General features: G+C 53.1%; 43 protein-coding genes and 1 pseudogene (2 of these 44 only partly in view). 12 read left to right on the forward strand and 32 right to left on the reverse strand.

The features are described 5' to 3' along the window. From J4613_RS09655 to cmoM, 6 genes are all read right to left on the reverse strand, one after another. Nucleotides 1–2: a 2-nt sliver of a YcbK family protein gene (locus J4613_RS09655; RefSeq protein ID WP_000357052.1), read on the reverse strand. It extends 547 nt beyond the left edge of the window; a 2-nt sliver of its 549-nt coding sequence is all that appears in the window; only part of the start codon is in view: it crosses the left edge, with 2 bases visible at nt 1–2; the stop codon falls past the left edge of the window. Between the two features lie 259 nt (nt 3–261). Further along, nucleotides 262–2,109 (reverse strand): L,D-transpeptidase, encoded by a 1,848-nt coding sequence (gene ldtD / locus J4613_RS09660; RefSeq protein ID WP_079951480.1) that lies wholly within the window; start codon nt 2,107–2,109, stop codon nt 262–264. Between the two features lie 344 nt (nt 2,110–2,453). Continuing rightward, nucleotides 2,454–6,920, reverse strand: coding sequence for a chromosome partition protein MukB (gene mukB / locus J4613_RS09665; protein WP_000572753.1), 4,467 nt, complete (start codon nt 6,918–6,920; stop codon nt 2,454–2,456). Further along, the gene (mukE, locus tag J4613_RS09670) at nt 6,920–7,624 is read right to left on the reverse strand and encodes a chromosome partition protein MukE (protein WP_000060025.1); all 705 of its coding nucleotides are present in this window, start codon (nt 7,622–7,624) and stop codon (nt 6,920–6,922) included. Before mukE ends, mukB begins: the two co-directional genes overlap by 1 nt. Then, complete coding sequence (mukF, locus tag J4613_RS09675) at nt 7,605–8,927, reverse strand: chromosome partition protein MukF (protein WP_001288828.1); 1,323 nt, start codon at nt 8,925–8,927, stop codon at nt 7,605–7,607. The genes mukE and mukF overlap by 20 nt, the downstream gene beginning before the upstream one ends. Next, the gene (cmoM, locus tag J4613_RS09680; protein WP_001154025.1) at nt 8,920–9,723 is read right to left on the reverse strand and encodes a tRNA uridine 5-oxyacetic acid(34) methyltransferase CmoM; all 804 of its coding nucleotides are present in this window, start codon (nt 9,721–9,723) and stop codon (nt 8,920–8,922) included. Before cmoM ends, mukF begins: the two co-directional genes overlap by 8 nt. Before the next feature lie 135 nt (nt 9,724–9,858). Here cmoM and elyC point away from each other — a divergent pair, with 135 nt between their 5' ends. Beyond that, nucleotides 9,859–10,635 carry an envelope biogenesis factor ElyC gene (gene elyC / locus J4613_RS09685; RefSeq protein ID WP_000899563.1) on the forward strand — a complete coding sequence of 259 codons (777 nt, stop codon included), beginning with the start codon at nt 9,859–9,861 and terminating at the stop codon, nt 10,633–10,635. On the opposite strand, the gene J4613_RS09690 is transcribed toward elyC, so the two are convergent. The 14 genes from J4613_RS09690 to J4613_RS09755 form a co-directional block, all read right to left on the reverse strand. Then, nucleotides 10,615–11,508: a YcbJ family phosphotransferase gene (locus tag J4613_RS09690; protein ID WP_000436889.1), complete on the reverse strand. Its 894-nt coding sequence runs from the start codon at nt 11,506–11,508 to the stop codon at nt 10,615–10,617. The two genes, elyC and J4613_RS09690, sit on opposite strands and share 21 nt — an antisense overlap. A 210-nt stretch (nt 11,509–11,718) precedes the next feature. Then, entirely contained in the window at nt 11,719–12,465 is a 747-nt protein-coding gene (gene kdsB / locus J4613_RS09695) for a 3-deoxy-manno-octulosonate cytidylyltransferase (RefSeq protein WP_000011576.1), read from the reverse strand. Further along, nucleotides 12,462–12,644 (reverse strand): protein YcaR, encoded by a 183-nt coding sequence (gene ycaR / locus J4613_RS09700; RefSeq protein WP_000350061.1) that lies wholly within the window; start codon nt 12,642–12,644, stop codon nt 12,462–12,464. The genes kdsB and ycaR overlap by 4 nt, the downstream gene beginning before the upstream one ends. Nucleotides 12,645–12,695: 51 nt before the next feature. Beyond that, on the reverse strand, nt 12,696–13,928 hold the full coding sequence (locus J4613_RS09705) for a winged helix-turn-helix domain-containing protein (RefSeq protein WP_000056925.1): 1,233 nt from the start codon (nt 13,926–13,928) through the stop codon (nt 12,696–12,698). A 43-nt stretch (nt 13,929–13,971) separates the two neighbouring features. Continuing rightward, nucleotides 13,972–14,949: a tetraacyldisaccharide 4'-kinase gene (lpxK, locus tag J4613_RS09710; RefSeq protein ID WP_000561677.1), complete on the reverse strand. Its 978-nt coding sequence runs from the start codon at nt 14,947–14,949 to the stop codon at nt 13,972–13,974. After that, a complete protein-coding gene (gene msbA / locus J4613_RS09715) occupies nt 14,946–16,694 on the reverse strand; it encodes a lipid A ABC transporter ATP-binding protein/permease MsbA (protein WP_000551246.1) in 1,749 nt (582 codons plus the stop codon). Before msbA ends, lpxK begins: the two co-directional genes overlap by 4 nt. Nucleotides 16,695–16,730: 36 nt before the next feature. Then, nucleotides 16,731–18,995, reverse strand: coding sequence for a ComEC family protein (locus J4613_RS09720; RefSeq protein WP_000705780.1), 2,265 nt, complete (start codon nt 18,993–18,995; stop codon nt 16,731–16,733). Between the two features lie 229 nt (nt 18,996–19,224). Next, nucleotides 19,225–19,509 (reverse strand): integration host factor subunit beta, encoded by a 285-nt coding sequence (ihfB, locus tag J4613_RS09725; protein ID WP_000167332.1) that lies wholly within the window; start codon nt 19,507–19,509, stop codon nt 19,225–19,227. Between the two features lie 155 nt (nt 19,510–19,664). Continuing rightward, nucleotides 19,665–21,338 (reverse strand): 30S ribosomal protein S1, encoded by a 1,674-nt coding sequence (rpsA, locus tag J4613_RS09730; RefSeq protein ID WP_000140324.1) that lies wholly within the window; start codon nt 21,336–21,338, stop codon nt 19,665–19,667. A gap of 113 nt (nt 21,339–21,451) precedes the next feature. Next, nucleotides 21,452–22,135, reverse strand: coding sequence for a (d)CMP kinase (cmk, locus tag J4613_RS09735; protein ID WP_000125007.1), 684 nt, complete (start codon nt 22,133–22,135; stop codon nt 21,452–21,454). Nucleotides 22,136–22,307: 172 nt separating this feature from the next. Beyond that, on the reverse strand, nt 22,308–23,069 hold the full coding sequence (locus tag J4613_RS09740) for a M48 family metallopeptidase (RefSeq protein WP_000792301.1): 762 nt from the start codon (nt 23,067–23,069) through the stop codon (nt 22,308–22,310). A 143-nt stretch (nt 23,070–23,212) separates the two neighbouring features. Next, the gene (gene aroA / locus J4613_RS09745; RefSeq protein ID WP_000445191.1) at nt 23,213–24,496 is read right to left on the reverse strand and encodes a 3-phosphoshikimate 1-carboxyvinyltransferase; all 1,284 of its coding nucleotides are present in this window, start codon (nt 24,494–24,496) and stop codon (nt 23,213–23,215) included. Nucleotides 24,497–24,561: 65 nt separating this feature from the next. Continuing rightward, nucleotides 24,562–25,650 (reverse strand): 3-phosphoserine/phosphohydroxythreonine transaminase, encoded by a 1,089-nt coding sequence (gene serC / locus J4613_RS09750; protein WP_024797293.1) that lies wholly within the window; start codon nt 25,648–25,650, stop codon nt 24,562–24,564. A gap of 185 nt (nt 25,651–25,835) precedes the next feature. Next, the gene (locus tag J4613_RS09755; RefSeq protein WP_021000122.1) at nt 25,836–26,528 is read right to left on the reverse strand and encodes a DUF421 domain-containing protein; all 693 of its coding nucleotides are present in this window, start codon (nt 26,526–26,528) and stop codon (nt 25,836–25,838) included. Nucleotides 26,529–26,664: 136 nt separating this feature from the next. Here J4613_RS09755 and ycaO point away from each other — a divergent pair, with 136 nt between their 5' ends. The 3 genes from ycaO (at nt 26,665) to pflB (ending at nt 32,029) form a co-directional block, all read left to right on the forward strand. Beyond that, nucleotides 26,665–28,425: a 30S ribosomal protein S12 methylthiotransferase accessory factor YcaO gene (ycaO, locus tag J4613_RS09760; RefSeq protein ID WP_111742547.1), complete on the forward strand. Its 1,761-nt coding sequence runs from the start codon at nt 26,665–26,667 to the stop codon at nt 28,423–28,425. Nucleotides 28,426–28,829: 404 nt separating this feature from the next. Continuing rightward, nucleotides 28,830–29,687, forward strand: coding sequence for a formate transporter FocA (gene focA, locus J4613_RS09765; protein WP_000642539.1), 858 nt, complete (start codon nt 28,830–28,832; stop codon nt 29,685–29,687). Between the two features lie 59 nt (nt 29,688–29,746). After that, nucleotides 29,747–32,029 carry a formate C-acetyltransferase gene (pflB, locus tag J4613_RS09770; protein ID WP_001292799.1) on the forward strand — a complete coding sequence of 761 codons (2,283 nt, stop codon included), beginning with the start codon at nt 29,747–29,749 and terminating at the stop codon, nt 32,027–32,029. A gap of 75 nt (nt 32,030–32,104) precedes the next feature. Here pflB and sopD2 read toward each other — a convergent pair whose 3' ends face one another. Continuing rightward, nucleotides 32,105–33,064, reverse strand: a complete 960-nt coding sequence (gene sopD2 / locus J4613_RS09775) for an SPI-2 type III secretion system effector SopD2 (protein WP_080083246.1) — start codon at nt 33,062–33,064, stop codon at nt 32,105–32,107. A 130-nt stretch (nt 33,065–33,194) separates the two neighbouring features. On the opposite strand from sopD2, the pseudogene J4613_RS22675 reads away from it, so the two are divergent. Together J4613_RS22675 and pflA are read left to right on the forward strand one after the other, a co-directional pair. Next, nucleotides 33,195–33,532 (forward strand): annotated as a pseudogene (locus J4613_RS22675) (cytoplasmic protein). 118 nt (nt 33,533–33,650) lie between these two features. Next, nucleotides 33,651–34,448, forward strand: a complete 798-nt coding sequence (pflA, locus tag J4613_RS09780) for a pyruvate formate lyase 1-activating protein (RefSeq protein ID WP_000067973.1) — start codon at nt 33,651–33,653, stop codon at nt 34,446–34,448. Between the two features lie 292 nt (nt 34,449–34,740). Here pflA and J4613_RS09785 read toward each other — a convergent pair whose 3' ends face one another. The 10 genes from J4613_RS09785 to lrp all read right to left on the reverse strand — a co-directional run bounded on the left by J4613_RS09785 (nt 34,741) and on the right by lrp (nt 50,412). After that, nucleotides 34,741–36,162 (reverse strand): amino acid permease, encoded by a 1,422-nt coding sequence (locus J4613_RS09785; RefSeq protein WP_001134264.1) that lies wholly within the window; start codon nt 36,160–36,162, stop codon nt 34,741–34,743. Nucleotides 36,163–36,379: 217 nt separating this feature from the next. Then, nucleotides 36,380–37,528, reverse strand: coding sequence for an MFS transporter (locus J4613_RS09790; RefSeq protein WP_111742393.1), 1,149 nt, complete (start codon nt 37,526–37,528; stop codon nt 36,380–36,382). Between the two features lie 349 nt (nt 37,529–37,877). Then, a complete protein-coding gene (locus J4613_RS09795) occupies nt 37,878–38,741 on the reverse strand; it encodes a dimethyl sulfoxide reductase anchor subunit family protein (protein WP_000534681.1) in 864 nt (287 codons plus the stop codon). Between the two features lies 1 nt (nt 38,742). Continuing rightward, nucleotides 38,743–39,360, reverse strand: coding sequence for a dimethylsulfoxide reductase iron-sulfur subunit DmsB (dmsB, locus tag J4613_RS09800; RefSeq protein ID WP_000213069.1), 618 nt, complete (start codon nt 39,358–39,360; stop codon nt 38,743–38,745). A gap of 10 nt (nt 39,361–39,370) precedes the next feature. Beyond that, nucleotides 39,371–41,815, reverse strand: a complete 2,445-nt coding sequence (gene dmsA, locus J4613_RS09805; protein ID WP_111742394.1) for a dimethylsulfoxide reductase subunit A — start codon at nt 41,813–41,815, stop codon at nt 39,371–39,373. A gap of 236 nt (nt 41,816–42,051) precedes the next feature. Further along, nucleotides 42,052–43,344 carry a serine--tRNA ligase gene (gene serS, locus J4613_RS09810; protein ID WP_000886697.1) on the reverse strand — a complete coding sequence of 431 codons (1,293 nt, stop codon included), beginning with the start codon at nt 43,342–43,344 and terminating at the stop codon, nt 42,052–42,054. Between the two features lie 258 nt (nt 43,345–43,602). Next, the gene (rarA, locus tag J4613_RS09815) at nt 43,603–44,946 is read right to left on the reverse strand and encodes a replication-associated recombination protein RarA (RefSeq protein ID WP_000067785.1); all 1,344 of its coding nucleotides are present in this window, start codon (nt 44,944–44,946) and stop codon (nt 43,603–43,605) included. Nucleotides 44,947–44,955: 9 nt separating this feature from the next. Beyond that, the gene (gene lolA / locus J4613_RS09820; protein WP_001519746.1) at nt 44,956–45,567 is read right to left on the reverse strand and encodes an outer membrane lipoprotein chaperone LolA; all 612 of its coding nucleotides are present in this window, start codon (nt 45,565–45,567) and stop codon (nt 44,956–44,958) included. A 142-nt stretch (nt 45,568–45,709) separates the two neighbouring features. Then, nucleotides 45,710–49,783 (reverse strand): DNA translocase FtsK, encoded by a 4,074-nt coding sequence (ftsK, locus tag J4613_RS09825; RefSeq protein WP_023210293.1) that lies wholly within the window; start codon nt 49,781–49,783, stop codon nt 45,710–45,712. 134 nt (nt 49,784–49,917) lie between these two features. Then, nucleotides 49,918–50,412, reverse strand: coding sequence for a leucine-responsive transcriptional regulator Lrp (gene lrp, locus J4613_RS09830; RefSeq protein WP_000228469.1), 495 nt, complete (start codon nt 50,410–50,412; stop codon nt 49,918–49,920). 546 nt (nt 50,413–50,958) lie between these two features. On the opposite strand from lrp, the gene trxB reads away from it, so the two are divergent. From trxB to infA, 6 genes are all read left to right on the forward strand, one after another. Beyond that, the gene (gene trxB / locus J4613_RS09835) at nt 50,959–51,927 is read left to right on the forward strand and encodes a thioredoxin-disulfide reductase (RefSeq protein WP_000537406.1); all 969 of its coding nucleotides are present in this window, start codon (nt 50,959–50,961) and stop codon (nt 51,925–51,927) included. A 113-nt stretch (nt 51,928–52,040) separates the two neighbouring features. Then, the gene (gene cydD / locus J4613_RS09840) at nt 52,041–53,807 is read left to right on the forward strand and encodes a cysteine/glutathione ABC transporter permease/ATP-binding protein CydD (protein ID WP_001044541.1); all 1,767 of its coding nucleotides are present in this window, start codon (nt 52,041–52,043) and stop codon (nt 53,805–53,807) included. After that, a complete protein-coding gene (gene cydC / locus J4613_RS09845; protein ID WP_058107047.1) occupies nt 53,808–55,529 on the forward strand; it encodes a cysteine/glutathione ABC transporter ATP-binding protein/permease CydC in 1,722 nt (573 codons plus the stop codon). Between the two features lie 44 nt (nt 55,530–55,573). Further along, nucleotides 55,574–56,278, forward strand: a complete 705-nt coding sequence (gene aat / locus J4613_RS09850) for a leucyl/phenylalanyl-tRNA--protein transferase (RefSeq protein ID WP_001241650.1) — start codon at nt 55,574–55,576, stop codon at nt 56,276–56,278. Further along, complete coding sequence (locus tag J4613_RS09855; protein ID WP_001539595.1) at nt 56,279–56,662, forward strand: membrane protein; 384 nt, start codon at nt 56,279–56,281, stop codon at nt 56,660–56,662. It begins immediately after the preceding gene. Next, nucleotides 56,590–56,808 carry a translation initiation factor IF-1 gene (gene infA / locus J4613_RS09860; RefSeq protein WP_001040187.1) on the forward strand — a complete coding sequence of 73 codons (219 nt, stop codon included), beginning with the start codon at nt 56,590–56,592 and terminating at the stop codon, nt 56,806–56,808. The genes J4613_RS09855 and infA overlap by 73 nt, the downstream gene beginning before the upstream one ends. Nucleotides 56,809–56,898: 90 nt before the next feature. Here infA and J4613_RS09865 read toward each other — a convergent pair whose 3' ends face one another. Next, nucleotides 56,899–57,671, reverse strand: partial view of a LysR family transcriptional regulator gene (locus J4613_RS09865; protein WP_000597928.1) — the 3' portion only. Its footprint extends 139 nt past the window's final position; 773 of the gene's 912 nt are visible here — the last part of the coding sequence; the start codon falls outside the window, past its right edge; it ends in the stop codon at nt 56,899–56,901.

The raw sequence follows: 57,671 nt of genomic DNA on the forward strand, positions 1-57,671 counted from the left end.
ATGATAATCAGGTCTACAGGTCAATGTTATCGTTAATACACTTCTACCTTTAAGCAGACATGATACCGGCTGGCACAGACTTCTGAACGGCCCGGTCGACTTAAAGGTTGTTGTATATGCACTTCTGGCGCACGAAAGGCACCTTAACTGCCGATAAAGCCCGCGTCAAGATGGCCCTCCCCCAGCCACAACGGGGGTCTACAGCGAAACGCCCCGTTGAAGCCAAACATTAGGACAACATATTTACCAGAACTTCTTCATTTACCTGATTAATTGTTCAACCTTTGGCACAATTTGTGCGCTGGATCGCGCTGTGAGATCGTAATTGTAAATATCTGTACGATATTGCATACGTCCATCTGCGCCGACAAACGCGGTCAGATAGTAAAGATTTACTGGAATGTTCTGCCGGATATTGACATACCGCGTGTCGCCTTGCTTCAGGGCGCCAGAGATCCGCGCATCGTTCCAGCCAGCATCCTGCAAGAGCATATTCGCCAGTTCAGAGGCCTTATTGACCCGCACGCAGCCGGAACTTAACGCCCTGGCGTCACGCTGAAAGAGAGTATGGTTAGGCGTATCGTGCAGATAGATCGCATCTGAACTCGGCATATTAAATTTATAACGCCCCAGCGAATTGTGCGCGCCTGGCGCCTGCTGGAAACGGAACGGAAGATTCGATGGCGTAATGGTGGCCCAGTCAACCTGCCACGGATCGATCGCTTCTTTGCTGTTCCAGCCGCGCATCACGGTGTAGCCATGGCGCTCCAGATAGCCTGGGTCATTCCACACCTTCGGTAAAATGTCTTTACGCGCAAGCGTGGGCGGAACGTTCCACGGCGGGTTCACCACCACATTATTCAGCGCGCTGCTCATCATCGGCGTTTTACGATCGGGACGCCCGACGATCACCCTTGAAGCCAGCACCTGGTTGCCATTCTGATAGTAGACCAGCGAATAAGCGGGAATGTTTACCATAATACCGGTAGAGAGTTCCGCCGGCAGCAGGCGTAAACGTTGGATATTCAGTGCCAGTACGCCTGCGCGTTGCGCGGGGGTCATATTAAGCCAGTTACGCGTCGCCGGGCCAATAACGCCATCCGCCCCCAGCCCTTGCCATGCCTGAAAACGCTTTACCGCCTCGACCAGCTCACGATCGTAGGCGCGTGCCGCCGGAGCCGACTTACTACGGCGGGCCGTTGGTTCGTCGACCGGCTGCGCCACCGATGTTTCGTCGACCACGGCGGAGGGGCTGACGACGGCGCTATCAGCAGTGTTATCGCCGGGTAAGGCTATCTTTGGACCGCCATCCAGCATCCCCGTACGCTGTAATATTTCGCGCAGCGCAGGCACATCGTTACTCCATTGCCCCGGGCGCAGCGTCGCGGTATTGGTCAACTGCGGCCACGGGCGAGAGTCCGCCACCAGCTTCAGCAGTGCGTCATGCATGGGCGCATACTGTGGGTGCTGCGGCGCCAGGCTGGCGACAAACATCGGCAACTGGCCCTCTTCCAGCGCGATTTGCCACTGGTTAATCACCGAGACTGGCGGCGTCGCCAATGCGTAAGGTTTGTTGCTATATAACCAGCGCTGGCCTTTGACGGGGATATTCGCAATGAAATGGAGATAGCCCATCATGGCGTCTGACAACACAACATCGCGCGCCATACCGTTTACGGCGGGATCGGTCAACAATGCCACCCAGGCGGTAAACTGCGGCTGGAATCCGGCAATCGCCACCTCCGCCAACTGTTGCTGGAAGGCTTTCACCGCATCGCGATTATCCCACATGGGCTTCATGTCGCGCGCGGCATACAGCAATGTCAGCTGGCTCATATAGACCGGCGTATAGCCGGAAGGAAGCTGCGACTGTAAATCAGCCCGGACTTTCTCGGCTGAAACGCCCTCCGGCAGCGGCTGAATCCCGGCCATAATCGCCGTCGCGGCTGATTGTTTCTGCGGCCCAGCCTGATCCGTCGCGGCAACGGCGCTATCGCCAGGTATCATTTCAGGCTCATCGGCCTGCGCATTGAACAGTGGAGCGAATGTTACGGCCAGGCATAAACTGATTGCCGACAGACAACGACCACACATCTTATTAAGCAACATCCCTTGCCCCCTGTTTTCGTTATCATACTCCGCATGACTGCGCTGCCCGCAGCGCGGGTCAACCGCAACCAATGCTTTTGTTTAGTATGACGAGTCAGCCTGCTCACTCGTCAGGCTTAACTCCAGTATATAAAGTTCGTTACGTTTTTGCCTAACCTAATGTAAAGAAGTTTAAAGAAAATGCACTACCCGGAGAGATTTTTCAGATAAAGAAAAAGGCGGCTTTCGCCGCCCCAGGCTAATGATAAAACAGAACTTGTTGTACCGGATGGCGGCGTAACCGATTTATCCGGCCTTGCCTGATAAGCGAGGCGCCATCGGGCACTTCATCGTTTCTGCCGTGTTTAACTCGCTTCTGAAGGCGTATCTTCCGTTTGCGTACCGGGAAGCGTTTCCGGAAGCTGCGGCGCAAAGCCACGCAGCCCGACAACATGAACATGCTCAGTATTCTGAAACACTTTACGCACCAGTTTATACGTCGTGCCCTTCTCCGGACTGATGTTTTCCGGCGCAGCGATGATGAGCTGCATCTGCAAACGTTCGCATAGTTCAAACAGCGTGGCGATAGAGCGCGCATCCAGACGCGCCGCTTCATCGAGGAACAGCAGGCGACATGGCGAAATATCTTTCCCGCGCAGTCTGCGCGCTTCGTCTTCCCAGCTTTGCACCACCATCACCAGAATTGACATCCCGGTCCCGATAGCTTCCCCCGTTGATAGCGCGCCGGATTCCGCACGCAGCCAGCCGTCGGACCCACGGTTAACTTCAACTTCCATTTCCAGATAGTTACGGTAGTCCAGCAGCTCCTCGCCGATGGTCTGCGGCGTGCGTTGCCCCATATCGATCTGCGGATTCAGACGCTGGTACAGTTTCGCCAGCGCTTCGGAGAAGGTCAGACGATTGCTGTTAAACAGATCCTGGTGCTGCTCCTGCTGTTCTGAAAGCACATCCAGCAAGGTGGCATGCGTTTCACGCACGTTGACGTTTAACCGCACGCTATTCACCTGTCCAAACGAGACGCTTTGCAAACCCTGGTTCAGCATACGGATACGGTTCTGCTCACGCTGGATAGTCTTGCGGATAATGTTTGCCACGCTGCGGGAACTGATCGCTAGCTTTTGCTCACGCGATGTCAGCTCTTCCGTCAGACGGCTCAGCTCAATCTCCATTTGTTCAATGGCTTCAACCGGATCGTCGGTACGAATAATATCCTGACGAATACGCTCGCGCAGATGCTGGTAAACGGCCACAAAGAACTGGATTTTACGTTCCGGGCGTTTCGGATCTTCCGACAGACGCAATACGTCGCGCAGATGTTCGTTATCCGCGACGGCCAGGCGCAGCGCGCCCAACGCCTTATCCGACATGGAGCGCAGTTCATCCGCCGACAGATAAGCCAGCTCACGACGGTGCAGACGGCGTTCCACGCCATTGTCTTTCACCATCCGCATGACTGCGCACCAGCCGGCTTTCGCGGTCACAACCTGCTCGCGCATTTCATGATAATCGCGCTCCAGCTTGCGCAGCTTACGGGTCAGGTTCTCCATCTCCGCTTCGCAGAAGGTGAGCGCTTTCTCAAGCTGATTGCGACGCGAACGGTTATTGCTCAACTGAGCGTGCAGTTCATCGCGACGCTGGCGGGCGCGCTCTTCCGCCCCGCTGTCGGCGCGAACGCCAATATCCTGTAATTCGCGCTGCAAATCGTTAAGCAGCTCTTTTTTCGTGTCGTAAGAGCTTTTTAGCGAGGCCAGGACCTGGCTGTACTGACTTAACTGCGCGGCATGGCTGCGCAGCGCTTCGCGGGCGCGGGTACGCTCGGCTTCCGCCTGCTCCAGCCGCTGGCGCAGCTTTTCATTGAGATCGCTGTTGCCGCTCAGCATTTCCGCCGAGTCGGAATAGCTGAAATGCGCCCGACGTTCGACGACTTCAGCCAGCGCAAAAGCCTGCTGGCGCGCGTCACGCTGCATTTGCTGCGACCAGGCATAGTCTTCTTTTAACTGCTCAAACTGTTCCGGATCGCTTTGCAGAACGGAAACCACCGGCTCCAGTTTGGCTAACTGGTTGCCATATTGCTGCACAAATCGCGCCGCTTCCTGCGCCTCATCCAACCGTTCCTGAATTTCATCGACCCGATCGGCCAGCGTTTCATCGGCCAATAAATTCAGCCGCGGCAGCAAACGGTTAAGCGCGGAAACGCCCTCTTTCGCCTGCTCAAACTGAAGGCGCTGCTGCTGGTTGTCGCTTTCATGCGTCGCCAACGCGCGTTCCAGCTCGACGCGACGCCCGTTCAGTCGGCGAATTTCCGCTTCCGGATCGTCCTCAAAGGCAACGGAAAGGTGGCTACCGATAAAACGGCTGAACGCCTGGTGCAAACGCTGGGTTTTCTGCACGTCAAACGAGAGCGTGGCAAAGCGCTCGGAAAGCACTTCCCGTTCCGCATGGAGACTTTCAATACGGTTCTCGCGCGCCGCACGGCCAAAAATAGGCAGCGACGGGAAACGCGAATAACGCCACTGACGGTCGGCAATTTTCACGACCACCGCCTTTTCCAGCTCGTCAACGCTGAATACGCTGTCATCAAAAGACTGCGGATCGCCTTCGATCAGGTACAGATCTTCCGGGCAGTCGGTCAGACCTTCAAGCTGTTCGGCTATTTGCGATAAATCCGGTACGACGATCGCATGGCGCGACGGGCCATACAGTGCGGAAAAGTACGGCGCATCTTCAAGGCTGACATCATCGTAGATTTCCGACAGCAGTACCCCGCCAAAACGCTCCGCCAGCGCATTCAAACGCTGATCTTCCGCACCGCCCGGCTGGCTTAAACGTTCGATCTCTTCATCAACCGCATTTTTACGCGCGCCCACTTCGTCGCGTTCGACAATGGCTTCGCGCTCACGCTCCAGCAGCTGTTGCAGGTATTCGGTCACTTCCTGGCTGGACGTAAACTCCTCGCCGCACTGTTCGCTAAGCTGGTTCAGGCTATTCTGCGCCGCCAGCCAGACGGGCGCACGCCGCATCAGATGTTGAATACGCGACTGAAGCTGTTCCTGTTCCTGACGCAAGGCCATACGCTGTTCGCTGGCTGACGACACGCTATCAGACAAGGACGCGATGCGGGCTTCCAGCTCCTGATGCAGCGCTTCCAGTTCGTCAATATCAAAATTTTTGCCCTGTCGCTTACAGAACTCCGCCAGCAGACGTTCCGCCTCTTGCTGCTCGCGCAGCCGCTGTTCCAGTTCGCTCAGGCGCATCCGCAGCGGCTGTACCTGTTCCGCCAGATGACGCTGGTTCACGCCGTCCCGTAACAGCTCGCGCGCCACGTCCCAGGCTTCGCTACGCGCCAGCGGGCCGTTGATCGCCGCTACCAGCTGATAAGCCTGCTCAAACTGACTGTGCGCGGTTTGCGCCACGCTCATTTTTTGTTCCAACGACAGCAGTTTTTCCGTAGCTTCCTGTTCTTTTGCCTGGAAAGTATCCAGCCATTCGGCGGCGCTTTCCGGCGTTAGATCCGGTAGATGGCAAAGTTCTTTAGCGCGGGAAAGCGCTGATATCGCCTGGTTATACTGAATCGCGCGCGTTTGCTGTACATCCAGCGCCTGCTGGTAATCCGCAAGCTGGCTTTTGAGTTCATCGACTTCCAGCTCGGCGGCTTCGGCACGCGCTTCATTTTCGTCCTGCATTTCGGCGGCTTCCGCCACCACTTCGTTTTGCTCTTCGAGTCGAATCTGCAGCTCTTCAAGATCCGCTTCATAGCGTTCAATTTTTTCCTGCTGACGCAGCGCGGTTTGCACCAGATTCAGGTGATCGCTCGCCGCCTGGTAATCCGCCTCAAGAGAACCTTCGGCACCGTTATGTTCGCCCAACTCACGGGCCATATCGACGTGCTTGTACTGCTCCGCCGCCAGCTGCTTGCGCGATGTGTACAGTTCGCGTCGAAACGCCAACGCCTGATCAAGGTGAACCCGACGCTCATTGGCGTGGCGCATATAATCTGCCGCCACATAATCGGTGGCTTCGCTGATCAAATGCTTAAACAGATCGCGATCGGATTGGGTAACACGAATCGCTTCCAGCGTGAGTCGGTTCTCGCGCAGCGCCGCTTCCATATCCTGGAATGCCTTGCGCACGCCGCTGTTTTCCGGCAATAAATAATCGCGTAGCGATCGGGTAATGGCGCTGGAGATCCCGCCGTACAGCGAGGCCTCTATCAAACGATAGAATTTACTACGATCGGAAGCGGAGCGCAGACGACGGGCGATAATCCCTAAGTCAAACATCAGCGAATGATAATCGGTGATGGAGTTAAACTGCTTAAACTGCACGCCTTCCATCTCGTCAAGCTTGTCTTTCAGCTCAGCAAGCGACAGTACGCGCGCCTGACGTTCGTTTAATGTCTCCGTCACCAGTTGTGTCGGCTGTACCGACATCGGCAGCCCCTGAATAGCGAACGGTTTGATGTCCACTTTGCGATCGCGCCCAGCGACCTGCTGCAGACGCACGCCGACCACCACCCGCTGATGACGGGAATTAATGGTGTCGAGCATGGAGTAACAGACACCCGCCTTCAGCTTACCGTGCAGACCTTTATCGCGCGAACCGCTGGTGGCGCCGGCTTCCGTGGTGTTACGAAAGTGCAGTAATGTGAGATCCGGGATCAGCGCCGTGACGAACGCCGCCATCGTCGTGGATTTCCCGGCGCCGTTGCCCCCGGATAACGTCGTGACCAGTTCATCCAGGTCAAAAGTGCGGGCAAAAAAACCGTTCCAGTTAATCAGCGTTAGCGAGCGAAATTTACCGCGTTCAATCATTATTCTTCCTCTCCACTGTCCGGCTGACTCTCTTCGGTCTCATCATTAAGTTGCAGATGGTTTTCAATGGGCATCGCTTCCCCGTCGCGGATGAGACGACGCTGCGCCTCGCGAGGATCGTCGCCGGCACGGACATCCGCGCCAAAGCGGAAGACCGATTCGGTAATGCGGAATTTGCTGCTGTCGTGGCCCATAAACCATACCATGCCCAAACGACGCAGGCGGTTTAAAGAAGAACGCACCTTTTCCTGCAGTTTCTGACGATCAACGTCAGATCCCGTCGAGCGGTTATTCACCAGCTTTAGCAGTTTGGCTTCGTCCGCAAGGGTAAGCAGCTCGTCGTACAACTCCTGCTGAGTAAAGATCCCTTCGTTGGCCAGACGCTCCGGGCTAAGATAGAGGTAGCAGAGAATTTTACCGACCATCATATCCAGTTCGGATAACACCGAGCGCGGAATAAGCGTGGTAGAACGCGGACGCAGGTAGAAGAACCCCTCCGGCGCGCGAATCAACTCCACGTTATAACGCGCGTAAAACTCTTCCAGGTATTCCTGAAAATCCATCAGAAAGGCATGATTATCCAGTTCGTCCAGCCCGATGTGGCGGCCCGAACGTAATGCGCTATCCAGCGCCGGAAATAACGGATTCGCCAGCGCCTGCGCCAGCTTAACCGGCATCACTTGTTCAATATTTGTCAATGACATGCGCCTGTACCTTGGCTCCGTAATCATTAATCGGCTGCCATTTGGCTGGCAGTCCGGTGAAATCTGCTTGCGCTACGCCAAGACGTACCGCTTGATCGATAACAATACGCGCCACGTCGAAATGACGCGCGCGCGGGTATTGCGCCAGATACTCGCGCACCACCAGCCCAAGATCCAGTGGCGTTTGTCTGGTTTTGTAGATAGCCAGCTGTTCTTCAATGATGGCCGCTAACTGCTCGCGGATCTCGTTAAACTCTTCATATTCCAGATCCGGCGGCAACTCCCCGGTGACTTCATCGTCACGCAACGCCATCTCTTCATCGCGCATATCCAGCAGACGATCGGCATTCGCGTAGGTTAGCGCCCAGGGATCGTCAAAATAAGTCTGCACGGACTGGCGCAACCGCTGGGCGAAGACACGGTTTTTATCCATATCGATCGCGGTACGGATAAATTTATGCACGTGACGATCGTAGCCGATCCATAAATCAATAGACTGCTGACCCCAACTGATAATGCGGTCGAGTTTACTTTGTAAGTCAAACACCAGCCTGTCGACAAAATGCAGATCGTCGTGCGTCATCGTGGCATCCTGAATGCGCAGCAGGTTAGCCTGCAGCTTATCGCCCGCCGCCTCCAGCGTATCCTGCAACTCGCGCAGCGTACCGGACGTTTCGGAAAGCAGCAGTTCACAGCTGGAAATCGCCGCCCGCCAGTCTTTATTCAGCAGTTGTGCGATATCGTCTTTCACCTGCTGCTGCTGTTCATCCATGATGCGCTGGGTGAGATCGATACTGTCGAAAATCTCCGCTACCGAATATTTCAATGGCGCGTAAACATTGCGATGCCAGTGGAACTCATCGCCACCCTCCGCTGCCGCATCCGCCGCGCGCTTCAATTCGCCGGCCACAATCGACAACTGCATAGAAAGACGCAGCGTAGAGAATTCGCGTTGACGAATGTAGTAATCGGTGATGCCAATCCCGAGCGGGGTTAATCGGTAAATCGCATTGCCTTCCGCCTGCTCGCTGGTAAAGCGGTTCAGCAGACGTTGACGCACCATATCGTTAATCGCGTTGTTCGCGCGCACGCCGATGGTTTCGCTGGTTTGCTCAAACGCATCACTCACATGGCGGAATGCATCCACCAGCTCGCCTTCACTCATCTCGCCGTCAAGGCGTTCGCCGTTCAACGTGGCGACCGCCAGCAGAAAGGAAAGTCTGTCTACCGGCAGCGAGATGGAAAAGTCGTTTTTTCTGGCCCAGGCAACCAGTTCGGGGACTGTCTGGGAAAATTCACTCATAGGTTATCCTTGCATCTGCGGCTAGCGCCGGGCTTTTAATCGCGGTGACATGAATGTAGCGCCCAAGGCTAATATACGGCTCCTGGCGGCAATAACGCGTTTCCAGTTCGACCAGGGTCTCATAACAGTCACGCTGCTGGTGTTTTTCACGCAGATAATCATGAAACACACGCACGCCGGTTTTACCGGTAATCTGCCAGCCAATCGCCTCCAGCCACTGGTACACCTGCGCGGGGTCGCGCGGGTAGTCAGGCGACAGCGTGCGCTTCTTGCGTTTAGGCATCCCCGCCTGCACGTAGTCAAAATTACCCGCCACCATATTGTGCATCAGCAAACCGTTAGCGTTATAGAACATCAACGACAGCGCGCCGCCAGGGCGCAATACTGACCAGAGCGTTTCTAATACGCCGACAGGATCGGCTACCCACTCCAGCACAGCATGAAACAATATCAGATCAACCGGGCTTTCCAAATGCGAAGCGACGTCCTGAGCCGGGCATTGTATAAAATGCATGTCTTTGCTCACACCTTTTGCCTCGGCCGCCTGCCGCGCGCGGGCGATCATTTCGCCAGACAGATCGCATAATGTTACCTGATGGCCGCGTTCCGCCATCTTAATCGCCGTTTGCCCTTCGCCGCCGCCGGCATCCAGCACCCGCAGTTTCCGCCCGCCAATCTCCTCCAGCACGCGATCCAGGTCTTGCCACAGAATGGCTTGCCGCAGTTGTCCTTTGGTCGTGCCGTAAATGTTACGGGAAAACTTTTCAGCAATGTCATCAAAATTGCGATCCTGCATCGGACTCTCCACAGGCTGGCTCAGGCGTTATCTGATAAAACCGCTATTTTGTCACAGCCGCGGCCAGAATGAACCTGTCTGGTGTAATATCACCGTTAATCCTCCGCTATATGGTTAAAAAAGGAACCAAAAAGGATGCTTTTTACGCTAAAGAAAGTGATTGGCGGTATGTTATTGCCGCTTCCGCTGATGTTGCTGATGATTGGCGTCGGCCTGGCGCTGCTCTGGTTTAGCCGCTTTCAGAAGACCGGAAAAGTATTTATCAGCGTAGGTTGGCTGGCGCTATTGCTATTAAGCCTGCAACCCGTCTCTGACCATCTGCTGCGTCCGATAGAAAACCGCTACCCTACCTGGCAGGGTCCGCAAAAGGTGGAATATATTGTGGTTCTCGGCGGCGGCTATACCTGGAACCCGCAGTGGGCGCCGAGCTCTAATTTAATTAACAACAGCTTGCCGCGGCTGGCGGAAGGCATTCGGCTGTGGCGCGCGAATCCGGGAGCCAGGCTGATTTTTACCGGCGGCGTAGCAAAAACCAATACGGTAAGCACGGCGGAAGTCGGTGCGCGGGTGGCGCAGTCACTGGGCGTACCGCGTAGCGATATTATTACGCTGGATAAGCCAAAAGATACGGAAGAAGAAGCCGCCGCCGTTAAGCAGGCCATCGGCGACGCCCCTTTCCTGTTGGTAACCTCCGCCTCGCATTTGCCGCGTGCGATGATTTTCTTTCAGCATGCCGGGCTGAATCCGCTTCCCGCGCCGGCGAATCAGTTGGCGATCGATTCGCCGCTCAATCCCTGGGAGCGGGCAATTCCGTCCCCGGTCTGGCTGATGCACAGCGATCGCGCTGGGTATGAAACATTAGGGCGACTTTGGCAATGGCTGAAAGGCATATCAGGCAAGCCAGGGGAGTAATGATTTCGCCGCCAGATCAAAATTGGTACGGTTAAAACGTCCGGTATTGACCAATTGCGCAACCTCGTCCCACAGCACATAGAGCCAACGCCGCCAGATGAAGGACTCCGCCACTGGCGCGCGTTGCAGATAATGCCAAAGCAATCCCTCCGCCAATGGATTATCCATCAGGCGAAACAGTTCGAACTCTCTCGGCGCCCACAGCATCAGCCCGGGGCCGACCATCGCCAGAAGCTGATCGCTACGGGCGTCTTTAAGCATACTGCGCAGGCAGAAGTTGCCATGCACCAGTACGCAGTTGTCGTTAAACCCTTCAAATAACGAAGGAAGACATTCTCTGGTACGAAACAGAATGCGTCTGTCCTGCATCGTCAGACCGGTATTGCTGAACTGATTTAGCGTCGTCCACAGCACCTCCACCCGCTGACGATACCAGGAAGGCCAGATATTCTCCTGAGTATGGTCTACGGCGCCAACGCAACCGCGGCTATCCTGCCGATGCCAGGCTAACAGCCCTTCGACAATCTGATCTTTTAGCTGTTCCCAGCGTTCCGGAGTGCGCGCCGGCGCCTCGACCGGCACACCGCGCAGTCGTTCCAGTAGCAGCACATCCGGACCAGGATGCTCTTCATGCGTCAATACGCCATAGATTACCGGCATCCTCACCGTACCGCTACGCGCCAGCATTGAGGTTTTCCATGCCAGTTGCTGCGCAACGCCGGGAGTGGTAAAACTTCGCGCCATCAGCGGCATCGGAATGCCCTGGCTGTCATATAATGACCACAATGCGGAATCCGCTTTCTCATTCACGCACTCTATACGGCTAAGTTTTTCACCCAACAAATGACTGAGTTCGGCCCGCAACTGTTCCATTCCAGATTACCCCCATTAGTGCTACTGCTTTAATAATGAGCGTCGTATGGACAGATGTCACCCGTATCAGATCAAGGGAAGAAAAGAAAAATGAGGAAAATCGTAACGGTACGAGAAAGCCGCCACTGATGAGCAGACGTGAGTATTCATCTTTGCGCTATCATACCGCGCTGTTCATGACCGTCTAAGACGATCATGAACAGGATCATGTTAACGCATTTCAGCGCGTACGCGCTCCAGGTCGTCGGCGGTGTCTACGCCCGTGCCGGGCACCGCTTTGGCGACGGCGACATGAATTTTTTCGCCGTACCACAGCACACGGAGTTGCTCCAGCATTTCAATATGTTCAAGCGGGCTGGGTTGCCAGCTCACGTAACGGCGGATAAATCCCGCGCGATAGCCATAAATGCCCAGGTGACGAAGGCAAGTATCCCCTACCGTTTCCAGACTTTTTGCAAAGCGGTCGCGATCCCAGGGAATCGTCGCCCGGGAAAAGTAGAGCGCATAGCCTTCGGCATCCAACACGACTTTTACCGCATTCGGGTTAAACGCTTCTTCGGCGCTGTGAATCGGCACCGCCAGCGTCGCCATGCCAACCTGGCGCTGCGCCAGATTTTCCGCGACCTGGCGAATAATAACCGCCGGGATCATCGGCTCATCGCCCTGAACGTTCACAATAACGGTATCGTCGCTGAATCCGCACTTCTCTACCACTTCCGCCAACCGTTCGGTGCCGGACTGGTGATCGGCGCGCGTCATGCACACTTCGCCGCCAGCCGCTTCTACCGCACGAGCCACGTCTTCATGATCGGTGGCGACAATAATGCGTTCCGCGCCAGATTCGCGCGCCCGCTCCAGGACATGAACAATCATGGGCTTACCATTAATATCCACTAATGGTTTGCCTGGCAGTCGGGTAGATGAAAAACGGGCCGGAATGATGACGACGAAACTCATGATTTACTCTCATCAGATGTCAGGGCGCGAGCTTCATTTTCCAGCAATACAGGAATGCCGTCGCGTAACGGGAAAGCGAGATTATCCAGTTTGCAAATTAATTCTTGCTGTTCCTGGTTATACCAGAGTTTGCCGTTACATACCGGGCAGGCGATGATTTCAAGCAGACGATGATCCATAGTTCCTCCAGATGGACCGGATTGTGAATCCTTCAATATTAACATAATCAGTTATGGTGCAGGGTCTATTTCCCAGCCATGACGCATGGCGCTAAACAGGCCTGGCGGACATTGTCCCAGCGTCACGCGCGATGCCCGTTGCCAGGCAGCAAACGCGCTAATCGCCTGCCAGATTCCTTTTTGCAGACTAACGCCAGGGCGGATATCGTCCTCCAGATACAGCGAGATAACCTCAAGCACCCCCGTTTTACGGTGCATTTTGGCATCCATTCGCCCGACTAAACGGCCCTGGTATAATAGCGGCAGCACAAAATAACCGTACTGGCGCTTCGCCGCGGGCGTATAACATTCCAGCCGATAGTTAAATGCGAAGAGCTGCGCTGCCCGCTTGCGATCCCATACCACAGGATCGAAAGGCGACAGTACTGCGCTATGGGTCGCCTTTAAGGCGTTATTTAGCGCCGGTTCAAGCTGCGAAAGAAGATCGGCATGAAGCCACATCCGCCCCAACGTTTCCACCTCGACCGGAATAATCTGCTGCTGTTCCGCCCGGCTCTCCCGCCATCCCTTCAGGTCAGGACGTTTCAGGCGGTAGTAATCCGCCAGCCACTGTTCACGGAAAATCCCCAGACTGCGCGCGCTATTATCCAGCATCAGGCTTTCCGCCTGCGGCTGTGACAGTCCATCGCGTTCATCATCCCAGTGCGGCATCACACGGCGCGTTAAATCATATACACGTTGAAAATTACGCCGCTCAACAACCATGACTTTTCCGGCGGTAAATAAACCCTCAAGGTGGCGTTTATGTGGTTTCCATTCCCACCAGCCGCTGGCGCCTTTCTGCGCATGTTCAAAATCGGCAGATCGCACCGGGCCGTGCTCCTGAATATGCCGCATTAGCTGTTCTATTTCTTCCGCGTGCTCATGCATCCATGCCGCGCGATATTTCCAGCCCATCTTTTCCGGCGACAGCATACGATGGCGGATAAGTTTAAAGTCACGGCGTGGTAAGAAACAGGCCTCATGCGCCCAGTATTCCATTAACTCGCCGCGTCGCAGCGCCTCATCCAGCCAGGCCTGCGGGTACGAGCCGAGACGGCTAAACAGCACCAGATAGGGGCTACGTGCGACAACATTGATGGTATCAATTTGCAGCAACGCCATGCGTGAGATGGCGGCAAGAACATCGCCAGGCATCGCGTTACGGCGCGGCTTTTTCAATAGCCCCTGCGCAGCAAGGTGAAGACAACGGGCCTGGGAAAGAGAAAGGTACGGCAATGACATTCATGACTCCATAAATTCATCACTGCCGCTGCATTGGGGTACGCTAGCGAACCAGCGAGGTGATATGTTCAAGCAACTTATCAGGCTGCTCACCGGACAAACGCGCATCAACCGGTAAGAACCACCAGTTATCTTCGGCAAAAGCACAGCATTTCACCGCGTCTTTTTCCGTCATTACCAGGGTCTGCCCTTCACCGACCAACGCCTGAACGTCAGCAGGGGCGAGCGTTTGATGATCCGCCAGAGGGACACACTTTTGCGGATGCGCGCCACAGGCTTCCAGCGTGGCGAAAAAGCGCGGCGGATGACCGATGCCCGCCATCGCCACAATATTGCTCAGTTGCGCCACATCGCAACGCGCTCCCGTACGTAAGTTCACCGCCAGTCCAGGCGCTAGCTGCATGGGGATTTCGCCCGCCCGGGCGACGCCGCCATTCACGATAGCGGCGTCTACGGTTTTCAGGCGACTGGCGCGTTCGCGCATAGGACCGGCAGGAAGCCACCAGCCGTTGCCAAAACGGCGCACGCCGTCAATCACCACAATTTCAATATCTCGCGCGAGCCGGTAATGCTGCAACCCATCGTCGGTGATAATAATCTGCACATTATGCGCCGCCAGAATCGCTTTCACCGCCGCGGCGCGTTCAGGCGCCACCGCGACAGGCGCGCCGGTCCGTTGATAAATCAATACCGGTTCATCTCCCGCTTCTGCGGTTGTCGTCTCCGGCGTCAGGAGCAGCGGATAAGCGGCAGCTTTCCCGCCGTAGCCGCGGGAAACAACCCCCACGCGCACGCCACGCTGTTGCAGCTTTTCCACCAGCCAAATGACTACGGGGGTTTTACCGTTACCGCCAGCCGTAAGATTCCCTACCACAACCACCGGTACCGGCGCTCGCCAGGCGCGTTTAAAACCAAGCTTATAGCTCAGACGAATCGCCCCGCTCACCAGACCATACAGCCAGGAGAGCGGCAGCAGTAACCGCCATAGCGGGGATTCACCCGACCAGATACGCGCAATCATTGGCCAAATTGCATCTTATGTAGCTGGGCGTAAACGCCGTGTTGCGCCAGCAACTCGCTATGAGTGCCGCGCTCAACGATAATACCGTCTTCGACTACAACGATCTCATCTGCCTGTTCGATGGTGGAGAGACGGTGCGCAATCACCAGAGAGGTACGGTTTTTCTGCAGCTCATCCAACGCTGCCTGAATCGCACGTTCAGATTCGGTATCCAGCGCGGACGTAGCTTCATCAAGGATCAGAATCGGGCTGTCGCGCAGTAAGGCGCGGGCGATCGCGATACGCTGGCGCTGACCGCCGGAAAGCAGTACGCCGTTTTCGCCGATAATGGTATCCAGGCCATTATCCATCTTATTGATAAAGTCCATGGCATAGGCCATGCGCGCCGCCTCTTCAATCTGCTCGCGGCTGTATTCTTCCGTCCGGGCATAAGCAATGTTATTGGCGACCGTGTCGTTAAACAGATGCACGTTTTGCGAAACCAGCGCCACCTGATTACGTAGAGAGGCCAGAGTGTATTCGCGTAGATCGTGACCATCCATCAGGATGTGTCCTTCATCAATATCGTAGAAACGGGTGATCAGACTGGCGATAGTTGATTTACCCGATCCGGAACGCCCCACCAGCGCCACGGTTTTCCCGGCAGGAATTTTCAAATTGATGTTACGCAATGCCGGCACTTCACGGCCCGGGTAAGTAAACGTCACATTGCGGAATTCGAGATCGCCGGTCGCGCGGTCAATGACACGTTTACCTTCATCTTTCTCCTGTTCGCTATCCAGAATCGCAAACAACGTTTGACAAGCCGCCATCCCACGCTGGAACTGCGCGTTAACGTTTGTCAGCGATTTTAATGGACGCATCAGCGCGATCATGGAGGAGAACACCACGGTGATGGTCCCTGCCGTCAGGCTATCCATTACGCTTGGGAAGCTCGCAGCATAGAGAACAAACGCCAGCGCCAGCGAGGCAATGAGCTGAATGATAGGATCGGAAATTGACGAGGCAGAGACCATTTTCATGCCTTGCAGTCGCATCTTATTGCTGACTTTATCAAAGCGCTTAGTTTCGACTTCCTGACCGCCAAAAATCAGTACCTCTTTGTGTCCTTTCAGCATTTGTTCAGCGCTGGTAGTCACTTGTCCCATCGTGTTCTGCATATTTTTACTGATGCTGCGGAACCGCTTTGAGACAACGCGAATCGCAATCGACACAATCGGCGCTAAAACAACCAGGATGATCGACAACTGCCAGCTGTAATAGAACATCATGATAAACAATCCGATGATCGATGCCCCTTCACGCACCACGGTAATCAGCGCGCCAGATGAAGAAGAGGCAACCTGTTCTGAATCGTATGTAATACGCGACAGCAGCGTACCGGTAGACTGTTTATCAAAGAAGGCGACGGGCATTCCCATCATATGGCCAAACAGGCGACGGCGCATGGTCATTACCACCTTGCCTGACACCCATGAAATACAGTAGCTGGAGATATAGCTAGTGATGCCTCGTAATATCATCAGCCCAATAACCACCAGCGGCATCCACAGCAACACTGAGCGATCCGTTTTACCGAAACCATCATCCAGTAATGGCTTGAGGAGCGATAGCATGAAGGTATCGCTGGCTGCGTTGAGAATTAACGCTATGCCCGCCACGATCAGACCTGCTTTAAAAGGCGCTATGGTTGGCCACAGTCGGCGGAAGGTCTGCCACGTAGAGAGATCTTTATCGTTATGCATTCAAAAAACCAGCATTTGTTGAAATAGCCGCATATTCTACCCGTTATCCTCGGACACGCCAAACCACTGATGATACCAGCGAGGTAAAATTTGATCCCGTAAGCCTTGTATGCGCCAGCCCTGCGGAGAAAACAGCAGCGAAATTTGCCCCTGGTGGGGTGTATCAAACCACTGATACGCCTGCTGTCGGTAGCGCTGTTTTACCTTGCGGGACGGCAGCCGCCATGCGTTATAGCGCGATGCGGACGCCAGCGCCGCTTCACCATGTACGCGCTGAATAAATGGTAGCGACGACGACGTATTACTACCATGATGCGGCACCTGGATAAACGTCGCCGCAAGATGTCGCCAGTAACGACTTAGCATTTTTTGTTCAGCGCCCGCTTCGATATCGCCCGTGAGCAGGATGCTATGTACACCGTCATCCACTTTGACCACACAAGAACGGTTATTTCCTCGATCGGCACTTTCGCGTAACGGCCAGTGCGCCTGAAACGTTAGCCCCTGCCATTGCCACTGCTCGCCGCGAAAACAGGGCAAATGTCCCTGCCAGCCTAACGGGCTGCGAATCCACATTGACGGCCAGACCTGCTGTAGCGAACGCAGCCCGCCCCGATGATCCAGATGCTCATGACTCAAAATAACGCCCTCCGGCGTCAGATTATGCCAGCGCAACCAGGGAATAATAACCTGTTGCCCGCTGTCGCCCTCCGGCCATGCCCGACCGGTATCGTAGAGTATTACTTTATCGCCCCTGACGATCGCTATCGCCAGCCCCTGACCGACATCCAGCATATGCACCTGCCATCCGCTGGCGTTTATCGGCCGCCAGAGTGGCCAGCTCATCAACAATAACCCGCATAAACAGACCGCCGGCCAGGTACGCCAGACGTTTAATCGCCACGCGATAAGCATTAGCCAGGGCAAAAACGTCAGCCACTGCCAACGGTTATCAATATTCACCCAGCCCTGCGGTAAAGCATTCAACAGGTAAAATAGCGCGGCTAACGCGCGATCGGTCAGGTACCATACCCACTCTTCAAGAAAAAACGGCCCGGTTAAATGCAGAATCATTCCCGCCAGGATGAGCGGAATCGTCACAAATGTGACCCAGGGTACGGCAAAAAGATTCGCCAGCATTGCGGTAACGCTTATGCCATGAAAAAGCGCCACCTGGAGAGGCAAAAGCAGAAGTGTAATGCCTGCCTGTAGGTGAAGCAGGTTAAGCAACCAACGTAAGCCCCGTGGAAAATTTCCGTTTGGCGCAGGAAACCACTGATACCAGAATAACAGGCCGGCAACCGCAAATGCTGACAGCCAAAGACTTTGTGATATAACCGCCACAGGATCGGCGAAAATAATCGCGGCCAGACAGCAGCACCAGACTTGCCAGCCGCTCCACTGTCGTCCGCTTAATTTTAATCCTCCCCAGACGCTCAGCGCCGCCACCGTGCGCAGCGCAGGCGGTTGTAAGCCGGTAAGCCAGGCATAACATATCGCGCAAAGAATGCCGCCCAGCAATGGCGTCTGCCAACGAATCCATCTGACCGGCAAAAAGAATTGTCCGCCACGGATTAATCCGGCAGCCAATAACGCAGCAAAAGCGATATGCAGGCCGGAAATCGCCATCAAATGGGCAGTCCCCGTATCGCGCATAACGGCCTTCACCTCCTGCGACACCGCTCCCCGCTCCCCCATTCCCAACGCCAGAATAACCTGCTGCCACGGATAAGGCGCAAGCGTAGCGCGAAGCGAAGCAAGATAGCGCCCACGCAAGCTACACTCAGGGTTAATCGCTTTAGCCTGTAGAAAACGCCCGGTCAACGGTTGGTGCTGCGCCAGCGCGTAACGCTGGCTATCAAAACCGCCTTCGTTAAGCTGTCCGTGTACCGCTCTGACCTTCAGCGTCATCGCCCACTGCTGTCCGGCACACACTTCCGTGGGTAAGTACTGGCCATGCAGGACAATCCCTACAGCAGGAAAGAGCGGCTTTCCGCGCAAATGGGTGATTCGCCCATAATGAGTGGTCATATGATCGGTGGCAGTAATGACGACTGTCGCCTCCTGCGTCGCGGCGGGCAGGACGTTTCCCGCCCAGATGGCCTGCCTGGCGGCAAATATCCCCCACATGAAAAAGAGCAAGGTTAATGCCGCGTAGCGCGCATAGTGATGGGGTATGAGGCAAAGCAAACATGCCAGACAAAACAGCACCGCGAGAATCCACGTATCAGGTAATACTGGCAATATCATGAGCGGAAGTATGCCGCATACTACGCATACGCTGACCGTCGTTATCTTCATAGACACCTCCCTGTGCGGGAAAGTGTGCAGGTTCAGGACGCCATTGTCTGGAGGGGATTTTGTGCTATACGGCGCGGATTCCAGGTTTTTTACCTGATAAATGTAAGACGCAGCAAAAAATGCGAAACGTTTTCCAGTTTTCGGTCGAATAGCGTTTGCGCCTGACGGCGTATAAATGAAAAAAGCACCCTGACGGTGCTTTTTTCGGGTTCAAGTTTTGCGTTAAAACTTAACCGTAAATATTGGCGCGATCGCGCAGTTCTTTACCCGGTTTAAAGTGAGGAACGTATTTTCCTTCCAGTTCCACTTTATCGCCGGTCTTGGGGTTACGTCCGGTACGAGGCGCGCGGTAATGCAAAGAAAAACTGCCGAAACCGCGGATTTCAATACGCTCGCCCTGCGCAAGAGTCGAGGCCATATGCTCCAGCATCTCTTTTACCGCGTCTTCAACCGCCTTAGCGGGAATGTGAGATTGCTGGGTTGCAAGTCTTTCAATCAATTCTGACTTGGTCATAATTCCTCCGGTTCCTTAAAGGCAAATTGGCTGCAGCCGTGAGATTGATTAAGGGCGGCCGTAGCCGCCCTTAGTGCTTGATTACAGGCCGAAACCTGCAATCTGTCAAGTAATCTCGTTATACTTCGGACTAAAAGACCCGAAGTTTCAGAGGATTACTCGCCTTTAGCTGCTTTGAATGCTTCAGCCATTGCGTTGTTAGAGAAGTTTGCATCTTCCTGTTTGTTAACAGTTGCGATGGCATCTTTCTCGTCAGCTTCGTCTTTCGCACGAACAGACAGGCTGATTGCGCGGTTTTTACGATCAACGCCTGTGAATTTAGCTTCAACGTCGTCGCCAACGCTCAGAACCAGAGTCGCATCTTCAACGCGGTCACGGGATGCTTCAGAAGCACGCAGGTAACCTTCAACGCCGTCAGCCAGTTCTACGGTTGCGCCTTTCGCGTCAACTGCAGTGACTTTACCGGTTACGATAGCGCCTTTCTTGTTCAGAGCAACCCAGTTGTTGAACGGATCTTCTGCGAGCTGTTTAACGCCCAGGGAGATACGTTCACGTTCTGCGTCAACCTGCAGAACAACTGCAGCGATTTCGTCGCCTTTTTTGTATTCACGAACTGCTTCTTCGCCTGCAACGTTCCAGGAGATGTCAGACAGGTGAACCAGGCCGTCGATGCCGCCGTCCAGGCCGATGAAGATACCGAAGTCAGTGATAGACTTGATTTTACCTTCAACGCGGTCGCCCTTGTTGTGGGTTTCTGCGAACTGCTGCCACGGGTTAGATTTGCACTGCTTCAACCCTAAGGAGATACGACGACGTTCTTCGTCGATATCCAGAACCATCACTTCCACTACGTCGCCAACGTTAACCACTTTGGACGGGTGGATGTTTTTGTTGGTCCAGTCCATTTCGGAAACGTGAACCAGGCCTTCAACGCCTTCTTCGATTTCAACGAAGCAGCCGTAGTCGGTCAGGTTGGTCACGCGACCGGTCAGTTTGGTACCTTCCGGATAACGTTTAGCGATAGCAACCCACGGATCTTCGCCCAGCTGTTTCAGGCCCAGGGATACACGGGTACGCTCGCGGTCGAATTTCAGCACTTTCACGTTGATTTCGTCGCCAACGTTCACGATTTCGCTCGGATGCTTAACGCGTTTCCAGGCCATATCAGTGATGTGCAGCAGGCCGTCAACGCCGCCCAGATCAACGAATGCACCGTAGTCAGTGAGGTTCTTAACGATACCTTTAACTTCCATGCCTTCCTGCAGGTTTTCCAGCAGCTGATCGCGTTCTGCGCTGTTTTCGGATTCGATAACGGCACGACGAGAAACCACAACGTTGTTACGTTTCTGGTCCAGCTTGATTACTTTGAATTCAAGCTCTTTGCCTTCCAGGTGCAGAGTGTCACGCACCGGACGAACGTCTACCAGAGAACCTGGCAGGAACGCGCGAATACCGTTCAGCTCAACAGTGAAGCCACCCTTAACTTTGCCGTTGATAACACCGGTAACAGTTTCAGCATCTTCGTAAGCTTTTTCCAGCGTGATCCATGCTTCGTGACGTTTAGCTTTCTCACGAGAGAGCAGAGTTTCACCGAAGCCGTCTTCTACTGCATCCAGAGCAACGTCAACTTCGTCACCAACCTGGATTTCCAGTTCGCCCTGGGCGTTTTTGAACTGCTCAGCCGGAATGGCAGACTCAGATTTCAGACCGGCGTCAACCAGTACTACGTCTTTGTCGATAGCAACAACAACACCACGAACGATGGAACCCGGGCGGGTTTCGATTTCTTTTAAGGATTCTTCAAAGAGTTGAGCAAAAGATTCAGTCATGTTTAATCTTCAGGTTTCATATTTAACGTCCACCTGGCTCCGTGCCGGATGGGGTTGTTTAACATACCCGCTGTCAATCCTTTGCAACGGGGGTACTACAAATTCGGTCGCATTTAAGCGAGAGCCAATTTTTGGCGCGCATATTGTAACGCTTTTTCAATCACTTGCTCAATGCTTAATCGGGTAGAATCCAAAACTAATGCATCAGCAGCAGGAACTAACGGCGCTACAGCGCGATTACGATCGCGATCGTCGCGTTCCTTGATCTCGGCCAAAAGGCGTTCAAAGTTAACACTAAAGCCATTCTCCTGCAACTGTAGCATACGTCGATGCGCACGTTCCTCCGAGGAGGCGTCAAGGAAAATTTTTACCGGCGCATCCGGGAAGACCACGGTCCCCATATCGCGTCCATCGGCGATTAAACCAGGCGCTTCGCGGAATGCGCGTTGGCGGCGAAGAAGCGCTTCACGCACGCGTGGGAATGCCGCCACCTGGGATGCCGCGTTCGCGACTTCCTGCGTACGAATTTCGCCGCTAACGTCCTCGCCTTCCAGGATAACTTCCAGGTTGCCGTCCGTTGAGACGAAACGCACGTCCAGATGGGACGCCAGCGGCACCAGCGCATCTTCAGAGGCAAGATCGACATGGTGGTGCAATGCCGCCAGCGCCAGTACGCGGTATATCGCGCCGGAATCCAGCAGATGCCATTGCAATGCTTCCGCCATTGCTTTGCACAAGGTGCCTTTACCTGCACCGCTTGGGCCATCAATGGTTATTACCGGGGCAATTGCCGTCATCTTTATCTCCTTAAACAGGCGTACCGTTAACGTAAACGCCGCGCATTATACGCGCCAACGCTCGCGACCGTTAACGTTGCGTGCAAAAACCAGTTTTGTCTGTAATCAGATGCGGAATAATTGCGCAATTATAGCGGGCCGGCGAGAAACCAGCCCGGAAGATGACAATGATTTACTTTTTATCTTCGGCAATTCTGTCGCGCATATGCTGCGCGCGATCGGCTGAGGCCGGGTGGGAGTCCATCAATGATTTTGCATGACCTGCGTCCATTGTGGCGAATTTATCGAATGCCGTGACTAAGCCCTGGGTGTTAATCCCGCGTTTTTTCAGCAGATCGTAAGAGAAGTCATCCGCATCCGACTCCTGACTGCGAGAAAACGCCGAATTGATGACGCCTTCCGCCAGATCGCCCAATTGAGACTGGGAAAGCTGCGCTGCGACACCGCTGGTGGCGGAAATCGCATCGCGAGCCGCCAGCGTGGCATAGGCGGTCTGCATTGCCTTGCGGGAGTGCCCTAAAGAGACATGGCCCAGTTCATGGCCCAGTACGCCTTCAATTTCATTATCGGTCATCAGATCCATCAGGCCGGAGTATACGCGAACGCAACCGTTCGCCATCGCCCATGCGTTGATATCGCTGGTCATATAGACTTTATAGCTAACCGGCGTACCGTCAATGTTGTTACCCAGCGCTTTGGCGATTTTGCTCAAACGTTTGGTGTATTTGCTTTTCGAACCTGCCAGTTGATTCTCGCTGTCCATTTGTTTACAGGCATTATTAGATAATGCTTTAACATCCGCATCGGACAGTGTGGCGGCTTTGTAGGCTGACATGCCTGAACTGGCGATTAAATTGCCATTCACGCCATTTTTACATCCTGCCAGTAGCGTAGCGGAAATCGCCACCGCCAGTAATAATGATTTATTTTTCATACTAATCTTCCGTTGATAACTATTATAAAAAACACATAAATCAATGTGTTAAATCATCAACAAATTAGCATTAGTCATAATTGTAAAAATAGTGCGAATGCGGACCTCGATGCGCCAGCCTGTCGACTGGCGCAACAGAAGGATTAGGCAGGCGTACTCATCCGCGCCAGTTGTTCGAAATAATCAGGGAACGTTTTTGCGGTACATTTCGGATCCAGGATCGTGACTGGCGTATCGGACAGTGCGACCAGTGAGAAGCACATCGCCATACGGTGGTCGTTGTACGTGCCAATATCCGCGTGTTGGAGCTTCGCCGGCGGCGTGATACGAATATAGTCGTGCCCTTCTTCGACTTCAGCGCCCACTTTACGTAGCTCGGTCGCCATCGCGAACAGGCGATCGGTTTCTTTCACTCGCCAGTTATAAATATTGCGCAACGTCGTGGTTCCTTTCGCAAACAGCGCCGTGGTGGCAATCGTCATCGCCGCATCCGGAATATGGTTCATATCCATATCTATGGCGTGCAATTCGCCGCGCGTGCAGGCAATAAAATCATCGCCCCAGGTAATGGTCGCGCCCATTTTCTCCAGCACATCGGCAAAACGAATATCGCCCTGCATACTTTTGCGGCCAATTCCGGTCACTTTTACCGTGCCGCCTTTTATCGCCCCGGCGGCGAGAAAATAGGACGCTGACGAGGCATCGCCCTCGACCAGATAGCGACCTGGAGAGTGATACTGTTGACCTCCCTTCACGACAAATTGTTGGTAGTGGTGGTTCGCTATCTCCACGCCAAAGGTTTTCATTAAATTTAGCGTGATATCGATGTAAGGTTTTGATACCAGTTCGCCTTTAACGCGAATAATTGTGTCTTTAGGGGCCAGCGGCGCCGTCATCAGCAGAGCGGTCAGGAACTGGCTGGAAACGCTACCATCAACCTCAATGTCGCCGCCGGTAAAACCGCCGCGCAGACGCAGGGGCGGATAGTTTTCCTGCTCCAGGTAATCAATATTCGCCCCGCCCTGACGCAGCGAATCGACCAGATGGCCTATCGGACGCTCTTTCATACGCGGTTCGCCGGTTAACACTATCTCATTTTGCCCCAGACATAGCGCTGCCGCTAACGGACGCATCGCGGTTCCGGCATTACCGAGAAACAGTTCCAGAGCGCCTGGCGCACGTAATGCGCCGCCATTACCCGTGATATCACAGCGGGTGCGATCGGCAGAAAGGGTGTAATTGATCCCCAACGCGCTCAGGGCATTGAGCATATGGCGGACGTCATCGCTATCCAGCAGATTCGTCAGAACGGTTTTACCACAAGCTAAAGCCGCCAGGAGCAAAGCACGGTTTGAAACACTTTTGGAGCCAGGTAAATTAATGGCGCCATCGACCCGCGCGATGGGTTGTAACGTCAGGGATTCCATGAAACTCAACTCTCAAAAAACAGAAATAAAAACCCCACAGACTGGCCGTGGGGATGAAAAACGTATTAGCCGTGGCGACGCTCAAAATCGATCATGAAATCGGTTAGCGCTTTTACCCCTTCAATCGGCATGGCGTTATAGATAGAGGCGCGCATCCCGCCAACAACACGGTGCCCTTTTAAGGCGTGCAGACCGGCGGCGAAAGACTCTTCCAGAAAGACCTTGTCCAGCGCATTGTCCGCTAACTGGAACGGAACATTCATCCGCGAACGGTTGGCCTGTGCGACATCGTTACGGTAGAAATCGCTGTTATCAATCACACCGTACAGCAACTCCGCTTTTTGCTGATTGATTTTGTGCATCGCCGCCACGCCGCCCTGCGCTTTCAACCATTTGAACACCAGGCCGGAAAGATACCAGGCGAAAGTCGGCGGCGTATTAAACATCGAGTCGTTATCATTCAGGACGGTGTAGTCGAGGATGGACGGGCAGCTCTCATGCGCCTTGCCTAACAGATCCTCCCGGACGATAACCAGCGTCAGTCCTGCCGGACCGATATTCTTCTGCGCGCCAGCATAAATTACGCCATAGCGAGAGACGTCCAGCGGCGCAGACAGGATGGTAGAAGAAAAGTCCGCCGTGACGACCACCTCCGGGCCAAAATCAGGCGTTTCATCGATGGCGATGCCGTCAATGGTCTCATTCGGGCAATAGTGTAAATAAGCGGCGTTATCGGAAAGCTGCCACTCGCGCATCGGTTTTACGGCACGTTTGCCGTCAACGGTGATTTTGGCGTCGATAATCTGCGGCGCACAGTATTTTTTGGCTTCTTTGATGGCGCTCGCCGCCCAGTAACCAGCATCGACATAATCCGCCGTGGTTTTATCGCCCAGCAGATTGAGCGGCACGCCAGCAAACTGCCCGCGACCGCCGCCGTGACAAAATAAAACTTTATAGTTGGAGGGGATATTAAGGAGATCGCGAAAATCCTGCTCCGCCTCTTCAGCGACCTGGATAAACTCTTTGCCTCGATGGCTAATTTCCATTACCGACGTACCAAGACCGTGCCAGTCACACAGCTCCTGTTGCGCCAGTTTAAGTACTTCCGCCGGTAGCATCGCCGGACCTGAACTAAAATTAAAGACCTGAGCCATTTCCCCTCACCACGCTGCATTGTTTCCTGCCTGACAGACATCAGGCAAACGTTATTCATGTGAATATCGGTTTTATCATTCAGTGACACGCGCCGCAATGGGTAAAACAATGCGAGGAGAAAATGCGGCATGCGTCACACAACAGAATCTTCCGGATTAACCGTATAAATCCGATATTTTCGCTGTTAAACAACGCGTTTAGCCCGGCTTGCCTTCGTCCATTCTGGATTTGCGCAGCGCGGACATAATTGCTTTTCCCCGGCGTTCATGCGTATCACTTCACTGCAACGTACGCAGGCATAGTCGCCAGCCTCCGGCGCCACGATAAAGCGTGGCGTACAGTGCTCAGGAAGAATGCTTAACCCCGGCTTAACGTCTTTATTTTCAAAGAAATAGACGCTGATTTGTCCGTTTGTCTCCAGAATGGCCAGTCTGATCTGCCCCAGTTGCTCAACGCCATTCAAGCGAAGCTCCATAAAAAACTCAAACTCCGTCATGTTCGAGCGCTGCAGTTTTTCCCACGCCAGTTCGCCGTCTTCAACAATGACCACCGACTTGCCTTCCAGCAGATCTTCCAACTTTTCACTATGCGCCATCAGCCACATGACCAGGCGATAGAGCAGCGCCAGGGTGATGAATACCACCAGAACAGGGAGCATCGGAACGTCATCATAAAACGCGACGTCGCCTGCCGCCGACCCCAATGTCAAAATGATCAGCACTTCAAAAAGCGACATTTGCCGTACGCCGCGTCGTCCTGTCACCTTTAAGAAAAGAAACACCAGAACAAAGGTGTAAAAGCTACGTAGCGCCACTTCCCCCAAAAACGCTACCGGCACGTTATCCAGCGCCATTCGTTGCAAATCAAATGCTTTCATTTTTTATGCTCTTCCTGTGAATTCCAGTGTAAAAGCATAGCCAATACTTTTATTTCCGCCGATGTCCCGGCGAGATAGCGCCCGTCACATAAAACCCGTATCATTGCGCGCTTTCCGTACGACAAAAGTGATTTTCATGACGCAAACATTTATTCCCGGCAAAGACGCCGCGCTGGAAGACTCCATCGCCCGCTTCCAGCAAAAGTTACTCGACCTCGGCTTTCACATCGAAGAGGCCTCCTGGCTGAACCCGGTGCCAAACGTCTGGTCAGTGCATATTCGCGATAAAGAGTGCGCGTTATGCTTTACCAACGGAAAAGGCGCGACCAAAAAAGCGGCGCTGGCCTCGGCGCTGGGCGAATACTTCGAGCGTCTGTCAACCAACTACTTTTTTGCTGATTTCTGGCTGGGCGAAACGATCGCCAACGGGCCATTCGTGCATTATCCGAACGAAAAGTGGTTTCCGCTGACTGAAAATGACGACGTACCGGAAGGCTTGCTTGATGCCCGTCTGCGCGCGTTTTACGATCCGGAAAATGAACTCACCGGAAGCCAGTTAATTGATCTTCAGTCCGGCAATGAAGCTCGCGGCATCTGTGGTCTGCCATTTACCCGTCAGTCCGATAACCAGACCGTGTATATTCCGATGAATATCATCGGCAACCTGTACGTCTCTAACGGAATGTCCGCCGGCAATACGCGTAATGAAGCCCGCGTTCAGGGACTGTCGGAAGTCTTCGAGCGTTATGTGAAAAATCGCATCATTGCGGAAAGTATCAGTCTGCCGGAGATTCCCGCAGAGGTGATGGCGCGTTATCCGGCGGTAATGGAGTCAATCGCCACGCTGGAAGCCGAGGGTTTCCCGATTTTCGCCTATGACGGCTCGCTGGGCGGTAAGTATCCGGTTATCTGCGTCGTGCTGTTCAACCCGGCTAACGGTACCTGCTTTGCTTCTTTTGGCGCCCATCCTGACTTTGGCGTTGCGCTGGAGCGTACAGTGACCGAGCTACTCCAGGGACGCGGTCTGAAAGATCTTGATGTCTTCACGCCACCAACGTTCGATGATGAAGAAGTCGCGGAGCACACTAATCTGGAGACCCACTTCATCGACTCCAGCGGCCTGATTTCCTGGGATCTGTTCAAACAGGACGCCGATTATCCGTTCACGGACTGGAGTTTTTCCGGCACTACCGAAGAAGAATTCGCCACGCTGATGGCCATCTTTGCTGCTGAAGATAAAGAAGTTTACATTGCCGATTACGAGCATCTCGGCGTATACGCCTGTCGTATTATCGTACCGGGAATGTCTGATATTTATCCTGCCGAAGATCTGTGGCTGGCCAACAACAATATGGGTAGCCATCTTCGTGAGACTCTGCTTTCGCTGCCCGGTAGCGCCTGGAATAAAGAAGATTATCTCAATCTGATTGAACAATTGGATGAAGAAGGTTTTGACGATTTCACCCGCGTGCGTGAACTGTTGGGTCTGGCGACCGGAGCGGACAATGGTTGGTATACACTGCGCGTCGGCGAATTAAAAGCAATGTTAGCGTTAGCGGGCGGCGATTTGGAGCAGGCGCTAATCTGGACAGAATGGACGATGGAGTTCAATTCGTCGGTCTTTAGTCCGACACGCGCAAACTATTACCGTTGCCTGCAAACTCTGCTGCTCCTGTCGCAAGAAGATGCGCGTCAGCCACTGCAATATCTCAATGCTTTTATAAAAATGTATGGCGCAGAGGCTGTAGAGGCCGCCAGCGCCGCGCTTAGCGGTGAAGCGGCTTTTTATGGACTACCGGCTGTCGACCACGATCTACAAGCGTTCCCGGCGCATCAGTCCTTGTTAAAAGCGTATGATAAATTACAGCGCGCGAAAGCGGCATACTGGTCAAAATAAGGCCATATGAGTGACTTAGGGTAGGTTTACCCTCTCGGCTGCGTTATATTACGGGGCGCCTTTGCGGCCCCGTTTTATTTATTTTCGCTAAACGGCGAAAAATGTAATAACAAGGTTAAATATTGGTTGTTGATATTAAATTAATTGACATAGTGATGTTACTTTATTTGTTGATTACTCCATATTAATTAACCGTGCAGCAGGAGGAGTCAGGAAAAAATTCAACTCTATTTATAACTTTTAAAATTTATTTTTATTAGGATAATCAAAAAGTTACACCGTAATTGCATAAAAGCCATGCGACTTACGGGCCTATAAGCCAGGCGAGATATGATCTATATCAAATTCTCATCTATAATGCTTTGTTAGTATCTCGTCGCCGACTTAATAAAGAGAGAGTTAGTGTGAAAGCTGACAACCCTTTTGACCTTTTACTCCCTGCAGCAATGGCCAAAGTGGCTGAAGAAGCAGGCGTCTATAAAGCAACGAAACATCCGCTTAAGACTTTCTATCTGGCGATTACCGCCGGCGTATTCATTTCAATTGCCTTTGTTTTTTATATTACTGCGACAACCGGTACTGGCGCGATGCCTTATGGCATGGCGAAACTTATCGGGGGTATCTGTTTCTCTTTGGGACTGATTCTCTGTGTTATTTGCGGCGCTGATCTCTTCACCTCTACTGTTCTGATCGTTGTAGCTAAAGCTAGCGGTCGCATCACCTGGGGGCAACTGGCTAAAAACTGGTTAAACGTCTATTTTGGTAACCTGATTGGCGCTCTGCTTTTCGTGTTACTGATGTGGCTTTCCGGCGAGTATATGACTGCCAACGGTCAATGGGGACTTAACGTCCTGCAAACCGCCGACCACAAAATGCACCACACTTTTATTGAAGCTGTCTGCCTCGGTATTCTGGCGAACCTGATGGTTTGTCTGGCCGTGTGGATGAGCTACTCAGGTCGTAGCCTGATGGACAAAGCGTTCATCATGGTACTGCCCGTCGCCATGTTTGTCGCCAGCGGTTTTGAGCACAGTATCGCAAACATGTTTATGATTCCTATGGGTATTGTAATACGCGATTTTGCTACACCGGAGTTTTGGACCGCGGTTGGTTCGTCTCCGGAAAGTTTTTCTCACCTGACCGTGATGAGCTTCATCACTGATAACCTGATTCCGGTCACGATCGGTAATATTATCGGCGGCGGTTTGTTGGTCGGGTTGACATACTGGGTCATTTACCTGCGTGGTAACGAGCATCATTAATCTGTTGATGCCCATTACACGCAGTAAATAAAAAATCCACTTAAGAAGGTAGGTGTTACATGTCCGAGCTTAATGAAAAGTTAGCCACAGCCTGGGAAGGTTTTACCAAAGGTGACTGGCAGAATGAAGTAAACGTCCGTGACTTCATTCAGAAAAACTACACTCCGTATGAGGGTGACGAGTCCTTCCTGGCTGGCGCTACTGACGCGACCACCAAGCTGTGGGACAGCGTAATGGAAGGCGTTAAACAGGAAAACCGCACTCACGCGCCTGTTGACTTTGACACCTCCGTTGCTTCCACCATCACTTCTCACGACGCTGGCTACATCAACAAAGCGCTTGAGAAAATTGTTGGTCTGCAGACTGAAGCTCCGCTGAAGCGTGCGATTATCCCGTTCGGCGGCATCAAAATGGTTGAAGGTTCCTGCAAAGCGTACAATCGCGAGCTGGACCCAATGATCAAAAAAATCTTCACCGAATACCGTAAGACTCACAACCAGGGCGTGTTCGACGTTTATACTCCGGACATCCTGCGTTGCCGTAAATCCGGCGTTCTGACCGGTCTGCCGGATGCGTATGGCCGTGGCCGTATCATCGGTGACTACCGTCGCGTAGCGCTGTACGGTATCGACTACCTGATGAAAGACAAATTCGCACAGTTTACGTCTCTGCAATCCGATCTGGAAAACGGCGTAAATCTGGAAGCGACTATCCGTCTGCGTGAAGAAATCGCTGAACAGCACCGCGCTCTGGGTCAGATCAAAGAAATGGCAGCTAAATACGGCTGCGATATCTCTGGTCCGGCGACTAACGCTCAGGAAGCAATCCAGTGGACTTACTTCGGTTACCTGGCTGCGGTTAAATCTCAGAACGGCGCAGCAATGTCCTTCGGTCGTGTATCCACCTTCCTGGATGCGTACATCGAACGTGACCTGAAAGCAGGCAAAATCACCGAGCAAGACGCACAGGAAATGATTGACCACCTGGTCATGAAACTGCGTATGGTTCGCTTCCTGCGTACTCCTGAATATGATGAACTATTCTCCGGCGACCCGATTTGGGCAACCGAATCTATCGGCGGTATGGGCGTTGATGGCCGTACTCTGGTCACCAAAAACAGCTTCCGTTTCCTGAACACCCTGTACACCATGGGGCCGTCTCCGGAGCCGAACATCACCGTTCTGTGGTCTGAAAAACTGCCGCTGAACTTCAAGAAATTCGCCGCTAAAGTCTCCATCGACACCTCTTCTCTGCAGTACGAGAACGATGACCTGATGCGTCCGGACTTCAACAACGATGACTACGCTATCGCATGCTGCGTAAGCCCGATGATCGTTGGTAAACAAATGCAGTTCTTCGGCGCGCGTGCAAACCTGGCGAAAACCATGCTGTACGCTATCAACGGCGGCGTTGATGAAAAACTGAAAATGCAGGTTGGTCCGAAATCCGAACCGATCAAAGGCGATGTTCTGAACTTCGACGAAGTGATGGATCGCATGGATCACTTCATGGACTGGCTGGCTAAACAGTATGTCACCGCGCTGAACGTTATCCACTACATGCACGACAAGTACAGCTACGAAGCCTCTCTGATGGCGCTGCACGACCGTGACGTTATCCGCACCATGGCGTGTGGTATCGCAGGTCTGTCCGTTGCTGCTGACTCCCTGTCTGCCATCAAATATGCGAAAGTTAAACCGATTCGTGACGAAGATGGTCTGGCTATCGACTTCGAAATCGAAGGCGAATACCCGCAGTTTGGTAACAACGACGCTCGTGTAGATGACATGGCGGTTGACCTGGTAGAACGTTTCATGAAGAAAATTCAGAAACTGACCACCTACCGTGGCGCTATCCCGACGCAGTCTGTTCTGACCATCACTTCTAACGTTGTGTATGGTAAGAAAACCGGTAACACCCCGGATGGTCGTCGCGCTGGCGCGCCGTTCGGACCAGGTGCTAACCCGATGCACGGTCGTGACCAGAAAGGCGCTGTCGCTTCTCTGACCTCCGTTGCTAAACTGCCGTTTGCTTACGCGAAAGATGGTATTTCTTATACCTTCTCTATCGTTCCGAACGCACTGGGTAAAGACGACGAAGTTCGTAAGACTAACCTGGCAGGTCTGATGGATGGTTACTTCCACCACGAAGCGTCCATCGAAGGCGGTCAGCACCTGAACGTCAACGTCATGAACCGTGAAATGCTGCTGGACGCGATGGAACATCCGGAAAAATATCCGCAGCTGACCATCCGTGTATCTGGTTACGCAGTACGTTTTAACTCCCTGACGAAAGAACAGCAGCAGGACGTTATTACTCGTACCTTCACGCAGACCATGTAATGGGTTTGACTGAAATTACGCCATAAAAAGCGTACAAAAAAGGCTCCATATCAGTGGGGCCTTTTTAATGACTTTTTATATAAGCATATTGCGACAACTCGACTTTTCACTTATAAATAAAGTGTTATTATGTGATCTATATATTTTTCTTAGAATAGCATCAATTTCTCTTTTATTATTTTGATAATCATCATAATCCTTATTTAATACATCAGAAAACAGCATGGTGTTAGTTTCTATTAAATCAGATGACAATGACGGTTTATATGCTTGTAGCAGATAGCTAAGTGTTGGATGAACCATATCAAACAGGACTTCCCCCTCTAATTCCCAGTAACCTATTTTAAAAAATTGGGTAGTAATATTAAAAGACCCCATTTGAAGACAGCGTAGTTTATTCTTCTCCTCTTCAGTAAGAGTACCATTCCATTCAACACATTCCATTTTTCGATCTTCTCCAGATCGCATAAGCTTATAAACTTCATCCTTAACGTCATCATCCTCATTAACTGCATCTTTAAGTTTATTAGCAAATCCTTCTAATAATTCTGGATAGCGGGCAATTTTTTCTCCATACTTAATACATACTTTAAAAAACAACTCTTCTTCATCTTCTTCCATCACTTTAAAAATACAGTTTTCTGAAACATTGAGGAGACGATGCAAATTACATTTATCAATAACCTTGCCATCAATCTCAAATAAAACTTGTGTCTGATTCATATCAAAACGCATAACAAAGCGGTCTTGTTGAGATGGATTAGCATATTGTTTTAATTGTGTAAAGGCATGTATCTTCTCCATGCCGGTTATATCAACATTAAGTTCAGCTTGATTTTCACGTTCACATCCATGGATGAGTGTATATAATACCTCCAGCACCTCTTGTTTTTTGTGTGTTCTGAAGCAGTCCTTAAATCTATCCCATACCCCCATGTATAGCGCTTCTTCTTTATCAGGACTCATCAAACGGGCTAGCCGTGAATGATTAATTTCATAGTTATGACGATTACCAAAACTTAACGTAACTGGCATAATAACTCCCTTGATTATTTACCGCGAAAGCAAGATCCAATCCGTTGCTCTCATTTTTTGATTAAAACCACACTCTATTTAAGAGATTGAATCAGCCTGGGTTTAGAAATGACATCAGATTTACACCTGATTGCGCGTTGAATGCGACGCCAGGCGCTGGACAGCGCATAACGTTCTTTGGACACATCTGAATTATGTTGAGAATTATTTTCGTTCTGACCACAACAAAACGGCGCCAACCATTCGAAAAAAGAGGCGGATCATAAACAGCAAAACCAGGACGCTATGGATGATACACTTGCAGTATGTATTGCGGTTTGGGCGTTAAACAGAGGTACCGGGCTGATGAATGAGCCAGAATTTCTGGCGGTGCGAGTTATGCAGCATAGATTTGCCGTATATTTTATACTGAATAGAGGTAAAATAGCTCCATTGCAGCACATTCTGGAACAGCCACACATTCTGTAGTCCAAAATTTACGCTCGCAGTACCGCTTTTTTACAGGATGCAACCCCCTTACCAGGGTGCTCAACATGCCCGGAATGTGTCCATAAACCCCATGTTATTTAGAGCTAGCCGAAGCGATATGAGTAACTTAACCAATTGTATTACAAATGAAAGTGTTGCAGTAACTGCTGATAAAAAGCCGGTTATTGGTCGCATTCACTCCTTTGAGTCCTGTGGCACCGTTGATGGCCCAGGCATCCGCTTTATTACCTTTTTTCAGGGCTGCCTGATGCGCTGCCTGTATTGCCATAACCGCGACACATGGGATACGCATGGCGGTAAAGAAATCACCGTTGAAGACTTAATGAAAGAGGTGGTGACCTATCGGCATTTTATGAATGCTTCTGGCGGCGGCGTGACGGCATCCGGCGGCGAGGCCATTTTGCAGGCAGAATTTGTACGCGACTGGTTTCGCGCCTGTAAAAAAGAAGGTATCCACACCTGTCTCGACACCAACGGCTTTGTGCGCCGTTATGACCCGGTGATTGATGAACTGCTGGACGTTACCGATCTGGTGATGCTCGATCTCAAGCAGATGAATGATGAGATCCACCAGAATCTGGTCGGTGTCTCCAATCACCGGACGCTGGAATTCGCGCAGTATTTATCAAAGAAAAATGTGAAGGTCTGGATCCGTTACGTTGTCGTTCCCGGCTGGTCTGACGACGATGATTCCGCGCATCGCCTGGGCGAGTTTACCCGCGATATGGGTAATGTCGAAAAAATCGAACTGCTGCCCTATCATGAGCTGGGCAAACATAAATGGGTGGCAATGGGCGAAGAATATAAACTGGATGGCGTGAAGCCGCCTAAAAAAGAGACCATGGAGCGTGTAAAGGGTATTCTTGAGCAGTATGGTCATAAAGTGATGTATTAATCGCCTGCTATCTTATCCGCTTTTAAACGGCTACCCATGACGGTAGCCGTTTTGCTGTCTGGGTAACACTCTTACCGCTAAAATACCCGACCCCGCCATCAGACAGGCCTGGTTAACAATATTGCGCTTACCAGGTATTAAATACAGAGTCGCTTATCTGCTGCTGGGTTGAAGGTCTGACAACTATTGCTGCCCCCGGCGCCTGTTAATACCGTGGTCTCCGCCTGGAACCCAGGCACCTGTAACCTTAAAAGGCGCTCGCCTGACAGGAGCGCCGTGGAAAAGAGCGTCGTTATGTGTTTCTACGCGCCAGCAGTGGGAAAATTAATCCCAACCCGACCAGGACAAAAGGCGTCACGATGTTCAACGTCAGCTGGAATGTCCACTCCGGCGTGAACGCCTCCATTTTGGGGAAAATACCGGTAAGGCAGGCAAACGCGGTGAAGGCAAAACACCATATTCCCACAGTTAACGCCAACGCCCGGTTGCGAATAAACACATATTCGGGTTTGTACTTTTGCGCCAGTCGAATGACGGCAATAAAGGCGACAAATACCCACAGATAGCGCAGCGGCATAACGACTGAATTGAGATTAAGCAGCCATTTGTACAGGTTGTTCATATCGCCGATGCCAAGCGTTGGCAACATAATCAAGATAGCGACCAACACTAATGTCAGTAAATAACCATTAACTGGCGTACCTGAAGCGTTAGTACGACATAAGCGCTGCGGGATATATTTACTGTCTGCATCACCCAGTAAGACTTTCAGTGGCGCATCAATAGAAAACACCAGCGCGGCGATTTGCCCCAGAGTATTGGCAATGGCATAAATCACCATTAATGAATTACCCATATGGTAATACTCACCCAATTTCTGGAATGCATAATATTGCCCATTGGTCATTAAATCGTCAGGTATATGCCGGGAATCAAACATCATTCCCATCGCCAACGAACCGAGGATAGCGCAGACCGCAACCATGACGGCTAAAAAGAGCATCCCCTTCGGAAATTCTTTTCCTGGATTCCGCGTCTGGTTGACATAAGGCGAGATCTTCTCTGCCCCACCAACCGCAAAGACTAACATAGAGATGGTGGTGATATAGGTAAAATCGATATGAGGAATAAATGACTGCCAGGTGATGTTAGTGGTCGCAATTTCAACGTTTGTAATTGCTGGCGCAGTCACTGCCATCACAACATATAAAATTGACATGATAAACATGGCAATCCCGGCCACAGACCCAACAACCTTTAGCGATTTCATCCCCCGGGAAGCAACCCACATAAAGAAAACAAACAATGCCAGCGTCAGCCCCTGCAAGGCAACGACGGTATATTCTTTTATCAACGAGCCGTCGCCTTTTAAAGCCCATCCCAATGCAATGAGTATCGCCTGCGGCTTTTGCGCCAGGTAGGGAATATGCACGACCCAATAAGTCCATGCCGCAAGGTAAGCCAACCCCGGCCCCATCGTATGCTTAATCCAGGTACTGACGCCCCCTTTTCCCTCTTTGAAGGTTGAGCCCAGTTGCCCCACGATTAAGGCATAAGGAATAAAATAGAGCGCAAAAATAAACACCCAGGAGAAGACAACCACTAACCCCTGGTTAGCATAGTTATTGACAACATTGCCGAATCCCCAAACGGTAATAAACGACATCAAGGCGATGTTGTACCATCGCAACTGTTTTTCCTGCACATTCGGCATAACGCGATCCTTCGTGAACACAATGCTATTACTATAAATGAAGCGGGGGATTATGCGCGGTAAAGACGAAGAGAGAAAATAGAGGAGCGCAAAATTATAACCTTCGGCACATTTTATTTTTCAGTAAAGCAAGAAAATTATGCAGGTCAATTATTTTACGTAAAACATAAACAAAGAGTATGCAAGACTCACGTCCTGCATACGATTCAGAGAACAGTTAGATGTGGGCGACAGGATTAGGCGTCTGGCCGGCGTTACGTAACAGCATCAGCAGATAAATAAACGATACGCTGGCGATCATAATAAACAGCAGATTATCTGAATAATTCTGCATTAACATCGCAGCAAAAGACGGCCCCAACAGGCTCCCTACCGTATAACTTAACAACAGCACCTGGTTCATTGCCACAAGCTGGTGATGTTCGACTTTTTCACAGGCCCAGGCCATTGCGACGGGATAAAGCGTAAAACCCGCCGCCCCCAGAATAAACAGAGCTGGCGCCATCGCCGCCTGGGTTAACATGGCAATACTACCGAGTATGACAACGAATACCTGTACGCGTAACACCAGCAAGCGACCAAATTTGTCCGCCAGACGTCCCATTGGCCATTGCCCCAAAATGCCGGCGCTCACCAGCACCGCCATCCAGAAACCGATGCTGGCGTTAGCCATCCCCTGATGCTTCAGATATAACGGCATCAGGCCATATAATGAACCAAGAACAATGCCGGAAATAATACAACCATTCACGCCAAGACGCGCCTGGCGTAGCTTCAGCATGGCGCTAATAGAAGAGGAATGACGTGCCTGCGTTTGCTGATTTACAATTCGGGTAAAGAGTAGCGGCAGAATTCCCGCCAGAATCATTCCGGTCACCCAGGGAAGGACGTGCAGCAATTCACCAGATACTTTACTGACCAATAATTGTCCAAGGAAGGTCCCCATGTAATAGACCATCATATAGGCAGCCAGCAGGCGCCCGCGATTATGCGAGGTTCCGCTGCACATCAACGCGCTTTCGACAACCACCCAAATCATGGCGCAGCCGATGCCGGCAATAAAACGCCAGCTCATCCAGCTCCAGAACCCCACCATCACCCCCAACCCGACACAACCCGCGGCGAAGATCAGCGAGGCAAGATAATAGCTATGGTTAAACCCAATGCGTTTAATTAAATACCCGGTAAATAACGTCCCGACCAGATTGCCGGTAAAATAAGACGAGCTGACCATCCCCACCTGCCAGGTCGGAAGGTTTGCCTGAGCAAGCCACAGCGGCACAAGCGTATTCAGTACCGCAATGGCCAGAGTCAACAAAAGTAGCCCGCACAGCAAAAGCATGACGGGACGGGTATAGGTGGACATGAATAAAAACCGTGAGGAAGTTCAAATTTCATGCGCATCATGCCATCGCCAAAAACATTGTCAATCGGCTCCGCATGGGCGATCCGCAAGTTTTGAGACTATCGATTTGATTTACTTATTCTGCACGTGAATATATTGAAAGGCTAAAAATTCATCCCCTTGTTTTTATTGATCTGACCTGCAAAATCGGCGTTTTGTTCAGTCGAAAAATTTCATGGTTCCTTTAGCTTCGTTTTCTTCTCTATAGATTTATATGCGCCTTCTCCGCCCCGGTTATATTCCTTAGATTGATGGCGGCTAAAGGCGAATTCGGCCTGCACGTTCTGCAGGCCGAATGCGCGTCAACGCGTTAGCTGGCTACCGCCATGCCCACGGTCATATGCAGCCCATAGAATACGCCGCGGCCAATCAATTCCCCCGCCAGCATCAGAATGAAGGCGACAGAGAGCAACGGTACCGCAGGTTGATACCCTTTTAACTGTGGCACAATCCAGCAGCACAACGCCGCCGCAAGCAGCACCATACGCCAGGCCATCAGCGAACCATAATCCGGCACCAGAGCAGACGCCTGCTGAATGGAACTATGAATCGTCGCCAGTTCCGCGCCCTGCATGGCCACCATAATGGCAATAACCACCAGCGCCAGCACCGAAACCGCAGGCAACAAACGCATCGCCCAACCGTTCACGCCCGCGATGCGCAGCAGCAGATAACCCAGTAGCGGGCCACCCATAAAGAGCGTCAGGAAGAAGCCCAGCGGCGTCCAGACGCTATACCAGGTCGGTACTGTATCGATGCTGTTATAGACGCGTACCATCATCCAGACGAAGACGACGCCCAGTACCATCGTGATAATCAGCCAGAGTGTGCGCAGTGCCGGCGGCAGCTTTTTCAGTACCGCCAGCAGCCAGCCAATCCCGCCGACCGCAAAAAACACCGAGCCGCTGGCAATTTCATTGCTCAGTGCGGAAGCACCTACGCGGTTAAGCGAGTTAAACGCGCGCATCGGCGAGCCCAGATGCAGCATCGAGGCGATAAAGCCAATCCCCATCAGCACCCACAGACCAAACATACAGGCGATCACCCGCTGCTGCGTTTCCGCGCGCAGGTCGCCCTTCATCAGCGCCAGAGCCAGAACAATAAAACCACCGGCCACGCACTGACCAAAGACCGTGAAGATCATCAACGGCCATTCATGCCATCCACTTCCCATCTTATACCTCCTTCGGATTGGCCAGATAACCGGTGGTGTCCCCGGTCGGGCGGCTGTTGGCGTTGGGTTTAATCACAATATTCGGCTTCGTGAAATGCGCGCGCGGCAACGGCGCGACGGCAGCCAGCTCACCGTGTTTTTTGCGCAGTTCGTCTATCGGGCCGAAATCCAGCGCCCGCAGCGGGCAGGATTCGACGCAGATCGGCTTTTTGCCTTCCGCCACCCGGTCATAACAGCCGTCGCACTTGGTCATATGACCTTTGGCCGCGTTGTACTGCGGCGCGCCGTACGGGCAGGCCATGTGGCAGTAGCGGCAGCCGATACAGACCTCTTCGTTCACCACCACAAAACCGTCATCGCGCTTGTGCATCGCGCCGCTCGGACAGACTTTGGTACAGGCCGGGTCTTCGCAGTGGTTACAGGAGATGGAGAGATAGTAGGCAAAGACGTTCTGGTGCCAGACGCCGTTATCTTCCTGCCAGTCGCCACCCGCATACTCATAAATGCGGCGGAAGCTGACATCCGGGGTCAAATCTTTGTAGTCCTTGCAGGCCAGTTCGCAGGTTTTGCAACCGGTGCAACGGCTGGAATCAATAAAAAATCCATACTGGGTTGTCATCGGTTACTCCTTACGCCTTTTCAACCTGAACGAGGTTCGTATGTGACGGGTTCCCCTTCGCCAGCGGAGAAGGACGTTGGGTCGTCAGTACGTTAATACATCCGCCCTGATCCACGCGTTTTGCATCCGGGTCATACCATGCGCCTTCTCCCAGGGCGACCACGCCCGGCATCATGCGCGGCGTCACTTTAGCCTCGATGTGTACTTCGCCGCGATCGTTGAAGATGCGGACTTTATCGCCATTGTTGATACCGCGTTTCTGCGCATCCATTGGGTTAATCCACATTTCCTGGCGACAGGCGGCTTTCAGTACGTCTACGTTGCCATAAGTGGAATGCACACGCGCTTTATAGTGGAAACCCGTCAACTGCAGCGGGAATTTATCCGTTAGCGGATCGTTATAGTTTTCAAAACCTGGCGTATAGATCGGTAATGGATCGATCACGTCGCCTTCCGGCAGCTCCCAGGTGGCGGCGATATCCGCCAACGCCTGTGAATAGATTTCAATCTTGCCCGATGGCGTTGTAAGTGGATTCGCTTGCGGATCTTCGCGGAAGTCTTTATAGGCGACATGGTGGCCTTCGGGGTCGCGCTGTTTGAAGATGCCTTGCTTACGGAACTCCTTAAAGGTGGGCAGATTCGGAATGGATTTACGCGACTGTTCGTACAGATGACGCATCCACTCTTCTTGCGTCCGTCCTTCGGTAAACTGTTGTTCCACGCCAAGACGTTTCGCCAGTTCGCTGGTCATCTCATAAATCGTCTTACACTCGAAGCGCGGTTTAATCGCTTGGTCAGTGAAGATAACGTAAGACATGTTCCCGCAGGAGGCATCCAGCGCAAAGTCCATCTGCTCAGAAGCAGTGCAATCCGGTAACAGAATATCGGCGTATTTTGCCGACGAGGTCATATGACAGTCGATAACGACGATCATTTCGCATTTCTTGTCATCCTGCAGGATTTCGTGGGTGCGGTTAATCTCAGAGTGCTGGTTAATCAAACAGTTGCCAGCATAGTTCCAGATCATTTTGATCGGCACGTCCAGCTTATCTTTCCCCCGTACGCCATCACGCAGCGCTGTCATTTCCGGGCCGCGTTCAATGGCATCGGTCCACATAAACATGGAGATGCTGGTTTCAACCGGATTTTCCAACGTGGGCATACGTTCAAATGGCAGGGCATAAGACCCTTCGCGCGCGCCGCTGTTACCGCCGTTAATCCCAACATTACCCGTCAGGATCGCCAGCATCGAGATGGCGCGCGTGGCGATTTCTCCATTAGCATGACGTTGTGGCCCCCACCCCTGGCAAATATAGGCGGGTTTAGCGCTGCCGATTTCTCGCGCCAGTTTAATAATGCGATCTGCCGGAATACCGGTAATTTGCGCCGCCCACTCCGGCGTCTTCGCGATACCGTCTTTACCCTGGCCCAGAATATAGGCTTTATAGTGACCGTTTTTCGGCGCGCTGGCAGGCAAGGTTTTTTCGTCATAACCGACGCAATATTTATCCAGGAACGGCTGATCGACCATGTTCTCGGTGATTAAGACATATGCCAGACCATTGACCAGCGCCGCATCGGTACCTGGACGAATCGGAATCCACTCATCTTCGCGACCAGCGCCAGTGTCGGTGTAACGAGGGTCGATAATGATCATCCGCGCGTTTGATTTCTGCCGCGCCTGTTCAAGATAATAGGTTACACCGCCCCCGCTCATGCGGGTTTCGCCAGGGTTATTACCAAACAACACCACCAGCTTACTGTTTTCAATGTCGGATGGACTATTGCCATCCGCCCAGCCGCCATAGGTGTAATTCAGACCCGCTGCGATTTGCGCGGAAGAGTAATCACCGTAGTGGTTCAGATAACCGCCACAGCAGTTCATCAGACGAGCGACCAGCGTTTTTCCTGGCGGCCATGAACGTGTCAAAGTGCCGCCCAGCGTACCCGTGCCATAGTTCAGATAAATGGACTCGTTGCCATACTCTTTGATAAGACGCTGCATATTGGTGGCAATGATATCGTAGGCTTCGTCCCAGCTAATACGCTCAAATTTACCTTCGCCGCGCGCGCCGACGCGCTTCATCGGATACTTGAGCCGATCCGGGTTATAGACGCGACGACGCATAGAACGACCGCGCAGGCAGGCGCGAACCTGATGCAAGCCATCGTAATCATCGTTTCCGGTATTATCCGTTTCTACATATTTGATTTCGCCATCCACAACATGCATACGTAGCGGACAACGGCTGCCACAGTTTACCGTACAGGCGCTCCAGACGACTTTCTCGTCGGTTTTCGTCGGGCTTATCGCCTCTGCGGCGTTAGCGATGCGGGTAAATGGCAGGGTAAATGCGCTACTGGCCATCGCCAGGCCGCCTATCGCGGTGGTTTTGACTAAACCACGACGGCTCACCTCGGCTGCCAGCACGGCATCAGGGATCTTAGTTTTCATAAGGGCTCACTCTGCTGCTCACAATAAAAAAGCAATAAAACGATGTATAGAATTTTATATAGCGACAACTTCGCTATAAAGTCTGATATATATCGAAAAAATAGAAAAATAGTGTTAAAAACTGACCTTCATTCGAAATCAGTATTACCCCTAATAGGGTAGGGATTATTGTCCGGTATCAAACTGGCATAAAAAAAGCGCCCGAAGGCGCTTTTTAGAAGAGGAGAAAGCGAGGATTAGCCGATATATTCCAGTCCGTTCATGTACGGACGTAATACTTCCGGCACTTCAATGCGGCCATCAGCCTGCTGATAGTTTTCCATCACAGCCACCAGGGTACGACCTACCGCCAGACCAGAACCATTCAGGGTATGGACCAGACGGGTCTTTTTGTCGGACTTGCTGCGACAACGTGCCTGCATACGACGCGCCTGGAAGTCCCAGACGTTAGAGCAGGAAGAGATCTCGCGGTAGGTATTCTGCGCCGGAACCCAGACTTCGAGGTCATAGGTTTTGCAGGCGCCGAAGCCCATATCGCCAGTGCACAGAATGATTTTACGGTACGGCAGTCCCAGTAGCTGGAGCACTTTTTCCGCGTGGCCGGTCATCTCTTCCAACGCAGCCATAGAATCTTCCGGGCGAACGATCTGCACCATCTCAACTTTGTCAAACTGATGCATACGAATCAGGCCACGGGTATCACGACCATAAGAACCTGCTTCAGAACGGAAACAAGGCGTATGCGCCGTCATTTTAATCGGCAGCTGATCTTCGTCGATGATTTCATCGCGTACCAGATTGGTCAGCGGAACCTCCGCCGTCGGGATCAAAGCATAGTTGCTGCTGTCTGCTTCTTCTTCCAGCGGACGGGTATGGAACAAGTCGCCTGCGAATTTCGGCAGTTGACCGGTGCCATACAGCGTGTCGTGGTTAACCAGATACGGCACGTAGTTTTCGCTATAGCCGTGCTGTTCCGTATGCAGATCCAACATGAACTGCGACAATGCGCGATGCATACGCGCAATCTGTCCTTTCATCACCACAAAACGGGAGCCGGTCAGCTTAACCGCGGCGGCAAAGTCGAGGCCGGAGTGCATTTCCCCTAAGGTGACGTGATCGCGGATTTCAAAATCAAACTCACGCGGGGTACCCCAGCGGCTGACTTCAACGTTGTCGTTTTCATCTTTACCTACCGGCACTTCATCCGCAGGCAGGTTTGGGATGGTCAGCGCGATATCGCGGATCTCCGCCAGCAAGGTATCCAGCTCGGCTTTCGCCGCATCCAGCTCTTCGCCCAGTTTATTCACTTCCAGGCGTAAAGGCTCGATATCTTCCCCGCGCGCTTTCGCCTGGCCGATGGATTTCGATCGAGAATTACGCTCCGCCTGCAGGTTTTCCGTGTTGACCTGCAAAACTTTACGACGCTCTTCAAGAGCGCGCAGCTTATCTACATCCAGCTTAAAGCCCCGGCGTGCCAGTTTTTCAGCGACTGCGTCTGGCTCATTACGCAGCAGATTGGGATCGAGCATGCTTATCCTGTGCTTATCGAATAATAAAAGGAAACGCGATCAATTGATGATCGCCTCTGATTGTATTGATGAACGTAAACCGCGTTTACGTAATAGCGACGTTTTCGCCTTACCAGACCGACGACAGCAACAACGCATCCATTGCGCTATACCCGCGGACCTCATAAGCAACGTGCTATCAGGCATAACGAGGTTCATCATCAACGCCATGATACCTGGAGCATCATATTTAGAGATAACCTTACCGCAACGTTTACACTAGCGGTAGCGTTTTGTGGGGCTATTTTGATCCTGTTCAGCCAGCCAGGCGAGCTTTTCGCCAATCTTGCCTTCCAGACCACGATTTGTCGGATGATAATAGCGCGTTTGCGCGATTTCCGGCGGGAAGTACACTTCACCCGCAGCATAGGCATTGGGCTCATCGTGGGCATAGCGGTACTCCTGGCCATAGCCCATCTCTTTCATCAGTTTGGTTGGCGCATTACGCAGATGGACAGGAACGTCATAATCAGGACGTTCGCGCGCATCGGCCAGCGCAGCCTTAAAGGCGGTATAGACGGCGTTGCTCTTCGGCGCGCAGGCGAGATAAACGATAGCCTGCGCGATCGCCCTTTCGCCTTCAGCCGGGCCAACGCGGGTAAAACAATCCCATGCGGCAATGGCGACCTGCATCGCGCGCGGATCGGCATTACCCACATCTTCCGAGGCAATCGCCAGGCAGCGACGCGCCACGTACAGCGGATCGCCTCCCGCGGTAATGATACGGGCATACCAATAGAGGGCGGCATCCGGCGCGCTGCCGCGCACTGATTTATGTAAGGCGGAAATAAGATCGTAGAAGCGATCGCCTTTGTTATCAAAACGCGCGCTGCGCTCGCCGGCGATCTCGGTCAACAAGGCGGGCAATAAAACGCGTTTGCCGCTGTCATCCGCCTCCGCCATATCAGCCATCATTTCCAGCGTATTTAAGGCGCGCCGCGCGTCGCCATTGACCAACTCAGCAATCGCTCGCCGTGTCTCATCCGGTAACACGATATCCTGATCGCCGTAACCACGCGTTTTGTCCTGCATCGCCTGGTCCAGTACTTGCTCAATATCGTCAGTGGTCAACGATTTCAGCAGATAGACCCGCGCTCGCGACAATAGCGCCGAGTTCAGCTCAAAAGAGGGATTTTCCGTGGTCGCGCCGATAAAGGTGATAGTGCCATCTTCGATATGCGGTAAAAAGGCGTCCTGCTGGCTTTTGTTAAAGCGATGCACTTCATCGACAAACAGGATGGTACGGCGACCGGCATTACGATTCTGGCGGGCGCGCTCGATAGCTTCGCGAATCTCTTTTACCCCAGAAGTGACGGCGGAAATACGCTCGACATCGGCGCTGGCGTAGCGGGCGATCACTTCAGCGAGCGTGGTTTTCCCCGTCCCTGGCGGCCCCCATAAAATCATGGAGTGCAGATGCCCGGCCTCAATAGCGCGAGGCAACGGCTTACCTGCGGCCAGCAAATGCTGCTGGCCGATATACTGCGCTAAATTTTCCGGCCGCATTCGCGCGGCCAGCGGTTGAAACGTATTATCAGAAAAATCGAGCGACAGATTGCTCACTCATCGCCTCTACTTACGTTGGTCGTCTATCGTTACCCCTTGCGGCGGAGTAAACGTAAATTTTGACGGATCAACAGCGCCGTTTTGCTGGGATTTTAGCTGATAGGCGCTACGCTGATCGTCTTGTTCTACGGCGCTAAACTGGTGGATAGTCCCGTCGCGTCCCACATTGATGGTGAACTGTTTCAGATTGCCGTTGCTGGCTTTCGGCGTCAGCACAAAATTATCGCCGTCCTGCTTAATATTATACTGCTGCCAGTCGCTGGCCTGGTTGCGGGCAATCAGCATAAACGGTGTATTTCCAGTGGCATCTTTCAACCACGTGGCGGTAGCCTGTTCTACAAACGGGTTATAGAACCATAACGTTTTGCCGTCAGAAACCAGAATACTCTCGTCAGGTTGCGTCATATGCCAGTTGAATAGATTTGGCCGCTTAACCCATAAATCACCCTGTCCCTCCTGCACCGCGGCACCGCTGCCATCGGTGACTTTTTGAGTAAAGGTGGCATGAAAGCTGCTCACTTTATCCAGACGGCTTTTCAGAGAGCTGGCGGCGTCAGCCCATACGCTGCTGGCTACAACGCTTGAAAGTAATGCACAGGCGATTGCCATTTTTTTCATCATTATTCCTCAGGTTTCGACACTCCCGACCAGGAGCTCCTTTTGCTTTCTATTCCAGGCCAAAAATCAGCATGAGGAAAGAAGAAAATACTGAATTTTGTTACCGGATGGCAGCCTGAACAGCGCTATCCGGTTTACAGGTTTACTCAAAAGGCGGCGGAGCCAACACTTCGCGATTACCGTTATGCCCCTGAGCGCTGACAATACCCTGCGCTTCCATCTGTTCGATAATACGCGCCGCACGGTTATAGCCGATGCGGAACTGACGCTGAACGCCGGAAATGGACGCTTTACGCTTCTGGGTGACGAAATTAACGGCCTGATCGAATAGCGCATCTAATTCTTCGCCGCCGTCAAAACCGCCACCGCCACCTTCGCTTTCGCTGTCGGAGGTAATGCCATCCACATATTGCGGACGACCGCGCGCTTTCCAGTCCTGCACCACCGCATGGACTTCCTGGTCACGCACAAACGCCCCATGGACACGTACCGGCATGGTGGAGTTTGGTCCGGAGTAGAGCATGTCCCCCATACCTAACAGCGACTCAGCGCCACCCTGATCAAGAATGGTGCGGGAGTCGATCTTGCTGGATACGGTAAAAGCGATACGGGTTGGAATGTTGGCTTTAATTAAACCAGTAATCACATCGACCGACGGACGCTGCGTCGCCAGTACCAGGTGAATCCCCGCAGCGCGCGCTTTCTGCGCCAGACGCGCGATCAACTCTTCAACTTTTTTACCGACGGTCATCATCAGGTCGGCAAATTCATCAACCAGTACCACGATATACGGCAGTTTTTCCAGAACCGGATGCTGAACATCCATACTGTCGCCCGGCTTCCAGTACGGGTCCGGAATCGGGCGTCCCATGCGGGCCGCTTCGGCGATTTTCTCGTTATAACCAGCCAGATTACGCACGCCGAGCGCGGACATCAGCTTATAGCGACGCTCCATCTCATTGACGCTCCAGCGTAACGCGTTAGCCGCGTCTTTCATGTCGGTAACAACTTCCGTCAGCAGATGCGGTATACCTTCATAGACCGAAAGTTCTAACATTTTCGGGTCGATCATGATAAAGCGAACGTCTTCCGGCTGCGCTTTATACAGCATACTGAGGATCATGGCGTTAACCCCGACCGACTTACCGGAACCGGTCGTACCGGCCACCAGCAGGTGAGGCATTTTCGCCAGATCCGCCACTACCGGATCGCCCGCGATATCCTTACCTAACACCACGGTAAGCGGCGACGGATTCTCGCGGAATTTGGCGTTATCCAACACTTCGCGCAGATAAACGGTTTGCCGTTTCTTGTTCGGCAATTCCAACCCTACGTAAGGTTTGCCTGGAATGACTTCCACAACGCGTACGGCTACCGTTGACAATGAGCGCGCCAGATCCCGGGAAAGGTTGGAGATACGCGCTGCTTTAACGCCCGGGGCCAGATTCAGTTCAAAACGAGTAATGACCGGGCCTGGCGAATAGTTCACCACATCAGCTTTAATGCGGAAATCCGCCAGGCGCGCTTCAACCAGACGCGCCATTTGTTCCAGCGCAAAGGTATCTACCGGTTCAACTTCGCTCGGCGGCGGCGTCAGAAGATCTAATGAAGGCAGCGGCGTCGTCGGACGCTGCAATGGACGACTGTCGCCGTTACGCATCAACAGCGGGTGGATCAGGCTGTCTTGCGGCGCTGTCGGCTGTTGCGGCTGCTGATACTGCGGCTGCGGCGCTACCGGCTGTTGCGGCTGCTGATACTGCGGCTGCGGCGCTACCGGCTGTTGCGGCTGCTGATACTGCGGCTGCGGTGCTACCGGCTGCTGCGGCTGCTGATACTGCGGCTGCGGCGCTACCGGCTGTTGCGGCTGCTGATACTGCGGCTGCGGCGCTACCGGCTGCTGATACTGCGGCTGAGGCGCTACCGGCTGCTGCGGCTGCTGATACTGCGGCTGCGGCGCTACCGGCTGCTGCGGCTGCTGGTACTGTGGCTGAGGCTGCGGCGCTACCGGTTGCTGAACAGGCGTTGACTCGGGCATGACACCCGGCGTGAACAGCGGTTCGTGCGGACCTTCATCAACCAATACTTTCATTGGCGAGAAATCCAGATCGTCCAGTGAGAACGGCTGCGCGCCAGCGGGTTGCTCGCCGGAATAGCGCTGCTGTTGCGAAGCGGCAAACTGGCGGGCTAATTCAGCTTCCGCAGCGGTATCGTCATCTTCTGCCTGTTGAGTATCGTGCTGATACGTCTCACCATAACGATGCTGCTGCGACTGCGCAAACTGACGGGCTAACTCGTCCTGATGCATTGCATCTATTTCTTCATCGGTTAGCTGCACGCCCGTCTCGTACTGATTGCGCTCCGCCTCGCGGGCTTTTTCTTCTGCAATCCTCTGTGACGGCAGCTTAATACCGTACGATGCCAGTTCCCGTCGGGTCGGCACGCGAACGCGGTTCGGACGCGGCAGTTGCGGACCAATCCCCTCTTTCACCTGCGGACGCGGCGCGCCGCCGGTAGCCAGACTAAATGCAGGCGCAGCGGCCGCGGCGCCTGCTGCCAGGGCGCCACTCTTAATACCTGCGTCAAGCGACGCGGCGGCGGCTACCGCTTCCACTGGCGGTATGGACGGCGCGACAGATACCGTAGGTTTGACCGGCACGTTCTCTTTTACCGGCTCCGGAATCGGTTGATACCATGCCGCCAGTTGTTCGCGCTCACGGGCGCGTTTCTCTTCCACCTCTTCAAAATAGTAAAGCGGAGGACGGGCGGGTCTGGTCTCTTCTGTGTCAGGTTCAGGCTCGGTGGCAACCGGCTGTTCGATAACCGGCGGCGGCATATGGGAAGGTTCAGCCGCTATCGGCTCCGGCTGATAAACCGGCTCCGGCTGATGGGTCGGCTCCGGCTGCCAGTGTTGTTCGGCATCCGGCGCCTGCCATTGCGGCTGTGTTTCCTGCGGCGCAAGAGAGTCATATTCTGCTGCGGTCGCTGGCGTCGCGGCGTATTGCGGCGCGGAAGCGACAGGCACAGGTTGCTGCCACGGCGCACTTTGCGCCTCTTGCGGTTGAGCATATTGCGGATGCGGCTGATACCCCTCCGGCGCAGGCGCGATAACCGGTTCGCCGGTTTGCGGTCCCGGTACGGGCTGCCACTCCACGGTCGGTTGCGCGACAACCGGCTCAGCCCCCGGCATGGGCGGCGTTTGCATTATGGGATCGGCGGACGCTGCCCACGTCTGGGTGACGGCGGTTGCAGCCGCAGCGGCGGCGACCGGTTCGGTGACAGAATGGCCGTTTAACAGCGGATCATATTCATCATATTCCGGCTGCGTCGCACGGTTGCCCGAAAACAGAACGTCGTCCGGATCGGCAGCGACGCCGCGCGCGCTATACTGAATGTCCTCGTCATCATCCATCCGTTTGCCGGAAAAGAGCGCGGCATCGGTCTGACGGCCCCGTGGATTGCTGAATTTTTCAGCCAGTCGCTTACGACGCGCCAACGCGCCGCGCAAAATACGCGCCCGGCGAGATTCACGCTGCACGCCGTCGGTTTCTTCATCGTATTCGTCATCATACTCTTCGTCGTCAACCCACGTATCATCACGCCGGGTACGGTTGCTGGCGAAGGTCAGTATATTAAGCAGCCAGCCGCCTAATTTTTCGGCGATACTGACCCAGGACCAGCCGGTAAAGAGCGTCAGCCCGGCAGCCCAAATACAGAGAAGCATTATCGTTCCGCCGCTACTATGCAACAACGGCTGCAGCGTGGTGCTTAACAGGCTGCCAATTACGCCGCCAGAGGCGAAATACCAGATATCGTCAGCATTAATGGCCGCCAGACCGCAGGAAGTGAGAATCAGCGCCAGCACGCCGATAAGGCGTAGCGACACAGCAAAATAGTCGATGTAATCATCCGTAGACTGATGACGCCACGCAAACCAACACCCGCCGACAATAATGACAGGGATGGTGTAGGCCATTACGCCAAAAATAAAGAACAGTGTATCGGCCAGCCACGCGCCCGGCGCGCCGCCTAAATTATGGATGGGTTCATGCCAGGCGGTTTGCGACCAACTGGGGTCCGAAGGGTTAAAGCTCAACAAGGCCGCCATCAACCAGACGGCAAAAAGGGCAATAAGTATCAACAACGCTTCCAGAAGTCGGCGCCCGCTGCTTAACTTCGTCAATGTGACGTCTTTGTCTTCAGTATATTCCTGGCTCAAAAAAGGCTCTCCAGGTTCCAGGCTTTTCCCGCCCGATGCTAAAACGGACAACAGCACCGGGTTGCCCCGGCACTGTTGCTGTATGGATTAACAGGAGTGTAATCAAACTACGGCGATTTTGCACCTGTTCCGTGTTAGCGTGTCTTAATAACCAGACGATTACTCTGTTTTACCTCTTCCATCACTACGTAAGTTCGGGTGTCGTTCACACCTGGCAAGCGCAGCAACGTCTCTCCCAATAGTTTTCGATACGCTGACATATCCGGTACACGGGTTTTCAACAGGTAGTCGAAATCGCCGGAAACCAAATGACACTCCTGAATCTCTTCAAGCTTTTGCACGGCGGCATTAAACTGTTCAAACACATCCGGCGCGCCGCGATTTAAGGTAATCTCAACGAATACCAGAAGTGACGCATCCAGATAATGCGGGTTCAACAGCGCCGTATAGCCCTGGATAAACCCCTGTCGCTCCAGCCGACGCACACGCTCAAGGCAAGGTGTCGGCGAAAGTCCTACTCGTTTAGAAAGCTCGACGTTGGAAATACGCCCATCCTTTTGCAGTTCATTAAGAATGTTACGATCGATACGGTCGAGATCTTTGCCAGGGCGCTTCTTGCTATCTACCATTATTATTGTCTCTCTGTATTCCTTCCCTACTCCTGCCTGACTCTACTCACATCACTGTTCAGAGTCGCTGCCCATCACAATAGACCGAAACCCAGAGGGATTAACGGCGCGCAATGCCTGGTCTATGGTGAGAAGACCGTTGCCTCGCGGCAGCTATCGACATCACGAATGGCGTCTGTCCACGCCATGCGTAGATTTCACTAGCCCGGTAAACATGGTATTTACATGCATGATTATGCAGCACATACATAACACAGTTTTTTTCTTCCTCGAATGTTTTCGCAAAACAGCAGGTGATTGTCAAAGCAAAACATCGATTTTTAGTACAACATGCCAGTTATTCATTAGAGAGGGCGGTAAACTGTCATTTCGTCACCTTATAAGTTACCGATTTTAATTAAAGTTTGTGATGATAACGTCGCTGCCGCGGTCGTTCATCGGTTCATGCTATTACACATATTGTTAACAAAATCGTTATGCTCTTTTTTTACGTCTGTAAATTCCCTACAATTCTGCTCATTGTCTGCCAACAACTATGGGGATCTCATGGGCACGACCAAACACAGTAAGCTGCTTATTCTGGGCTCAGGACCGGCGGGATATACCGCGGCGGTGTATGCCGCACGCGCAAATTTACAGCCGGTACTTATTACCGGTATGGAAAAAGGCGGTCAACTGACTACCACGACGGAAGTGGAAAACTGGCCCGGCGATCCAAACGATTTGACCGGCCCGCTGCTAATGGAACGCATGCATGAACATGCGGCAAAATTTGAAACCGAGATAATCTTTGATCACATCAACAAAGTGGATCTGCAAAATCGTCCGTTCCGTCTGACAGGTGACAGCGCAGAGTACACTTGTGATGCGTTGATCATTGCGACCGGCGCTTCCGCGCGCTATCTGGGGCTGCCATCGGAAGAAGCCTTTAAAGGGCGCGGCGTTTCCGCCTGCGCAACCTGCGACGGTTTCTTCTACCGCAATCAGAAAGTGGCGGTGATCGGCGGCGGCAACACCGCGGTTGAAGAAGCGCTTTATCTGTCCAACATCGCTTCGGAAGTGCACCTTATCCATCGCCGTGACGGTTTCCGCGCTGAAAAAATCCTCATTAAGCGCCTGATGGATAAAGTCGAAAATGGCAATATCATTCTGCACACCAACCGGACGCTGGAAGAAGTGACCGGCGATCAGATGGGCGTTACTGGTCTGCGTCTTCGCGACACGCAGCAAAGCGATAATATTGAGACGCTGGACATCGCCGGACTTTTCGTAGCCATCGGTCATAGCCCAAACACGGCGCTCTTCGAAGGCCAGCTTGAGCTGGAAAATGGTTATATCAAAGTTCAGTCCGGCACCCATGGCAACGCCACACAAACCAGCATCCCTGGCGTATTCGCGGCGGGTGACGTTATGGATCATATTTACCGTCAGGCGATCACCTCTGCAGGTACGGGCTGTATGGCGGCGCTGGATGCTGAACGCTATCTCGATGGTCTGGCCGACGCGAGTAAATAGTTTTTACAAATCAGTAACAAAAGTAAAAAAGGCGACTATAAGTCGCCTTTATTTTTGCGTCGTTGTAACATTGCCCTGCCTGAAATTCCAATAACTCACCTGCTAAGCGTGCAATGAATAAAACCCGTCAAAAAGAGCTGACCCGCTGGTTAAAACAGCAAAGCGTAATCTCCCAACGGTGGTTGAATATTTCCCGCCTGTTGGGGTTCATGAGTGGCGTATTAATTGTCGCTCAGGCCTGGATCATGGCGCGTATCCTGCAACATATGATCATGGAGAACATTCCACGGGAAGCGCTGTTGCTCCCTTTTATCCTGCTGATACTGGTCTTTGTCCTCCGCGCCTGGGTGGTGTGGTTGCGCGAGCGCGTCGGTTTTCATGCCGGACAACATATTCGCTTTGAGATCCGCCGTCAGGTGTTGGATCGTCTGCAGCAAGCCGGCCCAGCCTGGATTCAGGGCAAGCCCGCCGGTAGCTGGGCGACGCTGGTATTGGAACAGATTGACGATATGCATGACTATTATGCGCGCTATCTGCCGCAAATGGCGCTTGCCGTTTGCGTACCGCTCTTAATCGTGGCGGCGATTTTCCCGTCAAACTGGGCGGCGGCGCTGATTCTGCTGGGCACCGCCCCGCTCATTCCCCTATTTATGGCGATGGTGGGGATGGGCGCGGCTGACGCCAACCGCCGCAATTTCCTGGCGCTTGCCCGGCTAAGCGGCCATTTTCTTGACCGTCTGCGCGGGATGGAAACGCTGCGAATTTTCGGTCGTGGAGAAGCGGAAACCGAGAGCATTCGCGCAGCATCGCAGGATTTTCGTCAGCGCACGATGGAAGTACTGCGCCTCGCCTTTTTATCTTCCGGCGTGCTGGAATTTTTCACCTCGCTTTCTATTGCGCTGGTCGCCGTTTATTTTGGCTTCTCTTACCTGGGCGAACTGAACTTTGGTCATTACGGTACCGGCGTGACGCTCGCCGCCGGGTTCCTCGCCTTGATCCTCGCGCCGGAGTTTTTCCAGCCATTACGCGACCTCGGCACGTTTTATCATGCTAAGGCGCAGGCGGTTGGCGCGGCGGATAGTCTGAAGACATTTCTGGAAACACCCCTCGCCCACCCGGCGCGCGGCGAAGTTGAGCTGGCGGAAAACGAACCTGTAACCATTGACGCAGTCAATCTTATTATCACCTCGCCAGAAGGCAAAACGCTTGCCGGGCCGCTGAATTTCTCATTAGCGGCAGGAGAACGCGCCGTCCTGGTAGGACGCAGCGGTTCCGGTAAAAGCTCTCTGTTGAATGTATTATCCGGTTTTCTCTCCTATCAGGGATCTTTGCGTATTAACGGTGTCGAGCTTCGCGATCTCTCGCCGGAATCCTGGCGCCAGCATCTCTCCTGGGTTGGGCAAAACCCGCAATTACCTGCAGCGACGCTACGCGAAAATGTATTACTGGCGCGCCCGGACGCCAGCGAGCAGGAACTTTATGCCGCGCTTGACGCCGCATGGGTAAGCGAGTTTTTACCGCTGCTGCCGCAGGGAGTAGACACCCCGCTCGGCAATCATGCCAGCAGACTTTCCGTCGGCCAGGCACAGCGTGTAGCGGTCGCCCGTGCGCTACTTAATCCCTGTCAACTGCTACTGCTGGATGAACCGGCGGCAAGCCTGGACGCTCACAGCGAGCAACGCGTCATGCAGGCGTTAAAAGCGGCGTCAAAACGCCAGACCACATTAATGGTGACGCATCAGTTGGAAGATCTCGCCGACTGGGACGCTATCTGGGTTATGCAAGATGGCGCGATTGTCGAACAAGGCAGTTATGCTGAACTCAGCGCCGCCAACGGCGCTTTTGCGACGTTATTGGCTCACCGTCAGGAGGATATTTAAATGCGCGCGCTACTCCCTTATCTGACGCTTTATAAACGCCACAAATGGATGCTAACGCTGGGAATTGCGCTGGCAATCCTGACCCTACTTGCCAGTATCGGGCTGCTGACGCTTTCCGGCTGGTTCCTGTCCGCGTCCGCTATCGCAGGCTTCGCGGGAATTTACAGTTTTAACTATATGCTCCCGGCGGCCGGCGTGCGCGGCGCGGCCATTACCCGTACCGCCGGTCGTTATTTTGAACGTCTGGTAAGTCATGACGCCACGTTCCGCGTGCTGCAACATCTGCGTATTTATACCTTCAGCAAACTTTTACCGCTCTCCCCCGCGGGTCTGGCGCGTTATCAGCAAGGTGAACTGCTGAACCGCATCGTTGCCGACGTCGACACGCTGGATCATCTCTATTTGCGCGTCATCTCCCCGCTGGTCGGCGCTTTTGTAGTGATTATGATTGTCACCCTGGGGCTTAGCGTTCTCGACGTGACGCTGGCGATCACGCTGGGCGGCATTATGCTGTTGACGCTGTTTATTATGCCGCCGGTGTTTTATCGCGCCGGCAAAAATACCGGCCAAAATCTGACGCATCTACGAGGTCAGTATCGCCAACAGCTCACGTCATGGTTACAGGGCCAGGCGGAACTCACCATTTTTGGCGCCAGCAAACGCTATCGGGCGCAAATGGAAGCCACCGAATTACAATGGCATGAGGCCCAACGCCGACAGTCTGAACTGACCGCCTTATCGCAGGCGTTAATGCTGCTGATTGGCGCGCTGGCGGTGATGTTAATGTTGTGGATGGCCTCCGGCGGCGTTGGCGGCAATACGCAGCCCGGCGCGCTCATCGCGCTGTTTGTCTTCTGCGCGCTGGCGGCTTTCGAGGCGCTTGCGCCCGTTACCGGCGCATTCCAGCATCTGGGGCAGGTTATCGCCTCTGCGCTTCGTATCACTGAATTAACGGAGCAAAAACCGGAGGTGACCTTTCCGCAGGCAGAAACTCCCGCGCCGGAAAAGGTCACACTCACCCTGCGGGACGTTTCGTTTCGTTATCCCGACCAGCCGATTAATGCGCTCAATGCCCTCTCATTACAGGCTAATCCTGGCGAGCATGTCGCTATTCTGGGGCGTACCGGCTGCGGAAAATCAACGCTGTTGCAGCTACTCACCCGCGCCTGGGACCCGCAACAAGGCGAAATTCTGCTCAACGATCTTCCGCTATCCTCGTTGAGCGAATCCGCCTTACGCCGGACTATCAGCGTGGTACCGCAGCGTGTCCACCTGTTCAGCGCCACGCTGCGTGATAATTTATTACTGGCGGCGCCCAATGCCAGCGACGAAGTCCTTTCCGACATGCTGCGTCGCGTCGGCCTCGAAAATCTGCTCGAAGATAGTGGGCTTAATAGCTGGCTCGGCGAAGGCGGTCGTCTGCTATCCGGCGGCGAACTTCGTCGTCTGGCCATCGCCCGCGCGCTGTTGCACGATGCCCCGTTGATGCTGTTGGATGAGCCTACTGAGGGGCTGGATGCGACCACCGAGAGCGAAATGCTGGAATTACTTGCCGATGTGATGCGCGAGAAAACCGTCCTGATGGTGACTCACCGTTTGCGCGGCCTGGCCCGTTTTGATCAAATCATCGTAATGGACGACGGGCACATCATTGAGCGAGGCACTCATGCAGAATTGTTAGCCGGACAAGGGCGCTATTATCAGTTTAAACAACGTCTGTAAGCTATTATTGAACGATCCGACTTGCGTACTGGAGTTTCGCCGTCATGCGTCTGGTTCAGCTTTCCCGACATTCTATCGCCTTCCCTTCGCCGGAAGGCGCTTTACGCGAGCCTAACGGTTTACTGGCGCTGGGCGGCGATCTCAGCCCTGCCCGGTTGTTAATGGCCTACCAGCACGGGATTTTCCCGTGGTTTTCGCCGGGCGACCCGATTCTGTGGTGGTCGCCCGATCCGCGCGCCGTGCTGTGGCCTGAAAAGTTTCACCTCAGTCGCAGCATGAAGCGCTTTCACAACGCATCCCCTTACCGCGTGACGCTCAATTACGCTTTCGATCGGGTCATTGATGGATGCGCCAATCACCGTGACGAAGGCACCTGGATAACGCGTGGTATTGAGGAAGCCTATCGCCGATTACATGAATTGGGCCACGCGCACTCCATTGAAGTGTGGCGCGATCGGGAACTGGTCGGCGGGATGTATGGCGTCTCGCAGGGGGCGCTATTTTGCGGCGAATCGATGTTTAGCCGCCAGGAGAATGCCTCTAAAACCGCACTGCTGGTTTTTTGCGCTGAATTTACCCGCCACGGCGGTAAACTTATTGATTGTCAGGTACTTAATAGTCATACCGCCTCGCTCGGTGCCATTGAAATTCCACGTCGTGACTACCTCGATCACCTCGCGGCCTTACGCCAACAGCCGCTGGCCTCCCGTTTTTGGGTGCCGCGGACATTATTTTTGCCCCGGAAGTGAATGTTTTCGGCACATTTTTTATTGGGGTGTTATAATTGCTGCCGCAGAATTGGTTTAGCTCATTATCCCGCAGCCCGTTGTCAGGTAACGCCCATCGTTTATTTCACCGTTCCCTTATATGTTGCGCTTATGTCGATACATCAGGCGGTAGTATCAGGGAAAAGGTGTATAACGCGGCGTTGTCGTGTGTCGCGGAATCATGTGCTAAACCTGGTTTGCTGTGTTTTAAACGCACAAATCTTTACTTATCAAAAGAAGTTCGGCATTATCTTGCCGGTTCAAATTATGGTAGTGATACCCCAGAGGATTAGATGGCCAAAGAAGACAATATTGAAATGCAAGGTACCGTTCTCGAAACGTTACCTAATACCATGTTCCGCGTAGAGTTAGAAAACGGTCACGTGGTTACTGCACACATCTCCGGTAAAATGCGTAAGAACTACATCCGCATCCTGACGGGAGACAAAGTGACCGTTGAGCTGACCCCGTACGACCTGAGCAAAGGCCGCATTGTCTTCCGTAGTCGCTAATTGTCTCCTCACGCCCTGAAGGGCGGCTGGATAAAAGGTCGGTTTAACCGGCCTTTTTTGCGTCCATTAAGTCGATGAATGACGAGCAGGTTACTCTTCCACCATCCGCGCATACTCTTCCGTCAAAAAATCGACCAACGCACGTACGGAAGGTAATAATCCTCGCCGGGATGGGAACACAGCATGAATAACCTCCCGCCGGGGCTCCCACTCTTCCAGCACCGCGACCAGTTCACCGGCGGCCAGTTGTTCTTTCACCATTAAGACAGGTAACTGCACAAGCCCCACGCCCGCCATCGCCGCCTCGCGTAGCGCCAACATGTCGGTGGTAATCATACGCGGGGTAAAATGGACTTCCGCACGCGCGCCCTGCGGGCCATAAAGTTCCCAGCGGTGGATATGCTTGCCGGATGCAAGACTTAGCCCTGGCCAATGGCTCAACTCCGCCGGCGCGGAAGGGATTCCCATCCGTGCGATAAGATCCGGGCTGGCAAACAGGCGATGCCCTCTGTCAGCCAGGACGCGCATCACCAGGTCGCTATCTTCAAACGGGCGCGGCCTGACGCGAATCGCCACATCCACCCCCTCCCCTACGACGTCCACCCGACGATTGGTCGCTTCAAGCTGTAGCGAAACATCAGGATAACGCGCCATAAATTTCGCCAGCATTGGGCCGATGTGTACATGCAGCAGCGTCACCGGGCAGGTCAGCTTCACGATACCGCGAGGCTCTACCTGCAATGCGGCAATGGCATCCTGCGCCGCCTGAGCCTCCACCAGCATCGCTTTACAGTGCTCATAGAATGTTTGTCCCACTTCGGTAACGTTAAACTGCCGGGTGGTTCGCTGAATCAATCGCACGC

This window comes from Salmonella sp. 32020114201800008SM (assembly GCF_017572025.1).
Taxonomy (GTDB): Bacteria; Pseudomonadota; Gammaproteobacteria; order Enterobacterales; family Enterobacteriaceae; genus Salmonella; species Salmonella enterica.

Bases quoted from the DNA above. Each gene is read 5' to 3' on its own strand.
- ldtD (WP_079951480.1), bottom strand. From the start codon at position 2,109: ATGTTGCTTAATAAGATGTGTGGTCGTTGTCTGTCGGCAATCAGTTTA.
- mukB (WP_000572753.1), bottom strand. From the start codon at position 6,920: ATGATTGAACGCGGTAAATTTCGCTCGCTAACGCTGATTAACTGGAAC.
- mukE (WP_000060025.1), bottom strand. From the start codon at position 7,624: ATGTCATTGACAAATATTGAACAAGTGATGCCGGTTAAGCTGGCGCAG.
- mukF (WP_001288828.1), bottom strand. From the start codon at position 8,927: ATGAGTGAATTTTCCCAGACAGTCCCCGAACTGGTTGCCTGGGCCAGA.
- cmoM (WP_001154025.1), bottom strand. From the start codon at position 9,723: ATGCAGGATCGCAATTTTGATGACATTGCTGAAAAGTTTTCCCGTAAC.
- elyC (WP_000899563.1), top strand. From the start codon at position 9,859: ATGCTTTTTACGCTAAAGAAAGTGATTGGCGGTATGTTATTGCCGCTT.
- J4613_RS09690 (WP_000436889.1), bottom strand. From the start codon at position 11,508: ATGGAACAGTTGCGGGCCGAACTCAGTCATTTGTTGGGTGAAAAACTT.
- kdsB (WP_000011576.1), bottom strand. From the start codon at position 12,465: ATGAGTTTCGTCGTCATCATTCCGGCCCGTTTTTCATCTACCCGACTG.
- ycaR (WP_000350061.1), bottom strand. From the start codon at position 12,644: ATGGATCATCGTCTGCTTGAAATCATCGCCTGCCCGGTATGTAACGGC.
- J4613_RS09705 (WP_000056925.1), bottom strand. From the start codon at position 13,928: ATGTCATTGCCGTACCTTTCTCTTTCCCAGGCCCGTTGTCTTCACCTT.
- lpxK (WP_000561677.1), bottom strand. From the start codon at position 14,949: ATGATTGCGCGTATCTGGTCGGGTGAATCCCCGCTATGGCGGTTACTG.
- msbA (WP_000551246.1), bottom strand. From the start codon at position 16,694: ATGCATAACGATAAAGATCTCTCTACGTGGCAGACCTTCCGCCGACTG.
- J4613_RS09720 (WP_000705780.1), bottom strand. From the start codon at position 18,995: ATGAAGATAACGACGGTCAGCGTATGCGTAGTATGCGGCATACTTCCG.
- ihfB (WP_000167332.1), bottom strand. From the start codon at position 19,509: ATGACCAAGTCAGAATTGATTGAAAGACTTGCAACCCAGCAATCTCAC.
- rpsA (WP_000140324.1), bottom strand. From the start codon at position 21,338: ATGACTGAATCTTTTGCTCAACTCTTTGAAGAATCCTTAAAAGAAATC.
- cmk (WP_000125007.1), bottom strand. From the start codon at position 22,135: ATGACGGCAATTGCCCCGGTAATAACCATTGATGGCCCAAGCGGTGCA.
- J4613_RS09740 (WP_000792301.1), bottom strand. From the start codon at position 23,069: ATGAAAAATAAATCATTATTACTGGCGGTGGCGATTTCCGCTACGCTA.
- aroA (WP_000445191.1), bottom strand. From the start codon at position 24,496: ATGGAATCCCTGACGTTACAACCCATCGCGCGGGTCGATGGCGCCATT.
- serC (WP_024797293.1), bottom strand. From the start codon at position 25,650: ATGGCTCAGGTCTTTAATTTTAGTTCAGGTCCGGCGATGCTACCGGCG.
- J4613_RS09755 (WP_021000122.1), bottom strand. From the start codon at position 26,528: ATGAAAGCATTTGATTTGCAACGAATGGCGCTGGATAACGTGCCGGTA.
- ycaO (WP_111742547.1), top strand. From the start codon at position 26,665: ATGACGCAAACATTTATTCCCGGCAAAGACGCCGCGCTGGAAGACTCC.
- pflB (WP_001292799.1), top strand. From the start codon at position 29,747: ATGTCCGAGCTTAATGAAAAGTTAGCCACAGCCTGGGAAGGTTTTACC.
- sopD2 (WP_080083246.1), bottom strand. From the start codon at position 33,064: ATGCCAGTTACGTTAAGTTTTGGTAATCGTCATAACTATGAAATTAAT.
- pflA (WP_000067973.1), top strand. From the start codon at position 33,651: ATGAGTAACTTAACCAATTGTATTACAAATGAAAGTGTTGCAGTAACT.
- J4613_RS09785 (WP_001134264.1), bottom strand. From the start codon at position 36,162: ATGCCGAATGTGCAGGAAAAACAGTTGCGATGGTACAACATCGCCTTG.
- J4613_RS09790 (WP_111742393.1), bottom strand. From the start codon at position 37,528: ATGTCCACCTATACCCGTCCCGTCATGCTTTTGCTGTGCGGGCTACTT.
- J4613_RS09795 (WP_000534681.1), bottom strand. From the start codon at position 38,741: ATGGGAAGTGGATGGCATGAATGGCCGTTGATGATCTTCACGGTCTTT.
- dmsB (WP_000213069.1), bottom strand. From the start codon at position 39,360: ATGACAACCCAGTATGGATTTTTTATTGATTCCAGCCGTTGCACCGGT.
- dmsA (WP_111742394.1), bottom strand. From the start codon at position 41,815: ATGAAAACTAAGATCCCTGATGCCGTGCTGGCAGCCGAGGTGAGCCGT.
- serS (WP_000886697.1), bottom strand. From the start codon at position 43,344: ATGCTCGATCCCAATCTGCTGCGTAATGAGCCAGACGCAGTCGCTGAA.
- lolA (WP_001519746.1), bottom strand. From the start codon at position 45,567: ATGAAAAAAATGGCAATCGCCTGTGCATTACTTTCAAGCGTTGTAGCC.
- lrp (WP_000228469.1), bottom strand. From the start codon at position 50,412: ATGGTAGATAGCAAGAAGCGCCCTGGCAAAGATCTCGACCGTATCGAT.
- trxB (WP_000537406.1), top strand. From the start codon at position 50,959: ATGGGCACGACCAAACACAGTAAGCTGCTTATTCTGGGCTCAGGACCG.
- cydD (WP_001044541.1), top strand. From the start codon at position 52,041: ATGAATAAAACCCGTCAAAAAGAGCTGACCCGCTGGTTAAAACAGCAA.
- cydC (WP_058107047.1), top strand. From the start codon at position 53,808: ATGCGCGCGCTACTCCCTTATCTGACGCTTTATAAACGCCACAAATGG.
- aat (WP_001241650.1), top strand. From the start codon at position 55,574: ATGCGTCTGGTTCAGCTTTCCCGACATTCTATCGCCTTCCCTTCGCCG.
- J4613_RS09855 (WP_001539595.1), top strand. From the start codon at position 56,279: ATGTTTTCGGCACATTTTTTATTGGGGTGTTATAATTGCTGCCGCAGA.
- infA (WP_001040187.1), top strand. From the start codon at position 56,590: ATGGCCAAAGAAGACAATATTGAAATGCAAGGTACCGTTCTCGAAACG.